At 70.6% G+C, this 57671-nt stretch carries 43 protein-coding genes and 1 riboswitch (1 of these 44 running past the window's edge); of the genes, 22 read left to right on the top strand and 21 right to left on the bottom strand.

Annotated elements, in window-relative coordinates:
- The 3 genes from ACFQ6X_RS06740 to ACFQ6X_RS06730 all read right to left on the bottom strand — a co-directional run.
- Positions 1-359: the beginning of an enhanced serine sensitivity protein SseB C-terminal domain-containing protein gene (locus ACFQ6X_RS06740; protein WP_383176976.1), read on the bottom strand. 433 nt of this gene lie to the left of the window's left edge; 359 of the gene's 792 nt are visible here — the first part of the coding sequence; it begins with the start codon at positions 357-359; the stop codon falls past the left edge of the window.
- A 145-nt stretch (positions 360-504) separates the two neighbouring features.
- A complete protein-coding gene (locus tag ACFQ6X_RS06735; RefSeq protein WP_383176973.1) occupies positions 505-1272 on the bottom strand; it encodes an enhanced serine sensitivity protein SseB in 768 nt (255 codons plus the stop codon).
- A gap of 141 nt (positions 1273-1413) precedes the next feature.
- On the bottom strand, positions 1414-2088 hold the full coding sequence (locus tag ACFQ6X_RS06730) for an AAA family ATPase (RefSeq protein ID WP_383176970.1): 675 nt from the start codon (positions 2086-2088) through the stop codon (positions 1414-1416).
- Positions 2089-2276: 188 nt separating this feature from the next.
- Positions 2277-2374, top strand: a riboswitch (glycine riboswitch).
- A 157-nt stretch (positions 2375-2531) separates the two neighbouring features.
- Here ACFQ6X_RS06730 and gcvT point away from each other — a divergent pair.
- The 4 genes from gcvT (at position 2532) to ACFQ6X_RS06710 (ending at position 6953) form a co-directional block, all read left to right on the top strand.
- Positions 2532-3665, top strand: coding sequence for a glycine cleavage system aminomethyltransferase GcvT (gcvT, locus tag ACFQ6X_RS06725; protein ID WP_383176967.1), 1134 nt, complete (start codon positions 2532-2534; stop codon positions 3663-3665).
- A gap of 91 nt (positions 3666-3756) precedes the next feature.
- On the top strand, positions 3757-4134 hold the full coding sequence (gene gcvH / locus ACFQ6X_RS06720; RefSeq protein ID WP_329207182.1) for a glycine cleavage system protein GcvH: 378 nt from the start codon (positions 3757-3759) through the stop codon (positions 4132-4134).
- An 18-nt stretch (positions 4135-4152) separates the two neighbouring features.
- On the top strand, positions 4153-5412 hold the full coding sequence (gene glyA / locus ACFQ6X_RS06715) for a serine hydroxymethyltransferase (RefSeq protein WP_383176964.1): 1260 nt from the start codon (positions 4153-4155) through the stop codon (positions 5410-5412).
- A gap of 155 nt (positions 5413-5567) precedes the next feature.
- A complete protein-coding gene (locus ACFQ6X_RS06710) occupies positions 5568-6953 on the top strand; it encodes an L-serine ammonia-lyase (RefSeq protein ID WP_383176961.1) in 1386 nt (461 codons plus the stop codon).
- 15 nt (positions 6954-6968) lie between these two features.
- On the opposite strand, the gene ACFQ6X_RS06705 is transcribed toward ACFQ6X_RS06710, so the two are convergent.
- A complete protein-coding gene (locus ACFQ6X_RS06705; RefSeq protein ID WP_383176958.1) occupies positions 6969-7538 on the bottom strand; it encodes a hypothetical protein in 570 nt (189 codons plus the stop codon).
- A gap of 474 nt (positions 7539-8012) precedes the next feature.
- On the opposite strand from ACFQ6X_RS06705, the gene ACFQ6X_RS06700 reads away from it, so the two are divergent.
- A complete protein-coding gene (locus ACFQ6X_RS06700; RefSeq protein ID WP_383177461.1) occupies positions 8013-8990 on the top strand; it encodes a terpene synthase family protein in 978 nt (325 codons plus the stop codon).
- A 214-nt stretch (positions 8991-9204) separates the two neighbouring features.
- Here ACFQ6X_RS06700 and ACFQ6X_RS06695 read toward each other — a convergent pair whose 3' ends face one another.
- Positions 9205-9420, bottom strand: a complete 216-nt coding sequence (locus ACFQ6X_RS06695) for an EF-hand domain-containing protein (RefSeq protein ID WP_383176955.1) — start codon at positions 9418-9420, stop codon at positions 9205-9207.
- A 92-nt stretch (positions 9421-9512) separates the two neighbouring features.
- Here ACFQ6X_RS06695 and ACFQ6X_RS06690 point away from each other — a divergent pair, with 92 nt between their 5' ends.
- Complete coding sequence (locus ACFQ6X_RS06690; protein ID WP_383176952.1) at positions 9513-10151, top strand: GNAT family N-acetyltransferase; 639 nt, start codon at positions 9513-9515, stop codon at positions 10149-10151.
- A gap of 20 nt (positions 10152-10171) precedes the next feature.
- Here the strand turns inward: ACFQ6X_RS06690 and ACFQ6X_RS06685 are convergent, their stop codons facing one another.
- From ACFQ6X_RS06685 to ACFQ6X_RS06660, 6 genes are all read right to left on the bottom strand, one after another.
- Complete coding sequence (locus tag ACFQ6X_RS06685; RefSeq protein ID WP_383176949.1) at positions 10172-11359, bottom strand: hypothetical protein; 1188 nt, start codon at positions 11357-11359, stop codon at positions 10172-10174.
- The gene (locus ACFQ6X_RS06680) at positions 11359-12150 is read right to left on the bottom strand and encodes a polysaccharide deacetylase family protein (RefSeq protein ID WP_383176946.1); all 792 of its coding nucleotides are present in this window, start codon (positions 12148-12150) and stop codon (positions 11359-11361) included. Before ACFQ6X_RS06680 ends, ACFQ6X_RS06685 begins: the two co-directional genes overlap by 1 nt.
- Before the next feature lie 422 nt (positions 12151-12572).
- Positions 12573-13088 carry an ATP-binding protein gene (locus tag ACFQ6X_RS06675; RefSeq protein ID WP_329215042.1) on the bottom strand — a complete coding sequence of 172 codons (516 nt, stop codon included), beginning with the start codon at positions 13086-13088 and terminating at the stop codon, positions 12573-12575.
- A gap of 251 nt (positions 13089-13339) precedes the next feature.
- Positions 13340-14107 (bottom strand): enoyl-CoA hydratase-related protein, encoded by a 768-nt coding sequence (locus tag ACFQ6X_RS06670; protein WP_351168796.1) that lies wholly within the window; start codon positions 14105-14107, stop codon positions 13340-13342.
- A 91-nt stretch (positions 14108-14198) separates the two neighbouring features.
- A complete protein-coding gene (locus ACFQ6X_RS06665) occupies positions 14199-15452 on the bottom strand; it encodes an Ig-like domain-containing protein (RefSeq protein WP_383176943.1) in 1254 nt (417 codons plus the stop codon).
- A gap of 204 nt (positions 15453-15656) precedes the next feature.
- Complete coding sequence (locus ACFQ6X_RS06660) at positions 15657-16880, bottom strand: Ig-like domain-containing protein (RefSeq protein ID WP_383176940.1); 1224 nt, start codon at positions 16878-16880, stop codon at positions 15657-15659.
- Positions 16881-17149: 269 nt separating this feature from the next.
- On the opposite strand from ACFQ6X_RS06660, the gene glgX reads away from it, so the two are divergent.
- From glgX to ACFQ6X_RS06640, 4 genes are all read left to right on the top strand, one after another.
- Entirely contained in the window at positions 17150-19270 is a 2121-nt protein-coding gene (glgX, locus tag ACFQ6X_RS06655; protein WP_383177457.1) for a glycogen debranching protein GlgX, read from the top strand.
- Between the two features lie 85 nt (positions 19271-19355).
- On the top strand, positions 19356-21161 hold the full coding sequence (locus ACFQ6X_RS06650) for an ABC transporter ATP-binding protein (protein ID WP_383176937.1): 1806 nt from the start codon (positions 19356-19358) through the stop codon (positions 21159-21161).
- The gene (locus ACFQ6X_RS06645; protein WP_383176934.1) at positions 21158-23044 is read left to right on the top strand and encodes an ABC transporter ATP-binding protein; all 1887 of its coding nucleotides are present in this window, start codon (positions 21158-21160) and stop codon (positions 23042-23044) included. The genes ACFQ6X_RS06650 and ACFQ6X_RS06645 overlap by 4 nt, the downstream gene beginning before the upstream one ends.
- A 384-nt stretch (positions 23045-23428) precedes the next feature.
- On the top strand, positions 23429-25462 hold the full coding sequence (locus ACFQ6X_RS06640) for a M4 family metallopeptidase (protein WP_383176931.1): 2034 nt from the start codon (positions 23429-23431) through the stop codon (positions 25460-25462).
- Between the two features lie 121 nt (positions 25463-25583).
- Here the strand turns inward: ACFQ6X_RS06640 and ACFQ6X_RS06635 are convergent, their stop codons facing one another.
- The 3 genes from ACFQ6X_RS06635 to glgP form a co-directional block, all read right to left on the bottom strand.
- Positions 25584-26789, bottom strand: a complete 1206-nt coding sequence (locus ACFQ6X_RS06635) for an alginate lyase family protein (RefSeq protein ID WP_383176928.1) — start codon at positions 26787-26789, stop codon at positions 25584-25586.
- Positions 26790-26998: 209 nt separating this feature from the next.
- Entirely contained in the window at positions 26999-28789 is a 1791-nt protein-coding gene (locus tag ACFQ6X_RS06630; protein ID WP_383176925.1) for a SpoIIE family protein phosphatase, read from the bottom strand.
- Between the two features lie 253 nt (positions 28790-29042).
- On the bottom strand, positions 29043-31733 hold the full coding sequence (glgP, locus tag ACFQ6X_RS06625) for an alpha-glucan family phosphorylase (protein ID WP_383176922.1): 2691 nt from the start codon (positions 31731-31733) through the stop codon (positions 29043-29045).
- Between the two features lie 711 nt (positions 31734-32444).
- On the opposite strand from glgP, the gene ACFQ6X_RS06620 reads away from it, so the two are divergent.
- The 4 genes from ACFQ6X_RS06620 to glgB all read left to right on the top strand — a co-directional run bounded on the left by ACFQ6X_RS06620 (position 32445) and on the right by glgB (position 40525).
- Positions 32445-34583: an alpha-1,4-glucan--maltose-1-phosphate maltosyltransferase gene (locus ACFQ6X_RS06620; RefSeq protein WP_383176919.1), complete on the top strand. Its 2139-nt coding sequence runs from the start codon at positions 32445-32447 to the stop codon at positions 34581-34583.
- Positions 34580-36286 carry a maltose alpha-D-glucosyltransferase gene (gene treS, locus ACFQ6X_RS06615; RefSeq protein ID WP_329207214.1) on the top strand — a complete coding sequence of 569 codons (1707 nt, stop codon included), beginning with the start codon at positions 34580-34582 and terminating at the stop codon, positions 36284-36286. The genes ACFQ6X_RS06620 and treS overlap by 4 nt, the downstream gene beginning before the upstream one ends.
- A gap of 248 nt (positions 36287-36534) precedes the next feature.
- Entirely contained in the window at positions 36535-37974 is a 1440-nt protein-coding gene (locus ACFQ6X_RS06610; RefSeq protein ID WP_383176917.1) for a maltokinase, read from the top strand.
- Between the two features lie 58 nt (positions 37975-38032).
- Positions 38033-40525, top strand: a complete 2493-nt coding sequence (gene glgB / locus ACFQ6X_RS06605) for a 1,4-alpha-glucan branching enzyme (RefSeq protein ID WP_383176914.1) — start codon at positions 38033-38035, stop codon at positions 40523-40525.
- Positions 40526-40603: 78 nt separating this feature from the next.
- Here glgB and ACFQ6X_RS06600 read toward each other — a convergent pair whose 3' ends face one another.
- The gene (locus tag ACFQ6X_RS06600) at positions 40604-41131 is read right to left on the bottom strand and encodes a DinB family protein (RefSeq protein WP_383176911.1); all 528 of its coding nucleotides are present in this window, start codon (positions 41129-41131) and stop codon (positions 40604-40606) included.
- A gap of 72 nt (positions 41132-41203) precedes the next feature.
- On the opposite strand from ACFQ6X_RS06600, the gene ACFQ6X_RS06595 reads away from it, so the two are divergent.
- Positions 41204-41539 (top strand): hypothetical protein, encoded by a 336-nt coding sequence (locus ACFQ6X_RS06595; RefSeq protein WP_383176908.1) that lies wholly within the window; start codon positions 41204-41206, stop codon positions 41537-41539.
- Positions 41540-41569: 30 nt separating this feature from the next.
- Here ACFQ6X_RS06595 and ACFQ6X_RS06590 read toward each other — a convergent pair whose 3' ends face one another.
- From ACFQ6X_RS06590 to ACFQ6X_RS06580, 3 genes are all read right to left on the bottom strand, one after another.
- Positions 41570-42790 (bottom strand): M48 family metallopeptidase, encoded by a 1221-nt coding sequence (locus ACFQ6X_RS06590; RefSeq protein ID WP_383176906.1) that lies wholly within the window; start codon positions 42788-42790, stop codon positions 41570-41572.
- Between the two features lie 162 nt (positions 42791-42952).
- Positions 42953-43294 carry a thioredoxin gene (gene trxA / locus ACFQ6X_RS06585; protein WP_383176903.1) on the bottom strand — a complete coding sequence of 114 codons (342 nt, stop codon included), beginning with the start codon at positions 43292-43294 and terminating at the stop codon, positions 42953-42955.
- A gap of 3 nt (positions 43295-43297) precedes the next feature.
- Complete coding sequence (locus ACFQ6X_RS06580) at positions 43298-43702, bottom strand: MerR family transcriptional regulator (protein ID WP_383176900.1); 405 nt, start codon at positions 43700-43702, stop codon at positions 43298-43300.
- Positions 43703-43879: 177 nt separating this feature from the next.
- Between ACFQ6X_RS06580 and ACFQ6X_RS06575 the strand changes: the two genes are divergently transcribed.
- Positions 43880-45340: a glycoside hydrolase family 16 protein gene (locus ACFQ6X_RS06575; RefSeq protein WP_383176897.1), complete on the top strand. Its 1461-nt coding sequence runs from the start codon at positions 43880-43882 to the stop codon at positions 45338-45340.
- Positions 45341-45347: 7 nt separating this feature from the next.
- On the opposite strand, the gene ACFQ6X_RS06570 is transcribed toward ACFQ6X_RS06575, so the two are convergent.
- Together ACFQ6X_RS06570 and ACFQ6X_RS06565 are read right to left on the bottom strand one after the other, a co-directional pair.
- Positions 45348-46583, bottom strand: a complete 1236-nt coding sequence (locus tag ACFQ6X_RS06570) for a hypothetical protein (protein WP_383176894.1) — start codon at positions 46581-46583, stop codon at positions 45348-45350.
- A gap of 167 nt (positions 46584-46750) precedes the next feature.
- Complete coding sequence (locus tag ACFQ6X_RS06565) at positions 46751-48130, bottom strand: cation:dicarboxylate symporter family transporter (protein ID WP_383176891.1); 1380 nt, start codon at positions 48128-48130, stop codon at positions 46751-46753.
- A 156-nt stretch (positions 48131-48286) separates the two neighbouring features.
- On the opposite strand from ACFQ6X_RS06565, the gene ACFQ6X_RS06560 reads away from it, so the two are divergent.
- The 3 genes from ACFQ6X_RS06560 (at position 48287) to ACFQ6X_RS06550 (ending at position 51398) form a co-directional block, all read left to right on the top strand.
- Entirely contained in the window at positions 48287-49939 is a 1653-nt protein-coding gene (locus ACFQ6X_RS06560) for an ATP-binding protein (protein ID WP_383176888.1), read from the top strand.
- Positions 49936-50610, top strand: coding sequence for a response regulator (locus ACFQ6X_RS06555; RefSeq protein WP_383176885.1), 675 nt, complete (start codon positions 49936-49938; stop codon positions 50608-50610). Before ACFQ6X_RS06560 ends, ACFQ6X_RS06555 begins: the two co-directional genes overlap by 4 nt.
- Before the next feature lie 164 nt (positions 50611-50774).
- Entirely contained in the window at positions 50775-51398 is a 624-nt protein-coding gene (locus ACFQ6X_RS06550; RefSeq protein ID WP_383177454.1) for a helix-turn-helix domain-containing protein, read from the top strand.
- 69 nt (positions 51399-51467) lie between these two features.
- Here the strand turns inward: ACFQ6X_RS06550 and ACFQ6X_RS06545 are convergent, their stop codons facing one another.
- The gene (locus ACFQ6X_RS06545) at positions 51468-52493 is read right to left on the bottom strand and encodes an ATP-dependent 6-phosphofructokinase (RefSeq protein WP_329207234.1); all 1026 of its coding nucleotides are present in this window, start codon (positions 52491-52493) and stop codon (positions 51468-51470) included.
- Between the two features lie 287 nt (positions 52494-52780).
- On the opposite strand from ACFQ6X_RS06545, the gene pta reads away from it, so the two are divergent.
- The 3 genes from pta to pyk all read left to right on the top strand — a co-directional run bounded on the left by pta (position 52781) and on the right by pyk (position 57593).
- Positions 52781-54862 (top strand): phosphate acetyltransferase, encoded by a 2082-nt coding sequence (pta, locus tag ACFQ6X_RS06540; RefSeq protein WP_383176882.1) that lies wholly within the window; start codon positions 52781-52783, stop codon positions 54860-54862.
- Positions 54859-56088: an acetate kinase gene (locus tag ACFQ6X_RS06535; RefSeq protein ID WP_383176879.1), complete on the top strand. Its 1230-nt coding sequence runs from the start codon at positions 54859-54861 to the stop codon at positions 56086-56088. The genes pta and ACFQ6X_RS06535 overlap by 4 nt, the downstream gene beginning before the upstream one ends.
- 74 nt (positions 56089-56162) lie before the next feature.
- A complete protein-coding gene (gene pyk, locus ACFQ6X_RS06530; protein ID WP_383176876.1) occupies positions 56163-57593 on the top strand; it encodes a pyruvate kinase in 1431 nt (476 codons plus the stop codon).
- Positions 57594-57671: the final 78 nt, after the last annotated feature.

The raw sequence follows: 57671 nt of genomic DNA, 5'->3' as shown, positions 1-57671 counted from the left end.
TCCAGCCAGGGGATGCCGACGCCGCCGCCGGGGGCGTGCGGGTTGAGCCAGATACCCCAGCGGTCGGGGAAGAGGGACCGGGCGATCTCGCGGCCGGTGACCAGCTCGTGGGACCGGTTCCAGCCGCTGGCCGAGAGTTCCTGGGCGGAGGTCACGCAGGGGGCGTAGCCCATGCCGTCGATCTCCATGTTGCCGTACTGGGCATCGGGCGAGCCCGCCGTGCCGTGCCAGAGCAGCATCCAGACCCGGCCGTCGGTCAGGGCCTGCAGCAGCGCCTCGTAGGCGTCGAGGCGCCCGGGGGCCACTTGCCGCAGCATGTGCTCGACCTGCCCGGCCTCCGCGGTGCCTGACGCACTCACCCTGGGTCCCGCCCCTCTTCGTTCCGCTGCCCCGTCGTGCCGCGGTGCTGTTGTCCCGCACCCGGGCACAAAGGGTGCGGCCTCGCCATCAAACCAGCTTATGCGCCGCCCCTGACACCGGCTTGACGCCACGGGCGAAGCGGACTCAGTACCCCTCGCGCCGGTAGAACGGCCGTACCTTCTCCAGCATCCAGTCCCCCACGGGGTCCTGGGCCACGTCGAGCAGGACCAGATTGACCGGCCACGGCAGCTGGACCCGGCCCAGCGCACGGCCCAGCGCATCCATCGGGGCGCTCTGTCCGGCGCCGTCCCAGGTGGCGAACTCGACACCGACGAAGAGGACGGGGTCGCCGCCCTCGATGCTGGCCAGCGCCCTGCGTGCGGTGCTCACGACACCGATGTCCTGGAATTCGCCGGCCACCGCGGCGAGGAAGTCGACGGGGTCCTCCTTCCAGTCCGGCTCGTAGAGCCGGACCCGCCCGCCGGAGGGCCCGTCCAGCGCGGTGCGCCCGGCCCGGCAGAGCTCGGCGACGGCCGGCGGCGGCAGCGGCACACCGACCGCCCCGCCGGGATTGACGGCGATGCCCAGCTGCGGGGGCAGCCCGCGGGCGAATTCACGGGCGGGCGCGACGGTGAACGAGAAATGCGCGCCGACGCAGTGCAGGAACTGGGCCTCGGAGCTGAACACCGGTACGTACGCGGCGCCGTCGATGTCGACCGTCGGCAGGTCGAGGTCGGGGCTGTCGGGCCCGCCACCGTTCGGCAGGGGCACCCAGACGCGGCTGCGGCCGAGCACCTCGACCAGGCGGCCGCCGGCTCCGGGCACGCCGAGGGAAGCGCTGAGCACTTCCTCGAGCTCGTTGGCCGGCCATCCGTACTGCGGATGGACGGGGGCCTGGGCCGGAATGTCCACGGTGTCTGTGTCCCTTTCTCGCCATGCTGTGCGGCAGAAACCTTAGTCCGAGCCGCGCCCGGACGGCAGTGACACGGGAAACAGTGCAGGCCGGGCCGCCGGACCGTCCAGATTCCGGACGGCCGGACGGAGCTCACCGGTCTATGCGTTTGCGAACGAAATCCGTTCGATCGCCGTGGCGGCCTCCCGGTCGAGCAGCACCGCGGACGCGCAACCGGGCGGCAGCAGTCCGCTCTCCGTGTCGCGCAGCAGGCGTCCGACCGCACCGCGGTGCCGGGCGAAGGCGTATCCGGAGACACCCCGTCCGCGCTCCCGCTGGCCCGCCCTGGCCACATGAGGGGTGACGTCGAGCAGCACGAGGTGCAGTGTGCGCCCCCGGCGCCCGGCCTCGCGGGCCAACCAGCGCCGCACCCAGGCCTGGGTTCCGCAGTCGTGCACGACGACGGATCCGCCGGAGCGCAGCGCCCGCCACAGCCCGAGGTAGTGCGCGGCGCGGACCAGCGGCCGGTAGAGGGCGTAGGGGAGTAAGGCGGGCAGGGAGCCCGCCCAGCGGTCCCTGGTGTCCTGGGAGTCGATGGCGTGCTCCTGCACCGCGCGCCGGATCAGCGTCGACTTCCCGCTGCCGGGCAGTCCGGAGACCACCACCACATCGCCCGCCACGAAGTCCAGGCTCCGCGCGCCGAGTCCCTTCCTGCCCCGCAGATCCCGCACCACCGGAGCGTGCGTACCCAGGAGCTCCCGAGTGCGGGCACCCTGCTGCGCGGGCATCGCACCGCGTGCTGCCCCTGCGGTCGTCGCGTACGGCTGCAACGTCATCGCCCTCCCCCTGCCGAGTCACCCACACCTGACCTGCCCAAGAAGTGTAAAGAAAAGGTAATGCGGCACAACTGGTTCCGGTCGCACGTGTCGGCACCCGAACGGCCCCGGGTGCCTGCGCGGATCCGGTCGCCCCACTCTGGCGCAATGCGTGCGATGATGACCCCGCCAACTGCATACCGGCCGTTTGAATCCGCGCGGGAGAGTCCCGGTCACTGTGTGCGCCGGGCGCCGAAGGAGCAAGTTCCTCCCTTGAATCTCTCAGGCCCCGTACCGCGTGGATGAGGCAGATCTGAAAAGCGGGCCGCTCGCGCGGCTCCACCCAAGGTGCAAGCCGACCCCCGTAGGGGCTGACCCTTTCAGGGGCTCTCGGCGAACCTCTCAGGTTCCGATGACAGATGGGGAGGGAACGTCCTCTGTCGTCATGCCCTGGAGCCATGCCCATGAGCACTGCCCCCGCCTCCCGTCTCACCGCCCTCGATGCGCTGCATCGATCCCTGGGCGCGACCATGACCGATTTCGCCGGCTGGGACATGCCCCTGCGGTACGCCAGTGAGCGCGACGAGCACAACGCCGTTCGCACCCGGGCCGGGCTCTTCGACCTGTCGCACATGGGCGAGATCACCGTCACCGGACCGCAGGCCGCGGCCTTCCTGAACTTCGCGCTCGTGGGCAACATCGCCACCGTCGGCGTGGGCCGGGCCCGCTACACGATGATCGTCGCCGAGGACGGCGGGATCCTGGACGACCTGATCGTCTACCGCTTGGGCGAGAGCGAGTACATGGTCGTCGCCAACGCGGGCAACGCACAGCTCGTGCTCGACACGCTCGCCGGGCGCGCCGGGGACTTCGACACCGAGGTGCGCGACGACCGCGACGCCTACGCGCTGCTCGCCGTCCAGGGCCCCGAGTCCCCCGCCATCCTGAAGTCGGTCACGGACGCGGACCTGGACGGGCTGAAGTACTACGCGGGCCTGCCCGGCACCGTCGCCGGTGTCCCCGCACTCATCGCCCGTACCGGCTACACCGGCGAGGACGGCTTCGAGCTCTTCGTCGCCCCCGAGCACGCCGAGCAGCTGTGGAAGGCACTCACCGAGGCGGGCGCCCCGCACGGCCTGATCCCGTGCGGCCTCTCCTGCCGCGACACGCTGCGCCTGGAGGCGGGCATGCCGCTGTACGGGCACGAGCTGACCACCGCGCTGACCCCGTTCGACGCGGGGCTGGGCCGGGTCGTAAAGTTCGAGAAGGAGGGCGACTTCGTCGGCCGCGAGGCGCTGCTGGCCGCCGCCGAGCGTGCCGAGACCGCCCCGCCCCGCAAGCTCGTCGGCCTGGTGGCCGAGGGCCGCCGGGTGCCGCGCGCCGGCTTCCCCGTTGTCGCCGTGGGCGAGTCCGGCGGCAAGGTCATCGGCGAGGTCACGTCCGGCGCGCCGTCGCCGACGCTGGGCAAGCCGATCGCCATGGCGTACGTGGACGCGGCGCACGCCGCGCCCGGCACCGAGGGCGTCGGCGTAGACATCCGGGGTACCCACGAGGCGTACGAGGTCGTCGCACTGCCCTTCTACAAGCGTCAGAAGTGACAACGGGGCGTCCCGCACGTGACGTAGTCCCGTCTCACACCGTAAGACCACCGTTCATCAGCACTCCCCCGCGTACAGGAGAATTCAGGTCATGAGCAACCCCCAGCAGCTGCGGTACAGCAAGGAGCACGAGTGGCTGTCGGCCCTCGAGGACGGTGTGGCCACGGTCGGTATCACCGAGTTCGCGGCCAACGCCCTCGGCGACGTCGTCTACGCCCAGCTCCCGGAGGTCGGTGACACGGTGACCGCGGGCGAGACCTGCGGTGAGCTCGAGTCGACCAAGTCGGTCAGCGACCTGTACTCGCCGGTGACCGGCGAGGTCACCGATGCCAACCAGGACGTCGTGGACGACCCGGCGCTGGTGAACTCCGCCCCCTTCGAGGGCGGCTGGCTGTTCAAGGTACGCGTCGCGGAGGAGCCGAAGGACCTGCTCTCCGCCGACGAGTACTCCGAGTTCTCCGGCAACTGAGACCCAAGGGACCCCCTGATGTCGCTTCTCAACTCCTCCCTCCACGAGCTGGACCCGGACGTCGCCGCCGCTGTCGACGCCGAGCTCCACCGCCAGCAGTCCACCCTCGAGATGATCGCTTCGGAGAACTTCGCTCCGGTCGCGGTCATGGAGGCGCAGGGCTCCGTCCTCACCAACAAGTACGCCGAGGGCTACCCCGGCCGCCGCTACTACGGCGGCTGCGAGCACGTCGACGTGGTCGAGCAGATCGCGATCGACCGGATCAAGGCGCTGTTCGGCGCCGAGGCCGCGAACGTCCAGCCGCACTCCGGTGCGCAGGCGAACGCCGCCGCGATGTTCGCGCTGCTGAAGCCGGGCGACACGATCATGGGCCTGAACCTGGCCCACGGCGGTCACCTGACCCACGGCATGAAGATCAACTTCTCCGGCAAGCTCTACAACGTGGTCCCGTACCACGTCGACGAGACCGGCGTCGTGGACATGGCCGAGGTCGAGCGCCTCGCCAAGGAGTCCAAGCCGAAGCTGATCGTGGCCGGCTGGTCCGCGTACCCCCGTCAGCTCGACTTCGCCGCGTTCCGCCGCATCGCGGACGAGGTCGGCGCGTACCTGATGGTCGACATGGCCCACTTCGCGGGCCTGGTGGCCGCGGGGCTGCACCCCAACCCGGTGCCGCACGCCCATGTCGTCACGACCACCACGCACAAGACCCTCGGCGGTCCGCGCGGTGGCGTCATCCTGTCGACGCAGGAGCTCGCCAAGAAGATCAACTCGGCGGTCTTCCCCGGTCAGCAGGGCGGCCCGCTGGAGCACGTGATCGCGGCCAAGGCGGTCTCCTTCAAGGTCGCGGCGACCGAGGAGTTCAAGGAGCGCCAGCAGCGCACCCTGGACGGTGCCCGCATCCTCGCCGAGCGTCTGGTGCAGCCGGACGTCACCGAGGTCGGCGTCTCCGTCCTGACCGGCGGCACGGACGTGCACCTGGTCCTGGTGGACCTGCGCAACTCCGAGCTGGACGGCCAGCAGGCCGAGGACCGCCTCCACGAGGTCGGCATCACGGTCAACCGGAACGCCGTTCCGAACGACCCGCGCCCCCCGATGGTCACCTCGGGCCTGCGGATCGGTACGCCGGCGCTGGCCACCCGCGGATTCCAGGCCGAGGACTTCACCGAGGTCGCCGAGATCATCGCCTCCGCGCTGAAGCCGGCCTTCGACGCCGACGACCTGAAGGCCCGCGTGATCGCGCTGGCCGAGAAGTTCCCGCTGTACCCCGGCCTCAAGTAGGTCACCCGCAGTTTGCACGTCGGGTGGGGGCACCGCGCACACTGAACAGTGAGCACGGTGCCCCCACCCTTGTCCCCGCGCTCTTCGGGCCCACCGGCCCGGCCCGCACCACCCGGCAGACAACGGCGTCTACCAACCCCTTTAGGAGTCCTCCCGTGGCCATCTCGGTCTTCGACCTCTTCTCGGTCGGCATCGGCCCGTCCAGCTCCCACACGGTCGGCCCGATGCGCGCGGCGCGCATGTTCGCCCGCCGCCTCAAGAACGAGGGCCTGCTGGCCCACACCGCATCGATACGGGCGGAGCTGTACGGCTCGCTCGGCGCGACCGGCCACGGCCACGGCACCCCCAAGGCCGTCCTGCTCGGCCTGGAGGGCGAGTCCCCCCGCACCGTCGACGTCGAGGGCGCCGACAGCCGGGTCGAGGAGATCCGCTCCACGGGGCGCATCAGCCTCCTCGGCATGCACGAGATCCCCTTCGACACCGACGAGCAGCTGGTCCTGCACCGCCGCAAGGCGCTGCCGTACCACGCCAACGGGATGACGATCTTCGCGTACGACCACGAGGGCACCCTCCTCCTGGAGAAGACGTACTACTCGGTCGGCGGCGGCTTCGTCGTCGACGAGGACGCGGTGGCCGGCGAGAACCCGATCGTCCCGGACGACACCGTCCTCAAGCACCCCTTCCGCACCGGTGACGAGCTGCTGCGGCTCGCCCGCGAGACGGGCCTGTCCATCTCCTCCCTCATGCTGGAGAACGAGAAGGCCTGGCGCACCGAGGACGAGATCCGCACCGGCCTCCTGGAGATCTGGCGCGTCATGCAGGCCTGTGTCACGCGCGGCATGGCCACCGAGGGCATCCTGCCGGGCGGTCTGAAGGTCCGCCGCCGTGCCGCGAACTCGGCCCGCCAGCTGCGCGCCGAGGGCGACCCGCAGGCGAACGCGATGGAGTGGATCACCCTCTACGCGATGGCCGTCAACGAGGAGAACGCCGCGGGCGGCCGTGTCGTCACCGCCCCGACCAACGGCGCCGCCGGCATCATCCCCGCCGTCCTGCACTACTACATGAACTTCGCCGCGGGCGGCTGCACCGAGGCCGAGAAGGACGACAGCGTCGTCCGCTTCCTGCTGGCCGCCGGCGCCATCGGCATGCTCTTCAAGGAGAACGCCTCCATCTCCGGCGCCGAGGTCGGCTGCCAGGGCGAGGTCGGCTCCGCCTGCTCGATGGCCGCGGGCGCCCTCGCCGAGGTCCTCGGCGGCTCCGCCGAGCAGGTGGAGAACGCCGCCGAGATCGGCATGGAGCACAACCTGGGCCTGACCTGCGACCCGGTGGGCGGCCTCGTGCAGATCCCGTGCATCGAGCGCAACGGCATGGCGGCCGTGAAGGCCGTCACCGCGGCCAGGATGGCGCTGCGCGGCGACGGCAGCCACAAGGTCTCCCTCGACAAGGTCATCAAGACCATGAAGGAGACGGGCGCGGACATGAGCGTGAAGTACAAGGAGACGGCACGCGGCGGGCTCGCCGTGAACATCATCGAGTGCTAAGGGCTGTCCCGTGGGTCAGTCGAAGCAGCCGGTCCTCGCCCCGTCCGTCTCGGAGCCGACTTCTAGCTCGAATCCGGAGCCCGAGTCGAACTCCGGTCCGGCCTTGTAGTCGTGCTCGATCTTCAGCCGGCGGGCTGTGGTGAACTGCACGGTCAGCAGGAGGGAATCGCCGTCCCCGCCTCTGGTGAAGCACAGTCCCGCCGTTGTTTCGGGAGCGCTCAGGCCCGACGGTGCGGACTGCAGGCGCCAGCCGTCCGCCCCGGCGGTGGCGCGGTAGAAGTCCACGACCTCCTGCCGGGGGCCGGGGAAGGCGTAGACGCGTTCGGCGTACAGCCAGGCGTCGCCGCTGTCGTCGATGCAGCCCGCGGGCACCGAGGCGAAGTCCTTGGGGGCGGTCGCCCCCTCCGGAACGGATTCCAGGATCGGCTGGGCTCGCAGTGCCTTCACCCGTGTCGCCGTGTCGTCACAGGTGTTGAACGGGGAGAGCGCGGAGCAGCCGCTCACGCCGGTGGCGAGCAGGGTGGTGGCCAGGAGCAGTGCGCCGGGCAGGGCGGGCGGCCGAGCGGGGTGCGTCCGGGGCGGCATGGGTCTCCCGAGGGTCGTGGGCGGGCGGGCTTCACGGTCCGGGGGGAACGGCAGCCGGAGCGAGAAGAGAGGCTACGACGGTGCCGGACGGTGCTGCTCCGGCACCCAACCCCAGAAGCCCCCTAAGTGCTCATAGATGAGCAGCTGTTCGCAGCGATCATGCAATTTCGGTCACAAGTGGCTTCCCTCTGTCGCCCACAAGGGGTTCACTTGACGTGACGCATGGTGACGCGGTCGCCCCACCGGCTCGCGGATCCGGCTCCGATGTCCAGGCCCCTGGCAGAGGAAGGAGGACCGTGACGGCCACCTCACCTCGTACGGTGACCCTCTGCCCAGAGCTGGTGGGTGCCAGGCGTCCGCTCCGGCGGGCCGGCACCGGTACGTCGCGCCGATGAAATCCCCGCTCCCATCCTTCATTCGCAGCATTCTCGACGAGGGGCACCAATGAGCCAGATTGTTTTACCGGTGTTTCATATGCCGTTCCAGAGCGCAGGGTGTAACCCAGGTGTGGAGGAAACCAAGAAGGCCGCCTGGGAATGGGCGGACGAGAACGGCCTCGCCCTGACTCCGGTCGCCCGGAAGAAGATGCTCCGCACTCGCCCCGAACTCTGGATATCCCTCATATTCCCGGAGGCCTCGCAGAAGCATCTCGATCTCTTCTGCCAGTGGCTCTTCTGGGCGTTCCTGGTCGACGACGAGTTCGACGACGGACCGGCCGGACGCGACCCGCACATGTGCGAGGAGGCGATCGCCCGGCTGGTGGACGTCCTGGACGGCGCCGAACCGCACGGCCCCATGGAGCGCGCACTGGACGGCCTGCGCGAGCGGACCTGCCTGGGCAGGTCACCCGTCTGGATCCGGCAGTTCCGCCGTGACACCGTGTCCTGGCTGTGGACCTACTACGCGGAAGCCGTCGAACGCGCCGCCGGACAGGTGCCGAGCCGGGCCGACTTCGTGAAGCACCGCCGCGACTCGGTTGCCATGCAGCCCTTCCTGGACCTCCATGAGATCACCGCGGGAATCGATCTCCCGGAGTCGGCCCGCAGCCTTCCCGCGTACATCGCACTGCGGAACGCGGTGACCGACCACTCGGGTCTGTGCAACGACATCTGCTCCTTCGAGAAGGAAGCAGTTCTCGGTTACGAGCACAATGCGGTCCGCCTCATTCAGCGGGACCGGAGGTCCACTCTTCAGGAGGCTGTGGACGAGGCCGGAATTCAACTGGCACGCATCGCCGAGCGGGTTCAGCGGGCCGAAAAGGAACTGGCCGAGGAAATAGAGGCCGCGGGTATCGACGGACAGACGCGCGCGGCTCTGGAGCGCTGTGCGCGGGACTATCGCGGTCTGGTCCGCGGTGACTTCGACTACCACGCGCGCGCGGAGCGCTATACGCGTCCTGATCTGGTCGAGGTCGACCGGCGCGAGACGCTGTCCCAGTACTTCGCCGCCTGACGGCGCACGCGCCGCGACAGGGCCCGGGGATCCCGGCTGCGGGGGCCTCGGGCCGCGGCGGCCGTGATCGGGTCGCCTTCCGCCGTCCCGGGACAGGACGCGGCCGAGCGGGGACGATCACCTCACTGCCGGTCGCACCGGCCACAATCGGCCAGATCCGTCCGGCTCCGCAGACGAGTCGGCCCCCGCGCCACCGGCCGGGGGCCCACTGCACTCAGCCCTTGTTCTGAACGGCCCAGAACTCCTCGAACGTGAGCTGCCCGTCACCGTTCGCGTCGTGCGCGTTGATGATCGCCTGCGCCACCGTCTCGGTGACGAACGGGTCGCCGAGCTGCGCCATGGCGCTCTTGTACTCGGCCGCCGTGATCAGGCCGTCGCCGTTCTGGTCGAACTGCTGGAATGCCTTGCGCGCCGACTCGATGTCCGCCACTGTCCCGCCCCTTCGTAAAGCGTTGCTGACGTGGTCAGATTATCGGGCGGAAATCCGGCCCGGTGCGGCGGCCGGTCGGTGATCATGGAGGCATGGCCGACACACTTGCCCAGATCCTCGCAGCGGCGGCACGCGGGACGTTCCCCGCGCCGGACGGCACCACCACCATCGTGGAGCAGCCGAGCGTCCGCGACGCCGGTGTGCTCGCGCTGACCGCTCACTCGGTGGTGTTCAGCGACGAGGACCCGCAGTGGATACGGTCCACGCTGGCCGCCACCCCCTCCGACGCGCTGGGCGCCACCATGAACCCGCACTTCCTGTGCGCGCTGCTGGAGCGCACGGGGCGCCGGACGAACACCATCGATCTGCTCACGGTCGCCGACGCGCTGCCGGGCGGCCCGGACCTGCCCCTGCGGGAGATCCGGGACCCCGACCACCCGCGGGTGGCGCGGGCGATGAAGTACCGCGACGAGGTACGCGTCTGGGCCGCGGACGGCGGTGTGGTGCTGCTGGGCCGAGGGGTCGCCGGACGCTGGGAGACCGCGATCGAGGTGGACGAGGCGGCACGCGGCCGGGGGCTCGGGCCGCGGCTGGCGCGGGCGGCCCGGCAGCTGGTGCCGGACCCGTTCGTGTGGTCGCAGCAGTCGCCGGGCAACGCGCGCAGCGTACGGACGTTCCAGGCGGCGGGGTTCCGGCCGGTGGGCTCGGAGGCGCTGCTGATCCCCGGATAGTGCCGGGCCGGACGGTGCGGTCAGCGGAAGACGCCGGTGTGGCCGAGCGAGTAGCGGCCCGGCTGCGGATAGACGGCCAGCCCGTGCGGCCCGCTGCCGACCGGGATCCTGGCGAGCTGCTTGCCGCTGGCGGTGTCGATCGCATAGACCTCGGCGTCGTAACGCCCGGACAGCCAGAGCACCTTGCCGTCCGCCGACACGCCGCCCATGTCCGGGCTGCCGCCGTCGGGCAGCTGCCACTTCTTGGTGAGCTCCTTCTTCCCGAAGTCGAAAACGGAGACGGAGCCCTCGCCCCGGTTGGAGATGTACATCTCCTTGGAGTCCCGGCTGACATAGAGCCCGTGGCAGCCCTTGCCGGTGGGCAGCAGCTTCGGGGTGGTGAACTTCTTCCCGTCGAGCACCCACATGCCGTGCGCCATCATGTCGGCGATGTAGAAGGTCGATCCGTCCGGGGAGATCTTCACGTCCTGCGGCATGGCGCCCTGCATCGGCAGCTTCTGCTGTCCGACGACCTCCATCTTCTCCGTGTCGACCTTGAGGAGCTCGCCGGAGAACTCGCAGGAGACGATGAAGTAGCGCCCGTCCGCCGAGAAGTCCGCGTGGTTGACGCCCGAGCAGCTCACCGGGACGGTCTTGGCCCGGTCCATGGTCTTCGGGTCGCGGAAGACCAGCTCATGGTCGAGCGAGGCCATGACGACGGCGTACTTGCCGTTCGGGGTGAAGTAGAGGTTGTACGGGTCGGAGACCTCGAGCGTGCGACCGGTCTTCCCGGTGGCCGGGTCGATGGCGGTGAGGCTGTCGCCCACGTCGTTGTTGACCCAGAGCGTCTTCAGGTCCCAGGAGGGCACGACGTGCTGGGGCTGCTGACCGACGGGGATGGTCTCGATGACCTTGTACGTCGCGGGGTCGATCACCGACACGGTGTTGGAGTTGGTGTTGGGCACGTACACCCGGGACGGGAAGCCCTTGACGGCCGGTGACAGTTTTCCCGCGCGGTCGGCGGCGTAGACGTCCTTGGGGTCGAGCACGGGCGGCATCCCCGGCAGTCCCGGCGGGGTCGCGGCCCGTTCCGGCTCGGCCGGTCGTGCGGCGGCCTCGGTACGGGAGGGCCGGGTGTGGTCCGCGGGCGCCTGGCAGGCGGCGAGCGCCGCGACGAGTACGCCCCCGAGCAGGGCCGTGGCTGTGGTGGTGCGCAGGGAGGGAAGCATCAGGTCAGCAGCTCCGTCGTGGTCACCGCGCGCAGTTGGCGCCGGTCGATTTCGGTGAGGAGGAGGGGCAGTGCGGCGACGGTGTCCCGGTAGCCGAAGTGCAGGCTCACCACGGATCCGTTGCGGAGTTCGCCCGCGACCTTGCGGGTGACGGCGGCAACGCCCGGCGAGGTGAAGTCGAGCGAGTCCACGTCGTAGGAGAGGACGTGTGCGTAGCCGGCCCGGCGCGCGAGGTCCTGGACGAGCGGGGTGGCGAACTGGGCGCGCGACGGGCGGAACCAGGTGCCGATGGAGCCGGTGAGGCGGCGCAGCCGCTGCGCGCAGCCGGTGATCTCGGCGTACGCCTCTGCTTCGCCCATCGCGTTGATGTCGAGGTGGCGCTGGGTGTGGTTGCCGAGGTCGTGGCCGCCGTCGAGAATCCGGCGGGCCATCCCGGGGTGTTCGTCGAGCCAGCTCCCGACGGCCAGGACGGTGAGCCGGGCTCCGGCCCGTTCGGCCTCGGCGAGGACGGTGCGCGCGAGGACGGGGTCACCCTGGCCGTGGAAGGTGAGGGCGACGCGGTTCCGGTCGCGGGGGCCGTGCTCGATCTGGACCGGCCGGCCGGGGAAACGGTGCGGGGCGGGAGCGGGGCCGACGGCGCCGCGGGACTGCTGGGGCTCGCGGCCCTTCTGCGGGGCGTGGGTGGCGGTGTCGTCCCGCGCACAGCCTGCGGCTCCGGCGCCGGCCAGGAGGGCGCCCGCTGTCGCGCGCAGGGCGGTGCGGCGGGGAACCGGTGTCCTGCGACCGTTCATGGCCGTCCACCTCGCGGGGTTCGGTTCGGGTGCTGATTCCCCGAGACCCGAGACACAGTAGGGCGAGATGGGCGAAATGTGATGATTGACGCTTTTCGGAGATGATCAATGAATCACCCGCCGAAACTCATATTCATGCAAAGAAAGCCAGGCCAGTGACTCATCACACCTGTGATTCAGAAGCTTAATATGACTATTCGACACGATTTGCCCGGTTTACCGTTTTGGCGGCAGGGTCGCCCGTCTGCCATAGTCGATGACACGACCTCCTCCGACCCGAGCCAGGTCCCGAGAGCGGCCGTGGACACACCCCCCATTCCGCGGCCCCCACAGAAGCCCCCGACGCGCCGTACCACGGCCGACCGGGGGCTTCTGTACATCCGGGCCGACCGGACGCATCATCACCGGCCCCCGAAGTCGCCTCAGCGGTCGGAGGTGCGCATCTCGAACCAGGTGGTCTTCCCGCGGGGCAGGAGATCCACGCCCCAGCGGTCGGACAGCTTGTCGACGAGGAAGAGCCCCCGCCCGCTGACATCCATCTCCCTGACGGGCATCAGGCACGGCAGCCCGCGCGAGGGGTCACGCACCTCGATCCGGATCCAGCCCCGCCGGCGCAGCATCCGCAGCCCGAAGACCCTCGCCCCGGTGTGCCGCACGGCGTTGCCGACGAGCTCGGAGACGAGCAGTACGGCATGTTCCGAGGTCTGCGGGGGCAGCGCCCACTGACGGAGCATCACGCACGAGGTGAGCCGGCGGGCGGTGGCCGCGGACTCGGGGCGCGAGGGCAGCCGGACTTCGTCCTCCGTCGGATTTCCGAACAACTCCAGCGCTTTGAACGCCTGTTCGTCATCGACGGCCGGCATCCAGCGTGCCGCGGTTGCGCTGCTGCGCGGTCGCGGCTGTTCCACACCCTCCAGGCCCGCCATGCCCACCATCATGGCCGCACAGAACGCCCTCTGTGACCGTTCCTGCGGAATCCCCTCACCGGAATCCACCATTCCGAGAGGGTGATTTGACATATGCCAGGGGCAGAACGTCACCCCTGGCAGCCATGGTGAACTGCGCCGACGCACCTTCGGCGGGTAATTGCACAGAGGGGACGCACACCGGACCTTAAGGTTGCCTTAAGGTCCAGCTAATCCGCCCGCACGGATGAACACACGTCCCTCTGTACCCAACTGGCGTCCGATCAGAGGAACTTGGCCTTGCCGGGACCCTCCTCCACAAAGCTGCGCATACCGCGCTCCCGGTCCTCGGTGGCGAACAGACCGGCGAACCAGTTCCGCTCGATCGTGAGCCCGGTGTCGATGTCCGTCTCCAGGCCCGCGTCCACGGACTCCTTCGCGGCGCGCAGTGCCAGCGCGGGCCCCTGCGCCAGCCGGGCCGCCCAGGCGTGCGCCTGCTCGTACACCTCGGCCGCGGGCACCACGCGGTCCACCAGGCCGATCCTCAGGGCCTCCTCGGCCTTCACGTGCCGGCCCGTGAAGATCAGGTCCTTGGCCCTGGACGGACCGACCAGCCGGGCGAGCCGCTGGGTGCCGCCGGCACCCGGGATGAGCCCGAGCAGGATCTCCGGCTGGCCGAGCTTGGCGTTGTCCGCGGCGATCCTGAAGTCGGCGCAGAGCGCCAGTTCGCAGCCGCCGCCCAGCGCGTAGCCGGTGACGGCCGCGACGACGGGCTTGGGGATCCGCGCCACGGCGGTGAACGAGTCCTGCAGGGCCTTGGAGCGCACGATCATCGCCGTGTGGTCCATCGCCTGCATCTCCTTGATGTCCGCGCCCGCCGCGAACACCTTCTCGCCGCCGTAGAGGATCACGGCACGCACGTCGTCGCGCCGGGTCGCCTCCTCGGCCAGCTCGCGCAGCCGGTCCTGGGTGGCGACGTCCAGAGCGTTCATCGGCGGGCGGTCCAGCCGGATCGTGCCGACGTTGTCGCTTACTTCGAGGGTTACGGTCATGGAAGGCAGGTTAACCACGACTAACGCCGACGGGCCCGGTGCTGTTGGTCACAGCACCGGGCCCGTCCCACGACAGGGGAGGCGGAAGGACCTAAGCGGTCCACTCCGACCAGTCCATGTTCCAGCCGTTGAGGCCGTTGTCCGGCTGGATCACCTTGTCCTTGGAGTTCTTCACGACCACCACGTCACCGATCAGTGAGTTGTCGAAGAACCAGGCGGCCGGGGTCTTGCCGTCCCAGGCGCCGCGAACGTCGCGCAGACCGACACAGCCGTGGCTGGTGTTGGTCGAGCCGAAGATGCTCGACGCGCCCCAGTAGTTGCCGTGGATGAAGGTGCCCGATGTGGACAGCCGCATCGCGTGGGGCACGTCCTTGATGTCGTACTCGCCGCCGAAGCCGACGGTGTCACCGTTCATCCGGGTCACCTTGAGCTTCTCGCTGATGACCATCTCCCCGTTGTACGTGGTCGTCGACGGGGCGCCCGCGGAGATCGGGATGTCCTTGATCTGCTTGCCGTCGCGGACCACCTTCATCCGGTGGGAGCTCGCGTCGACGGTGGAGACCTGGCTGCGGCCGATGGTGAACTTCACGGTCTTGGCCTGCTTGCCGTAGACCCCCGGGCGTCCCTCGACGCCGTCGAGGTCGAGGCGCAGCGTCACCTTGGTGCCCGCGGCCCAGTACTGCTCCGGGCGGAAGTCGAGGCGGTCGTTGCCGAACCAGTGGGGCTCGATCGGCACGGCGGGCTCCGCCGTCACCTTGATCGCCCTCTCCACGGCGTCCGGGTCGGTGATGCCCCGGGTGAAGTGGATCGACACCGGCATGCCGACACCGACGGTCGAGCCGTCCTCGGGCGTGTACTGCCCGATGAAGGTGTTCTGCGGGACGAGCGTCGTGAAGGTGGTGTCCTTCGCCGACTGACGGCCCTTCGTGTCCTTGGCGACCGCGTGCACGGTGTACTTGGTCGCCGCGGCCAGGTGCCGGTCGGGCACCCAGCTGAGGCCGTCGGCGGATATCTTGCCCTCGACCGCGTTGCCCTTGGGGTCGGCGACCTTGACCGTGCTCAGCTTGCCCTGGGCGGCCGAGACCTTCAGCGCCCCGCTCGTCGCCACGTCATCGGCGCCGTCCTTGGGTGCGATGGTCACCACCGCCTGCGAGGCGCTGGTGTCGTCGACCTTCGCGCCCGCTCCCTTGCCGTCCTTCGCCCCGTCGGCGTTGCCGCCCCCGCCGCATGCCGTCACCAGCAACAGCAGCGCACCCAGTACCAGTGCGAGAAGTCCGGGGGTCCTGCGCCCACGCCGTCCTCTGCTCGCCCCGGCCGATGCCCCCGATATCGGCTGCCCGTTCAATGTGGTCGTCTCCCCTCGCACGGCCTGGCCCCGCCATGGCCCGCACCCCCGCGCGCTGTACATGCACGCTCGGCGCAAGATAATCACACCGGGCGCCGGGAGAACTCCCCCGGAATGTCACCGTTCCGTCCCAAGTCACAGGGCCCCTCCCCCCGGTGGTCCCGGAGACCGTGTCTCCGGGACCTGCGCAGGTCGGACCGGGGATCAGCGCAGTGCCGAACCGGCCTTCCACCGGTCCCATCCGAGGTTCCACCCGCCGAGCCCGTTGTCCGGGGCGACCGTCGTGTCGGTGGAGTTGATCACCTCGACCACATCGCCCACGAGCGTCCGCTCGAAGAACCATCCGGCCGGGGTGTCCGAGCTGCCGCCCTTCACATCACGCAGGCCGATACAGCCGTGACTGGTGTTGTCGGAGCCGAAGATGTCGGGAGATTCCCAGTAGTTGCCGTGCAGGAAGGTCCCCGACTTGGTCAGCCGGATGGCGTGCGGCACGTCCTTGATGTCGTACTCACCGCCGAACCCGACGGTGCGGCTGTCCATCCGGGTCATCTCGTGCAGCTCGGAGACCACCATCTTCCCGTTGTACGTGGTCGTCTTCTCGGCTCCAGCGGTGATGGGCACCGTACTGACGAGCTCGCCTTCGCTGCGTACCTCCATGGTGTGGGCCCGGGCGTCGACCACGGACGTCTGCGACCGGCCGACCCGGAAGGTGATCTTCTTCTGCTGGCTTCCGTACACCCCGGGCGCACCCTTGACATCGCGCAGCCCCACATCGACGGTGACCTGGGTGCCGGGCTTCCAGTACGTGGCCGGGCGGAAGTCGAGACGGTCGTTCCCGAACCAGTGGCCGACCACCTCGGTCTCGGGCTCCGCGGTGATCCTGATGGCCTTCTCCACCGCGGCACGGTGCTTGACCGGCCGGTTGAAGTCGAAGGAGACGATCATTCCGGTGCCCACGGTGGACCGGTTCTCCGGCTTGAAGTAGCCGATGAAGCGGTCCTTGGGCACGAGGGTCGTGAAGGTGGTGTTACGGGCCGAGCGGCGGCCCTCGTCGTCGACGGCGACAGCCTCGATGCTGTACTTCCCCGCGAGCCCGAGCCGGTACCCGTCGTCCCGGGGCTCCCATGACCGGCCGTCATTCCCCATCCGGCCCTCCACCTCCTCGCGTTCCGCGTCCTGAATCCGAGTCACCTTGACCCGTTCGAGGTGCCCGTCGGGGACGGTCACCTCGATCCGGCTCCTGGCTCCGACGTTCTCGGAGCCGTCCTTGGGGACGATCCGGATGACGTCATCGGGGGATCGGTTGTCCCCGCCGAAGAACGACGCTCCCCCTGTGCAGCCGGTCAGTACGGCCAGCACGGTGAGCAGTCCTGCCCATGTCAGCACGGCGGCCGAACCCGCCCTTGCTCTCTTCGCTACGTGGTTCACGTCAACCCAACGACAAGGGGAGGCCGGGGGAAACGTGAGTGCGGGCCCCGCCGTGGGCAGAACAGAGGGGGAGGACCACACCGGGAGGGCCGCGGCCGGGACGCCGTGCGCCCTGTCTGCGGTGCCGCCTCCGACGAGCCGCGGGAGGCCGAGAGGTGTCGAGCACAGCCGAGCAGGAGGAAGCGTCACCGACGATCGGGAGGGTGGTGGAGCGCGGACCGGCCGTACGGAAGGAGCCGGCCGGACCACCCGTATGGCCGGGTACCCCGATGCCGCTCGGAGCCCGGTTCCGGGTCGGACCGGACGGTGTTGCGGGCACCAACTTCGCCCTCTGGGCCGGCGGGGCGGAGGCCGTCGAGCTCTGTCTCTTCGATGCGCAGGGCCGCGAGACGCGGCTGCCCCTGACCGAACTCACCCACGAGATCTGGCACGGTTTCGTCCCCGGCGTACGGGCCGGACAGCGCTACGGCTACCGGGTGCACGGCCGCTGGGACCCCTGGACCGGCGCCCGCTGGAACGCGGCGAAACTGCTCCTCGACCCGTACGCCCGTGCGGTGGACGGTTCGTTCACCCTGCCGCCCGAGGTGTACGGCCATGTGAGGGACTGGCCGCAGCAGCATGTCGCCGACACCGTGCGCGACGACCGCGACTCGGCGCCGTACGTACCCAAGGGCGTCGTCGTGCACGACGACGACGACTGGGTGGAGGACCGCAGGCCGAAGACCCCGTGGGCGGACTCGGTCATCTACGAACTGCACGTGCGCGGCTTCACCAAACTCCACCCGGACATCCCGCCGGAGCTGCGGGGCACCTACGCCGGACTCGCCCACCCCGCCGCCGTGGGCCACCTCCAGCGGCTCGGTGTGACGGCCGTGGAGCTGCTCCCCGTCCACCAGTTCGCCCACGAGGACCATCTCCTGCGGCGCGGGCTGCACAACTACTGGGGCTACAACTCGATCGGCTACTTCGCCCCGCACGCCGGCTACGCGGCGAGCGGCACGACGGGCGGGCAGGTCGGCGAGTTCAAGAAGATGGTGCGCGCCCTGCACGACGCCGGGATCGAGGTGATCCTCGACGTGGTCTACAACCACACCGCGGAGGCGGGCGAGCTCGGCCCGATGCTGTCCCTGCGCGGCATCGACAACCGCGGCTACTACCGCCTCCAGCCGGACGCCCGCCGCTACGCGGACTACACCGGCTGCGGCAACACCCTGCACGTGGTGCAGCCGCAGGTGCTCCGCCTGATCACGGACTCGCTGCGCTACTGGGTGACGGAGATGGGCGTCGACGGCTTCCGCTTCGACCTGGCGGCGGCCCTGGCCCGCTCGATGCACGACGTCGACATGCTCTCCCCCTTCCTCGCGGTGATCGCCCAGGACCCGGTGCTGCGCCGGGTCAAGCTGATCGCCGAACCGTGGGACGTCGGCAACGGCGGCTACCAGGTGGGCGCCTTCCCCCCGCTGTGGACCGAGTGGAACGACCGCTACCGCGACGCCGTACGGGACTTCTGGCGCGGTGCGCTGCCCGACGTACGGGACATCGGCTACCGGCTCACGGGGTCGAGCGATCTGTACGCATGGGGCGGCAGACGCCCGTACGCCTCCGTCAACTTCGTCACCGCCCACGACGGTTTCACCCTGCGCGACCTGGTCACCTACGAGCACAAGCACAACGAGGCCAACGGCGAGGGCAACCGCGACGGCACGAACGACAACCGCGCCTGGAACTGCGGCACGGAGGGCGAGAGCGACGACCCCGGCATCAACGCCCTGCGCCGCCGCCAGCTGCGCAACCTGCTCACCACGCTGCTCCTGTCGACCGGTGTGCCGATGCTGGTGGCGGGCGACGAGATGGGCCGCACCCAGGGCGGCAACAACAACGCGTACTGCCAGGACAACGAGACCGGCTGGCTGGACTGGTCGCTCCTCGACCGGCCGGAGTGGCGGGAGCTGACCGAGCTGACCACCCGGGTGCTGGCCCTGCGCCACGCCCATCCGGTACTGCGCCGCCGCGCCTTCTTCGCCGGGACCCCCCAGGCCCCGGACGGGCTGCGGGACCTGGCGTGGTTCACCGAGCAGGGCGCGGAGATGACGGAGGCGGACTGGTACGCACCGGCCGCGACGCTCGGCCTCTACCTCTCCGGGCGCGACATCCCGGGCCGGGACGCCCGGGGCGAGCAGATCACCGACGACAGCTTCCTGGCGGTCCTGCACGCCGCGCACACCCCGTGCGACTTCCATCTGCCGGGAGCGCCCTGGGCCCGGTCGTACGAACTGCTCCTGGACACCTCCCTGGAGGACCAGTCCGCGGCCCCGGGCACGGTCCACCGGGGCGGTACGAAGCTGACGGTGCCGGGGAGGTCGGTGCTGCTGCTGCGGGTGACGGGATGAGGGGCTGATACGGGCCCCGACCGGGTGCGGAGTGTCCGGAAAACCAGATGAGCGATGTCAGTGGCGAACCATAGGCTCGCTCCTGATGCCCGAAAAACCTGCAGAGCCCACGGACCGGTCCGCCGTGCGCTCCCTCATGCGTCTGTGGCCCTATGTCCGGCCGGTGCGGATGCGCTGGCTCAGTGCTGCCCTGGTGGCGGTCCTGGCGTCGTGTCTCGGCCTGGTCATCCCCCTCGTCCTGAAGTGGATGGTGGACGGTCCCGTCGCGGACCGTGACCCGGGCGGGGTATGGCTGGGGGCGCTCTACCTGCTGTTGCTGGGGATCGCCGAGGCAGGGCTGTTCGGGCTCCGGCGGTGGCTCGTGGCGCGGCCGCTGGCGGGGGTCGAGGCGTCGATGCGCGCCGATCTCTACCGGCATCTGCAACGGCTTCCGGTGGCCTTCCACGACCGCTGGCCCTCGGGTCAGCTGCTCTCGCGCGGGACCACGGATCTGATGCTGATGCGGATGTTCCTGGCTTTCCCGCTGACGTTCCTGCTGGTCAACACCACCACGATCCTGGCCGGTTTCGTCATCCTGTTCGCCCAGGACTGGTCGCTCGGGCTGGTGCTCCTGGCGCCCGCGCTGCCGCTGATGGTCCTGTGCTCCCTTTTCGAGACGAAGTACGCGCTGGTGGCGCGCTCGGCGCAGGACCAGGTCGGTGATCTGACGACGGTCGTCGAGGAGAGCGTGCTGGGCATCCGGATCGTCAAGGGTTTCGGCCGGAACCGCAGCCAGGCGCAGGCCTTCCGCGTACTGGCGCAGCGGCTGCGCGGTACGGAGCTGGGCAAGGCCCGGCTGCTCGCGGGGATCTGGGCGCTCATCACGGCCATCCCCGAGCTGGCGATCGGTGCCGCACTGGTGCTCGGCACGATCCAGGTGGCGGACGGCGAGCTGTCCGCCGGGACGCTGGTCGCGTTCCTGTCGACGGCGCTCGCACTGCGCTGGCCGGTCGAGTCGATCGGCTTCCTGCTGGCGATGAGCCAGGAGTCGGCGACGGCCGCCGACCGCTACTTCGAGGTCATGGACGTGGCCGAGGAAGTGGACGAGGCCGCCGCGGACGCGGCGGCCGGGCGGGCCGGCGCGGGCATCGTCTTCGACGGGGTCGAGTTCCGCTACCCGGATGCCGAGCCCGGTTCCGTACCCGTCCTGGCCCGGATCGACCTGCGGGTCCGGCCCGGCGAGACGATGGCCCTGGTGGGGGCGACCGGGTCGGGGAAGACGACGCTCACGGCGCTCGTCCCGCGGCTGCACGAGGTCTCCGGCGGGCGGATCCTGCTGGACGGTGAGGACATCGCCACCATGGATCGGCCCAGGCTGCGCGAGCTCGTGTCGGTGGCGTTCGAGGAGCCGACGCTCTTCTCGGCGACCGTCGGGGAGAACGTACTGATGGGCGCGGACGGTGCGGGTGAGAAGGAGCTGCGCCGGGCGCTCTCGGTGGCGCAGGCCGACTTCGTGTACGACCTGCCGCAGGGTGTCGACACCCAGGTCGGGGAGCAGGGCCTGAGTCTCTCCGGCGGCCAGCGCCAGCGCCTCGCCCTGGCCCGCGCGGTGGTCGGCGAGCCACGGTTCCTGGTGCTCGACGATCCGCTCTCCGCGCTGGACGTGCACACGGAGGCACTGGTGGAGGCGGCACTGCGGCGCGTGCTCGACGGGACGACGGCCGTGGTGGTCGCGCACCGGCCGTCCACGGTGATGCTGGCCGACCGGGTGGCTCTGCTGTCCGACGGCCGGATCAGCGCCGTCGGGACCCACCAGGAACTTCTGCACACCAGTGCCGAATACGCCTGGCTGATGTCCGGGGCCGAGGACGACGCCCGTGTACTCACTGCCGAGGAGGGCAGCTCGCGATGACCAGTGCCACCGCCGACGGACCGGCCACCACCGACGGCCCCGCCCTCGCCGACGAGGACCTGTCCGGGACGAAGCCGGACCGGCCGGGCCCCGGGGACGCCTTCGACCGCGACGCCCTTCCCGCGCCGCCGGGTTCCACCTGGGCCCTGCTGACCTCGCTGCTCGGCCCCCTGCGTGCCCGGGTGGTCGTGGCGTCCCTCCTGCTCCTGGTCCAGCAGGTCGCGGTGCAGGCGGGGCCGCTGCTGGTCGCGTACGCCATCGACAGCGGCGTGCCCGCGTTCCGGGACCACGACTACGGGCCGCTGATCGCCGTGGGCGTGGGGTACGGCGTGTGCTCGGTCGGCGCGGGGGCTCTGCAGTACGCGTTCATCCGGGCCGCCGCGCGGATCAACCAGGACGTGCTGCTCGATCTGCGCGGCCGGATCTTCCGCCACGCACAGGCGCTCAGCGTGGACTTCCACGAGCGCTACACCTCCGGCCGGCTGATCTCGCGCTCGACCACGGACGTGGAGTCCCTGCGCGAGCTGCTGAGCGAGGGGCTGCAGGAACTCATCGGTGTGGTCCTGTCGTTCGTGTCGATCTCGTTGATGCTGCTGTGGCTGGATCTCGGTATCGGCGCGATCGCGGTGGGCTCCTTCCTGCCCCTGTACCTGCTGGTGCGGATGTACCGGCGCCGGGCGGCCCAGGCCTACTCGGCGCGTTCCTCTGCCATCGCCGCGGTCATCGTGAAGTTCGCGGAGACGATGAACGGGATCCGGCCGGTGCAGGCCTTCCGCAGGGAGCGGGTCAACGACGCGGACTTCTCGGTGCTCAACCGCCGCCACGAGCGGCGGAACGGGGACGCGCTGCTGGAGATGGCCCGCTACGTCGTCGGTTCCCGGCTGGTCGCCAACACGGCGGTGGCCGCGATGGTGCTGTGGGGTGCCTACCGGGTGGCGTCGGGGACTCTGGCGCTCGGGGTGCTGGCCGCGGCGGTGCTGTATCTGCGGCGGCTGTACGACCCGATCGACCGGCTCGCGATGTTCCTCAACTCCTACCAGTCGGCTGCTGCCTCGCTGGAGAAGATCGCGGGTCTGCTGGCTCAGACTCCCACCGTTCCCGAGCCTGCCGCGCCGAAGGAGCTCCCCTCCCCCGCCGGTGAGTACCCGGGCCGTGAGGTGACGTTCGACGGGGTGCGGTTCGCCTACCGGACGGGCGGCGAGGTCCTGCCGCGCTTCGGTCTGACGATTCCGGCGGGCCAGACCGTGGCCGTGGTCGGTTCGACGGGCGCGGGCAAGTCGACGCTCGCCAAGCTGCTGGCGCGTTTCTACGATCCGACCGAGGGCCGGGTCCTGCTGGACGGCACCGATCTGCGCGATCTGGCGACCCCGGAGCTGCGGCGGGGCGTGGTGATGGTGACCCAGGAGGCGTTCCTGTTCTCGGGGACGATCGCGGAGAACATCGCGATCGGCCGTCCGGACGCGACGCCCGAGGAGATCGAGCAAGCGGCCAAGGCCATCGGTGCGCACGACTTCATCAGCGGCCTGCCCGACGGCTACGCCACGGATGTACGCAAGCGGGGCGGCCGGATCTCGGCCGGTCAGCGTCAACTGGTCGCGTTCGCACGCGCGTTGCTGGCGGACCCCGCCGTGCTGATCCTCGACGAGGCGACGAGCTCGCTCGACATCCCCGGCGAGCGGGCGGTGCAGCGCGCCATGGACACCGTGCTGCACGGCCGCACGGCGGTGGTGATCGCACACCGCCTGTCGACCGTGGAGATCGCGGACCGGGTGCTGGTGATGGAGCACGGCCGGATCGTGGAGGACGGAAGCCCGGCCGAACTCATCGGCACCGACGGCAGGTTCGCCGGGCTGCACCGCGCGTGGCGGGAGAGCCTGGCCTGACGGAGTACCGGCGGGTAGGTGCGCGACCGCCCAGGGACGGCGCAGAACTGGCCACAGTTCCGCGCCGTCTCAGCACGTGGTCATCGTCCGTTTGCCGCTCCGTCGTTCGAACACCATGAATTCGAACGAAATCTCAACTCACCCTGCGAATTCTGGCCCCGGGCGGTCCCGACGCCCGCCTTACGGCACCCGGATGACATACGGCGAAACGTCCGCTTAACGAACATGACCATTCCGGCAACGGACGAATTCCGGCCAATGTGTTGACGCGGTCCTGACATACACCCCTTTCTGCTGGGACTCTTCCCCCGTTCTGCGCACCGCCTGCTCTGCCCGGCCGGCTCACCCAGCCCGGCCGTCACCCCCCTCGCAGAAGGAGTCCGCGTGAGATCCAGATCCAGCCGTCGTGCCACCGCGACCGGCGCTCTGATAACGGCAGCAGCCCTCCTCGCCGTCGGAGTTCAGACGGGCGCGGCCACCGCCGCTCCCGACGCCGCCGCTTCCTCGGCCGCCGCCGCCAAGGGCGCCGACCCGGGTTCGCTGCCCGCGAAGCTCTCCCCCGCCCAGCGTGCCGAACTCCTCCGCGAGGCCAACTCCACCAAGGCGGCCACCGCCAAGGAGCTGGGCCTCGGCGCCACGGAGAAGCTCGTCGTCCGCGATGTCGTCCAGGACGTCGACGGCACCACGCACACCCGCTACGAGCGCACCCTCGACGGCCTCCCCGTCCTCGGTGGCGACCTGGTCGTGGCCGAGACGAAGGCCGGGAAGACCGAGGGCGTCACCAAGGCGTCCAAGGCCACCGGTGCCCAGCTGAAGGCGGTCGGCACCACGGCGGACATCGCGCCCGCCGCCGCCGAGAAGCAGGCCCTGACCGCGGCACAGGCCGAGGGCTCGAAGAAGGCCGAGGCCAGCAAGGCCCCGCGCAAGGTGGTCTGGACGGCGAGCGGCACACCTCAGCTCGCGTACGAGACCGTCGTCGGCGGCCTCCAGCACGACGGCACCCCGAACGAGCTGCACGTCATCACCGACGCCTCCTCCGGTGCCAAGCTCTACGAGTGGCAGGCCATCGAGACGGGCACCGGCAACACCCAGTACAGCGGTCAGGTGACGCTCGGCACCTCGGGCTCGTACAACCTCACCGACGCGACCCGCGGCAACCACAAGACGTACAACCTGAACCGCGGCACGTCGGGCACCGGGACCCTGTTCTCCGGCACCGACGACATCTGGGGCAACGGCAGCCCGTCGAACCTCGAGACCGCCGGCGCCGACGCCCACTACGGTGCGGCCGAGACGTGGGACTACTACAAGAACATCCACGGCCGCACCGGCATCCGGGGTGACGGCGTCGGTGCGTACTCCCGCGTCCACTACGGCAACAACTACGTCAACGCCTTCTGGTCCGACAGCTGCTTCTGCATGACGTACGGGGACGGCAGCGGCAACGCAGCACCTCTGACCTCCCTCGACGTGGCCGCCCACGAGATGACGCACGGCGTCACCTCCAACACCGCGGGCCTCAACTACAGCGGCGAGTCCGGCGGCCTGAACGAGGCGACCAGTGACATCTTCGCCGCCGCGGTCGAGTTCTACTCCAACACCGCGGAGGACCCCGGCGACTACCTCGTCGGCGAGAAGATCGACATCAACGGCGACGGCACCCCGCTGCGCTACATGGACAAGCCGAGCAAGGACGGCGCGTCCAAGGACGCGTGGTACTCGGGCATCGGCTCGGTCGACGTCCACTACTCCTCGGGCCCGGCGAACCACTGGTTCTACCTGCTCTCCGAGGGCAGCGGGGCCAAGACCGTCAACGGGGTCTCGTACAACTCCCCGACCTCCGACGGCCTTCCGGTGACGGGCATCGGCCGCGACAAGGCCGCGCAGATCTGGTTCAAGGCGCTCACCACCAAGTTCACCTCGACGACCAACTACGCGGCCGCCCGCACCGGCACCCTCGCCGTGGCCGGTGAGCTCTACGGCACGACGAGCACCGAGTACGCCGCGGTCGCCCATGCGTGGGCCGGCATCAACGTGGGAGCCCGCCCCGGCGGCGGCGACCCCGACCCGGGCGGCACGGTCTTCCAGAACACGACCGTCAAGGCACTCGCCGACCGGAGCACCAACAACATCCCCGTCGTCGTCACGGGCGTCACGGGCAATGCCCCGAGCGACCTCTCGGTCGCGGTCAACATCACCCACACCTACCGCGGTGACCTCGTCCTCGACCTGGTCGCCCCGGACGGTACGGCCTACCGGCTGAAGAACTCCTCCTCGAGCGACTCCGCGGACAACGTGGTGGCGACCTACACGGTCAACGCCTCGTCCGAGGTGGCGAACGGCACGTGGAACCTGAAGATCCAGGACGCCTACTCGGGCGACACCGGGACCTTCAACAGCGTCAAGCTGACCTTCTGACCAGGTGAGCAGGCACCTGCTGCCGCAGAACAGCAGCGACTGAGCAACTGACGTACGCGGGACGGCCCGGGAGAGCATCGCTCCTCCCGGGCCGTCGTGCGTGCCGCCGGCTTCCGCTGTCTCAGCTGGGGTTGTCGGCGTGGGTCAGGGTCTCCCAGGCCACGAACAGGTTGTTCGACGCGGCGGGCCGCTGCCGCTCGGTGAGGGTCTGGGTGTTCGACATCGCGTAGCCCATGCGGTTGTGCAGGGCGTTGAACCCGACCTCCGTGACGGGGCCCAGGCTGTCCTTGAGCGAACCGCCGCACAGCGAGGACGGAACCGCCGTGCCCAGCTGGTACTTGGCGTGCAGGCCGAGCGCGTGACGCAGCCGGTCGGCGACCTCGGGGTAGAGGTCCTGGCCCTGGATGCGGCTGGTCTCGGCGATGTGGGAGATGGCGGAGAGTCCGTAGCCGGTGTGGGTGAGGTCGCGGCAGGTCTCCTGGGAGAGGCCGTCCATGAAGGTCGACTGCCCCTGCCAGTACCCGATGATCTCGTCCCGGGTGTCGAGACCGCTGCCGGGCGCGGCTTTCGGCAGCGAGCCGTCCGCGGTCACATAGATGTACGCCGGCACACGCCCGCGGAACTTGGTCACGGCCTTGTCGTACGCGGCGCGGTCCTCCAGGAAGACCGCGATGCCGATGGCGGCCTCGGTCATGGACAGTTCCCAGTTGCCGTTGCTGTGCGAGCCGTTGGTCACCTCGGGCAGGTACACGTTGCGCAGCATCGTGCCGAAGCGGCCGGAGTTCGGCCAGCTGCTGTAGGTGTACTTGATGATCTCGGCGGCGCGCGGCCAGGAGGAGCCGGCCCAGCCGGTCTGCAGGGGTGCGTTGCTGTTGGTGTGGTCCGTGATCACGTTCGACCAGGCGTCCATGATCTGGATCGCCTTCTGGGCGTACCGGCTGTCCTGGCTGATGTACCAGGCCAGCGAGAGGGTGTACGCGGCTATCGCGTCCTCACGCTCGTCGGTGCAGCCGTAGTTGGGGTTGGAGTACGAGCCGCACTCCACGACCGCGCGGGGCTTGGCCGTACGGGTGAGCGAGGCGTACTTGCTTGCCAGCATCTGGTCGTACGCCCCCTTCCAGGGCTGGGCGCCCGCCTGGACCTTCGCGCGTACGAAGTCGAGCTGGGGGCGGCTGACCAGGACGCCGGGGTGGGTGAAGGCGGCCGGCGCGGCCGCTGTCGAGGCCCGGTCGGGGGCTGCCCCGGCGGGGGCCGTGAAGGCCGTGGCGATCAGTGCGGCCAGGGCGGCGGCGGTGCCGATGACGCGAGCGATGGTGCCGGTACGCATGTGGGGTGCCTTCCGGTGGGAGGTGTTCCACCAACTCGGTTCATGTAGGTGAACGTTGAGCCGAGTTGTGAACCGCGATGAGTGAGGAACGTAAAGCCATCGCATGCACACGTCAAGACATCGCGTTCAGGAAACGAACAACCCGGGGCGGCGCAGGGGCGGCGCCGGACAGCGCGGGGCCGTGCGGCGGAGGGCCTGCGGGACAGCCCTCAGCGGGGGAGGTTCTGCTCCGCCCAGACGACCTTGCCGGTCGCCGTGCGGCACGAACCCCACCGTCGGCACAGCAGGTTGATGAGCTGCAGCCCGCGGCCGCCCTCGTCGCTCACATCGGCGTGCTGGATCTGCGGCAGGTCGGGACCCGTGTCGGAGACCTCCACCCGGAGCCGGTCGTCGCACAGCAACCGCAGCTTGCCGGGGCCGCCGCCGTACCGCAGGGCGTTGCCGACCAGCTCGCTGACGACCAGTTCGGTGACGTCCGCGAGCTCGGTGAGGCTCCACCGCGACAGCTGCTCGGTGACGAGCTTCCGGGCGGTGGAGGCGGGGTTGCCGTCGGTGGGAAGGTCCCACACCTGCAGCCTGACGTCCTCGGACAGCTCGTGGCCGCCCGCGACGAGCAGCACCGCCTCGTCGAAGCGGCCGTCGGCCGCCCGCAGCGAGGTGAGCAGGCTGCCGTCGTCGAGCTGCTCGGGCGCCATCGCGGCGACCGTGGCGCGCAGCCCCTCCAGCTGGGTGTCCACGTCATCTACGCGCGTCTTGATCAAGCCGTCGGTGTAGAGCACCAGCCGGCTGCCCGCCGGCCCGCGCAGCCGCAGCGGGTCGTACGGGATGACCCCGGCGCCCAGCGGCGCGCCGACCGGCACGTCCAGGAAGCGGGGGACCCCGTCCGAGCCGACCAGCAGCGGCGGCGGATGGCCCGCGCTCGCGATGGTGTACGTGGAGTCCGCCGGGTCGTAGACCGCGCACAGACAGGTGGCGACCTGGTCGTCCTCGAGGTCGCGGGTGGCCAGATCCAGCCGGGCGAGGACCCGGTCGGGCTCGATGTCCAGCGTCATGAGCGTACGGGCGACGGTGCGCAGCCGCCCCATGGTGACCGCCGCGGGCAGACCGTGCCCGGTCACGTCGCCGACGACCAGCGCCGTGCGCCCGCTGGGCAGCGCCACCACGTCGTACCAGTCGCCGCCCACACCGTGCGCGTCGAAGGCGGGCACGTACTGCGCGTGGACCTTCAGTCCGGGGGTGTGCGGCGTGGCGCGCGGGAGCAGGCTGCGCTGGAGCGAGACGACGTGCTCGCGCTCGCGTCCGTAGAGCCGGGCGTTGTCCATGAAGACCGCGGCCATGGCGGCGAGCTGTCCCGCCAGTTCCACATCGGCCCGGTTGAAGGGCGGGCTGTCACCGGCGCGTACGAAGTCGGCGGATCCGAGCAGTACGCCGCGGGCGATCAACGGCACCGCCATGTAACTGTGGACGCCCTGGCGCCGCATCGCCACCGCGGCACTCGCCGTCGGCGCGACGCGCTGGTAGTCCTCCTCGGTCATCCGGCTGACCAGTACCGACTGGCGGTTGCGCAGACAGTGGAGCGTCAGCAGCGTCTCGCGGTAGTGCCTGCGGTCGACCACCTTGCCGACCGGGGAGGGTTCAAGACCTGACAGCGACTCGACGGCCTTGACCGCCATGGCCCGGGTGACCGGCACCCCCGCGCCGGTGACGCGCTCACCCTCCTCGCCCAGGAGCACGGACTCCAGGAGGTCGACGGCCGCCCCGTCGGCCAGCCGGGGGACGCTGAACTCGGCCAGCTCCTGCGCGGTCCGTTCCAGGTCGAGGGAGGTCCCGATCCGCGTGCTTGCCGCATGGAGCCAGCGCAGCCGGGCAGCTGTGGTGAAACGGTCGCCCCGCAGCGGGCCGACGGTGCTCGCGGGGCGGACGTGCAGCCTCCGGGAGGCGATGCCCTGTGCGGCCAGTCGACGGCTCAGGCGTCTCGCTCGGCTTTCGCCGCCGTTCACCGTGCTGACCTCCAGTCGCGTCCGGGGACGCCTTGATGTCTCGACGGTGACTCCGGAAGCAACTCCAGCATCTGCCGACGCTGTCATGTTAGCCAGATCACGGTGATTGCACCCCTGCCGGTGTCACGGCCATCTACAAGGCGGGCCAGGGGCCGGCGACCCGCCGAGCCGGACGGAGGGCGCAGGGCGCGTCCCGCGGGAACGGCAGGGCCCGGCACCGCACGGGTGCCGGGCCACCGGACGTGACGAACCGTCAGCGAAGCAGTACGCCGCCCCCGTCCTCGCCCGTCGCCGCGTTCGGCACCGCGACCAGTCCGAGCTCCGCACCCGAGGCGAGCAGGGGGTGCGAGGGAAGGACCCGCACGGTGTAGCCGTACGGCCCCGTGCGGTCGAGCGCGAGCGGGCCCTCGTACAGCCAGCGGTCCTCCAGATCGTGACCGCCCGCGGGCTTCAGCGGGAAGGTCTGGGCCTCCGCGATCGCGTCGCCGGAGTCGACCCGCCCGGCGACCACCTGCACCTCCACGTCGTCCGGATCGAGACCGCCCAGGGCGATCCGGACCCGGAGCGCCAGGGTCGACCCCAGCTCCGCCGAGCCACCGACGACGGCGTCGGCCGAGGCCTCCACATGGTCGACGGCCACCTGGGGCCAGGCCGCGTGGATCCTGGCCTTCCAGTCGGCGAGCTGCCGCGCCGCCGCGGGATCCAGTGCCTTGCGTGCCTGGGCGGCCGGGGCGTACAGCCGCTCCACGTACTCACGCACCATGCGTCCCGCGAGAACCTTGGGCCCCAGGGTCACCAGGGTGCGGCGGACCATCTCGATCCACCGCTCGGGCAGATCCTCGGCGTTGCGGTCGTAGAAGCGCGGGGCGACCCGCTCCTCGATCAGCGAGTAGAGGGCGTTGGCCTCCAGCTCGTCGCGCCGCTCCTCGTTCGTGGCGGAGCCGTCGGCGGTGGGGATCGCCCACCCGAAGTCCGGCTCGAACCACTCGTCCCACCAGCCGTCGCGTACGGAGAGGTTGAGGCAGCCGTTGAGCGCCGCCTTCATCCCGCTGGTGCCGCACGCCTCCAGCGGGCGCAGCGGGTTGTTGAGCCAGACGTCGCAGCCCGGGTAGAGCTTCTGCGCCATGCCCATGCCGTAGTCCGGCAGGAAGACGATGCGATGGCGCACCCGCGGGTCGTCCGAGAACCGCACCAGTTCCTGGACCAGCCGCTTCCCGCCGTCGTCCGCGGGGTGCGCCTTGCCCGCGACGACGATCTGGATCGGGTGCGTCGGATGGAGCAGCAGCTCCCGCAGCCGGTCGCGGTCGTGCAGCATGAGCGTGAGGCGCTTGTACGAGGGCACCCGGCGGGCGAAGCCGATCGTCAGCACGTCCGGATCGAGCACGTCGTCGATCCAGCCCAGCTCGGCCGTGCCCGCGCCGCGCCTGCGCCAGGAGGCGTAGAGGCGTTTGCGCACCTCGGTCACGAGCTGCTCGCGCAGCCCGCGGCGCAGGTCCCAGATCTCCCGGTCCGGGACGTTGGTCACGGCGTCCCAGCGTCTGGGGGTCCCGGCCCGGCCGCCCTCTTCGCTGCCGACGCCTGCCGTCTCGCCGACCTCAGCGCCCGCCAGCGCGTTCTCCGCACGTTCGGTGCCGAACTTCCTGGCGCCGAGCCGGAGCACCTCGGGCGCGACCCACGTCGGCGCGTGCACCCCGTTGGTCACCGAGGTGATCGGCACCTCGGCGGGGTCGAATCCCGGCCAGAGTCCGGAGAACATCTCCCGGCTGACGGCCCCGTGCAGGGTGGAGACGCCGTTCGCCCGCTGGGCGAGCCGCAGTCCCATCACCGCCATGTTGAAGAGGCCCGGCTCGCCGCCGTTGTAGGTCTCCATGCCGAGCCGGAGGATCCGGTCGACGCCGACGCCCGGCAGTTCACCGTCGTCACCGAAGTGCCGTGCGACCAGCTGGCGTTCGAATCGGTCTATCCCGGCGGGCACCGGGGTGTGCGTGGTGAAGACCGTCCCGGCCCGCACCACTTCCAGGGCGGGGTCGAAGTCGAGGCCGGTCTCGGAGAGCTCACGGATCCGCTCGAGGCCGAGGAATCCGGCGTGACCCTCGTTGGTGTGGAACACCTCGGGGGCGGCGTGCCCGGTCAGCCGGCAGTAGGTCCGCACGGCGCGTACGCCGCCGATGCCGAGCAGCATCTCCTGGAGGAGGCGGTGGTCGCTGCCTCCGCCGTACAGCCGGTCGGTGACATCGCGCTCGCCCGGCGCGTTCTCCTCCACGTCGGAGTCGAGCAGCAGCAGGGGGACGCGGCCGACCTGGGCCTGCCAGATCGAGGCGTACAGCGAGCGCCCGCCGGGGAGGGCGAGCACCACCCGGCTGGGGGTGCCGTCCGCCTCCCGTACGAGAGTGAGCGGCAGTTCGTTGGGGTCGAGGACGGGATAGTGCTCCTGCTGCCAGCCGTCCCGGGACAGGCTCTGGCGGAAGTAGCCGTGCCGGTACAGCAGCCCGACTCCGATGAGCGGGACGCCCAGGTCGCTGGCGGCCTTGAGATGGTCCCCGGCCAGGATGCCGAGCCCGCCCGAGTACTGGGGCAGAGCCGCGGTGACCCCGAACTCGGGTGAGAAGTAGGCGACGGCGGCAGGGAGCTCCGCGCCCTGGGAGAGCTGGTTCTGATACCACCTCGGGCCGTCCAGGTACTCCCGGAGGTCCTCGGACACCTCGGTGAGCCGCCGCAGGAACTGCTGGTCCCCGGCGAGCTCGGCGAGGCGTCCGGCGGACACGGCGCCCAGCAGGCGCACGGGGTCGGCGTCCGCGGGCCGCCAGCCCTCCGGGTCGGCGGCCTGGAAGAGGTTCTGGGTCTCGGTGTGCCAGGACCAGCGCAGGTTGCGGGCGAGGTCGCTGAGCGGTTGCAGGGGTTCGGGGAGGACGGGACGCACGGTGAATCGACGAATGGCCTTCACGTATCCCACCTTTACAGGGGACGTACGGATCCGAGGGGACGCACCACGGTGTGCGTCCTCTCCGTCACCCTCGACGGTAGCGGCGCGCCGCCGTACGCAACCACGGCGCGCGACCGGCTCAGTGGGTCCGGCCCCGGTCGGCACGACCGCCCCCGGCCCGGCTGTTGCACCGTGTGCGCCCTCCCCCGGCCCCCCGGGAGCCACGTCCGTCCCGGGGGTCCCGGGCACCTCATCGGCCCCGGTGGCCGCATGGGCCAGATGCGCACACATCCGTCACGGGCGATATGGCTGATTTCCCCCCGTCGCGCGACCTTGTGGCACTTCGCACCACAGGGAAGGCTGCGGTGGTGCGTCCACGCGCCGGCCGGGGACCGGCGCGCGGCACACAGCGCGTGCACCGAGTGCACCCAGGAGTTAACACGCCGTCGGGTTGGCCGCCCGAAAACGGTGGGAAGGCTTCCCCGGTACTCAGCCCGACACGGCTCGCGCAGCACATCCCAGGTGCCCCCGATCCGAGCACGAATCCCCCGCGCACCTGCCATTCGAGTGCCATTCGAGTGAACGCGGACAGGAGCGGCCATGCACACAGCCCGCCAGCCGACAACTGAGCAGCTACAAAGGACGCAACCCCACCATCGCGGCGCGCGCGGTCAGCCCTTCACGCCCACGCCGCGCCCCGCGCATGCCGAGCTCCAGCCCCCAGGTGATTCCATGATCGGTCGCATTCCCGTCCTGGACGTCCGTCCTCTCGTCGACTGCGGCAGACGGCCGGCCAAAGCCGTCGCAGGTGAGACCTTCCAGGTCAGCGCCACCGTCTTCCGTGAAGGCCATGACGCGGTGGCCGCCAACGTCGTCCTCGCCGATCCGAGCGGACGGCCCGGCCCCTGGACGCCGATGCGCGAGCTCGCTCCCGGCACGGACCGCTGGGGTGCCGATGTCACCCCGTCCACCGAGGGCCACTGGACCTACACCGTCGAGGCGTGGAGCGATCCGGTCACCACCTGGCGCGGAGCTGCGCAGATCAAGATCCCCGCCGGTATCGACACCGAGCTGGTCCTCGCGGAGGGGGCCGAGCTGTACGAACGGGCCGCCGCCGGCGTACCGAAGCGGGACGGGCGCGAGGCGGTTCTGGCCGCCGTCGACGCCCTGCGCGACACGAAGCGGCCGGTGGCCTCCCGGCTCGCCGCCGCCCTCACCCCCGAGGTGGGCGAGGCGCTCGGCCGTCATCCCCTGCGCGAGCTGGTCACCGCCTCCCGCCCGATGCCCCTGACCGTCGAGCGCAGGCGCGCCCTGTACGGCTCCTGGTACGAGCTGTTCCCGCGGTCCGAGGGCGCGAGGCCGGAGCCGGCCGCCCCCGCGAAGCCCGCCCGCAAGCCACGCGCCACGAAGGCCTCCAAGGCCGCCGCGAGCTCTGCGGCCTCCGGCGCCGCTGCGGCTTCCGCGACCTCCGCGGCTTCGAAGAAGCGCGCGGTGGTGAAGGCGGAGCTCCCTCCGCGGCCTCCCCGGATCATCAGCGGCACCTTCCGTACCGCCGCGGAGCGGCTTCCGGCCGTCGCCGCCATGGGGTTCGACGTCGTCTACCTCCCCCCGATCCACCCCATCGGCACCTCTCACCGCAAGGGCCCCAACAACAGCCTCTCCCCCGCGGCCGACGACCCCGGTGTGCCCTGGGCCATCGGTTCGGCCGAGGGCGGTCACGACGCCGTGCACCCCGAGCTCGGCACCCTCGAGGACTTCGACCACTTCGTCGAGACGGCCCGCACCCTGCGGATGGAGATCGCGCTGGACTTCGCGCTCCAGTGCTCCCCGGACCACCCCTGGGTGGCGGAGCACCCCGAGTGGTTCCACCACCGGCCCGACGGGTCCATCGCCTACGCCGAGAACCCGCCGAAGAAGTACCAGGACATCTACCCGATCGCCTTCGACAAGGACCTGGGCGGCATCGTCGCGGAGACCGTGCGCATCCTGCGCTTCTGGATGGACCACGGTGTTCGGATCTTCCGCGTGGACAATCCGCACACCAAACCGGTCATCTTCTGGGAGAAGGTGATCGCCGACATCAACCGCACCGATCCCGACGTGATCTTCCTGGCCGAGGCCTTCACCCGCCCCGCGATGATGCGCACGCTGGCCGCGGTGGGCTTCCAGCAGTCGTACACGTACTTCACCTGGCGTAACAGCAAGCAGGAACTCACCGAGTACGTCCAGGAGCTTTCGGGCGAGAGTTCCTCGTACATGCGGCCCAACTTCTTCGTGAACACCCCCGACATTCTTCCCGGTTACCTCCAGGACGGCGGCCGTCCGGCCTTCGAGGCGAGGGCCGTGCTCGCCGCGACCCTGTCCCCCTCCTGGGGCGTGTACGCGGGCTTCGAGCTGTGCGAGAACACCCCGGTGCATCCCGGGAGCGAGGAGTACCAGGACTCGGAGAAGTACCAACTCAAGGTCAGGGACTGGGAGTCGGCGGAACGTGAGGGCCGCTCGCTGGCACCCCTGATCACCTCCCTCAACCGCATCCGGCGTCGCCACCCGGCGCTCCAGCAACTGCGCGACGTGCACTTCCACTCCGTCGACAACGAGGCGCTGATCGCTTACAGCAAGCGCTGCGGTTCGAACATCGTTCTGGTGGTCGTCAACCTCGACCCTCACCACACCCAGGAGGCCACGGTCTCGTTGGACATGCCGCGTCTCGGCCTCGACCGGCACGAGAGCGTGCCGGTGCGCGACGAGCTCACCGGCGCCACCTATCACTGGGGCAGGACTTTCTATGTGCGTCTGGAGCCGGGTGTGACACCCGCGCACGTCGTCGTTCTGCGACCGTCCCCGCCGACCGGAGGGTCACCCACACCATGATCGTCAATGAGCCCGTCCACGACCTGTTCGAGGACACTCCCGCCAAGGACCGCGATCCCGACTGGTTCAAGCGCGCCGTCTTCTACGAGGTACTCGTCCGGTCCTTCCAGGACTCCAACGGCGACGGCGTCGGCGACCTCAAGGGTCTCACCGCCAAGCTGGACTACCTGCAGTGGCTCGGTGTCGACTGCCTCTGGCTGCCGCCGTTCTTCAAGTCACCGCTGCGCGACGGTGGTTACGACGTCTCCGACTACACCGCGGTACTCCCGGAGTTCGGCGACCTCGCCGACTTCGTGGAGTTCGTCGACGCCTCGCACCAGCGCGGCATGCGCGTGATCATCGACTTCGTCATGAACCACACGAGCGACCAGCACGACTGGTTCCAGCAGTCCCGCACGGACCCGGACGGGCCGTACGGCGACTACTACGTCTGGGCCGACGACGACAAGCAGTTCCCGGACGCGCGGATCATCTTCGTCGACACCGAGACGTCCAACTGGACCTTCGACCCGGTGCGCAAGCAGTACTACTGGCACCGGTTCTTCTCGCACCAGCCCGATCTCAACTACGAGAACCCGGCGGTGCAGGAAGAGATCATCTCCGCTCTCCGCTTCTGGCTGGACCTCGGCATCGACGGCTTCCGCGTCGACGCGGTGCCGTACCTCTACCAGCGTGAGGGCACCAACTGCGAGAACCTCCCCGAGACCCACGGATTCCTCAAGCGGGTCCGCAAGGAGATCGACGCCAACTACCCGGACACGGTGCTGCTGGCCGAGGCCAACCAGTGGCCCGAGGACGTCGTCGACTACTTCGGCGACTTCCCGGCCGGCGGCGACGAGTGCCACATGGCGTTCCACTTCCCGGTCATGCCGCGGATCTTCATGGCCGTACGGCGCGAGAGCCGCTACCCGGTCTCGGAAATCCTGGCGAAGACCCCGGCGATCCCGTCCGGCTGCCAGTGGGGCATCTTCCTGCGCAACCACGACGAGCTCACGCTCGAGATGGTCACGGACGAAGAGCGCGACTACATGTACGCGGAGTACGCCAAGGATCCGCGGATGCGGGCCAACATCGGCATCCGCCGCCGCCTCGCGCCCCTCCTGGACAACGACCGCAACCAGATCGAGCTGTTCACGGCGCTGCTCCTGTCCCTGCCCGGCTCCCCGATCCTCTACTACGGGGACGAGATCGGGATGGGCGACAACATCTGGCTGGGCGACCGCGACGCCGTACGCACGCCGATGCAGTGGACGCCCGACCGCAACGCCGGATTCTCCTCGAGCGACCCGGGACGGCTCTACCTCCCCACGATCATGGACCCGGTCTACGGCTACCAGGTCACCAATGTCGAGGCGGCGATGGCCTCGCCCTCGTCGCTGCTGCACTGGACGCGGCGGATGATCGAGATCCGCAAGCAGAATCCGGCCTTCGGCCTCGGCTCGTACAGCGAACTGCCGTCGTCGAATCCCGCCGTGCTCGCCTTCACCCGGGAGTACAAGGACGATCTCGTGCTGTGCGTCCACAACTTCTCCCGGTTCGCGCAGCCCACGGAGCTCGATCTGCGGGCGTTCAACGGGCGTCATCCGGTGGAGCTGATCGGCGGGGTGCGCTTCCCGGCCGTCGGTCAGTGGCCCTACCTGCTGACTCTCGCGGGGCACGGTTTCTACTGGTTCCGGCTGCGGAAGGAAGCTCCGGTCGGCTGACCGGATCTGACGGACAGTTGACGGCGTCTCACTTTCGGGCGCCACCCGCGGGGCGGTTTCCGCCGCCCCGCACGGGGCACTCTCCCCACATATCGAGCTCTTCCGGGCTCCTGGAGCCCTTCGGGCCCTTCTGTCGAGTCCGTACGGACTTTCCTCACCCGACACGTCCCGCACAGCCGGACAGCCATTGCCGCAATCCGGGACACTCTTCGCATCCTGTGGTGTGCCCGGGGAAAGGACGCGATGCCATGTCGGAGGCTGCATCCACTCGAGTCGCCCTGGCCAAGAGCACAGCGAGAATCGCAAAGAGAAGAACGAACACGCGGACGACGGCGCTTCTCCCGTCGCTCACGCCCCTGCTCCACGAATGGCTCCCCCGGCAGCGGTGGTTCGCGGGCAAGGGACGGCCGGTCACCGGCTTCTCCCTCGTGGCGGCGACCGAGATACTGCCTCTGGACACCGCCGGTGCGGGCCCCGGACTGCTTCATCTGCTCGTCCGGGCCCACCAGCCGGACACGGCCGCCCAGGCGCACGGCGACTGCTACCAACTCCTGCTCGGCGTACGCACCGCCCTGCCCACGCGGCTGGCCGCGGCCCGGATCGGCCAGGTCACGGACGGCCCGCTGGCGGGACGCACCCTGTACGAAGGGCTGCACGACCCGCGCGTCGCCGATCTCCTGCTGGAACGGCTCCGTCGCCCCGGGACCCTCGGTCCGCTCCGCTTCGACCGGGCGGCACCGATCCCCTCGGGGCTCGCTCCCCGTTTCCTGGACACCGAGCAGTCCAACTCCTCGCTCGTCTACGGCGACGCCTACATCCTGAAGATCTTCCGCCGGGTCTTCCCCGGCGCGAACCCCGATCTGGAGCTGCCGCTCGCGCTCAGCCGTGAGGGCTGCGGGCGGGTGCCGGCTCCGGTCGCGTGGTTCGAGGCGTCGACGCCCGACACGGCCACCGGGGAGCAGCTCACCCTCGGGGTGCTGCAGCCGTTCCTGCGCGGTGCGCAGGACGGATGGCAGCTCGCCCTCGCGTCACTCGGCGCGGGGTGCGACTTCGTGCCCGAGGCGCATGCGCTGGGCAGGGCCACGGCGGAGGTGCACACGGCGCTGGCCGCCGCTCTGCCGACACCCGCTCTCGCCCACGCGCAGACCAGGCACCTGGTGGCGGGGATGGTCGAGCGGCTGGAGGCGGCCGCGCAGGCGGTTCCGGCACTCGTGCCCTACGTACCGGGTCTGCGTACCGCCTTCGACGCCGTCACCGCCCTGGGGCACACGGGCCGCAGCTGGGCCGCCCAGCGGGTCCACGGTGATCTGCATCTGGGCCAGACACTGCGCGGGCCCGACGGTTTCTGGTCACTGATCGACTTCGAGGGCGAACCGGCCAAGCCGCTGCCGGAGCGCCGCAGCCCGCAGCCCCCGGTGCGCGATGTCGCGGGGATGCTCCGCTCCTTCGACTACGCGGCCCGCTCGCACCGCCCGTGGAATCCGGAGTGGGCCGCCCGCTGCCGCGCCGCGTACTGCGAGGGCTACGCACGGGGCTCGGGAACCGATCCGCGCAGCGAGCCGGAACTGCTGCGCGCCCATGAGACCGACAAGGCGGTGTACGAGGTGCTGTACGAGGCCCGGCACCGCCCCGACTGGCTGCCGGTTCCGATGGCCGCCATCCAGCGCCTGGCCACGACGACCGCGTGAGCCCGGCACCCGCACCCCTTCCCTCCGTCCTCACCTCACCTCCTAGGAGGCAGTCCCTGTGACCGCCCGCAAGCCGTCCCGCAAGTCGTCCGAGCCCATCGAGGTCCCGGCCGCTCCCCAGCCGGTCACCACCGAGATCACCGCCCCCCAGCCGGTCACGGCCGATATCAAGGCCCCGTCCAACGCGCCGGCCGAGCCTGTTACCGCAGCACCCGCGACCCCTGCTGCCCCCACGGCCCCGGCAGCCCCCGCGAAGCGCTCCCGGGCCAAGCAGCGGGCATCCGCCGTCGGCGCAGCCGGCGCCACCGACGCGGCCAAGGCCGACGCCACCGCCGCGACCCCGCCCCGCCCCCGTCGCGGCGGCGGCAGCAAGGGCGTCCTGCCCGCGACCGCCCTGGACGACGGGGACCGGGCCCGGCTGCTCGCCGGTGAGCACCACGCCCCGCACGACCTGCTCGGCGCGCACGTGACCCGCGGCGGGGTGGTGTTCCGTGCGCTGCGTCCGTTCGCACGCTCCGTGTCCGTCCTGGCGAAGGGTCTGCGGGCGGAACTGCAGAGTGACGGCGACGGATTCTTCTCGGGCGTGCTCCCCACGCCGGCCGTCCCCGAGTACCGGCTGCTGGTCGCGTACGAGGACAACGAGATCGAGGTGGAGGACCCGTACCGCTTCCTGCCCTCCCTCGGCGAGCTCGATCTGCACCTGATCGGCGAGGGCCGTCACGAGGAGCTGTGGACGGCGCTCGGTTCGCAGCCGATGGAGCACCAGGGCGTCGCGGGCACGCGCTTCACCGTCTGGGCGCCGAACGCGCGCGGGGTCCGCGTCACGGGTGACTTCAACTTCTGGGATGGCACCGGCTTCCCGATGCGTTCGCTGGGCTCGACCGGCGTATGGGAGCTGTTCGTCCCGGCGATCGGCGAGGGCACCCTGTACAAGTTCGACATCTGCCGCCCGGACGGTTCGCACACCCAGCGCTCCGACCCGATGGCCCGCTACGCGGAGGTGCCGCCCGCGAACGCGTCGGTGGTCACCGCCTCGCACCACGAGTGGCAGGACAGCGACTGGATGGCGCACCGGGGCGACCGCCCGGTGCACGAGGCCCCGTTCTCCGTGTACGAGGTCCATCTGCCGTCCTGGCGACCGGGACTGAACTACCGTCAGCTCGCCACGCAGCTGCCCGCGTACGTGAAGGACCTCGGCTTCACGCACGTCGAGCTGATGCCGGTCTCGGAGCACCCCTTCGGCGGCTCCTGGGGCTACCAGGTCACCGGCTTCTACGCGCCGACGTCCCGCATGGGCACTCCGGACGACTTCCGCTTCCTGGTCGACGCGCTGCACGCGGCGGGCATCGGCGTCCTCATGGACTGGGTGCCGGCGCACTTCCCCCGCGACGACTGGGCGCTCGCGGAGTTCGACGGCCGCCCGCTGTACGAGCACTCCGACCCGAACCGGGCGGCGCACCCGGACTGGGGCACCCTGGAGTTCGACTACGGCCGCAAGGAGGTCCGCAACTTCCTGGTCGCCAACGCCACGTACTGGTGCGAGGAGTTCCACATCGACGGCCTGCGGGTCGACGCCGTCGCCTCCATGCTCTACCTCGACTACTCCCGCGAGGACGGCCAGTGGTCGCCGAACGAGCACGGGGGCCGGGAGAACCTGGATGCGGTCGCCTTCCTCAAGGAGATGAACGCGACGGTCTACCGGCGTAATCCCGGTGTCGTCACGATGGCGGAGGAGTCCACGGCCTGGGACGGCGTCACCCGCGCCACGGAACACGGCGGCCTGGGCTTCGGACTCAAGTGGAACATGGGCTGGATGCACGACTCCCTCGTGTACATGTCCAAGGAGCCCATCCACCGCAAGTACCACCACAACGAGATGACCTTCTCGATGGTGTACGCGTACAGCGAGAACTACGTGCTGCCGATCTCGCACGACGAGGTGGTGCACGGCAAGCAGGCCCTGGTCAGCAAGATGCCCGGCGACTGGTGGCAGCGGCGCGCCAACCACCGCGCCTACCTGGGCTTCATGTGGGCCCATCCCGGCAAGCAACTCCTCTTCATGGGGCAGGAGTTCGCGCAGGGAGCGGAGTGGTCCGAGGGCCACGGCCCGGACTGGTGGCTGCTCGACGAGACGTACGAGGCCTCCGGCGACCACCGCGGCGTACGGACCCTGGTCACGGACCTCAACGCGGTGTACGGGGCGCTGCCGGCGCTGTGGCAGCGCGACACGGACCCGGGGGGCTTCTCCTGGATCGACGGCGGCGCGGCGGAGGACAACGCGTTCGCGTTCCTGCGCTACGACGCGGACGGCTCGCCGCTGCTGGCGGTCTCGCACTTCTCACCGGTGGTGCGGCACGACTACCGGCTGGGCGTACCGGGAGGCCCGGAGGCCTGGGTGGAGATCCTGAACACGGACGCGGCCCGGTACGGCGGCAGCGACGTGCGCAACGAGGATCCGCTGAAGCCGGAGGAGGTGCCGGCCCACGGCAGGGAGACGAGCGTGACGCTGACGCTGCCGCCGCTGGCGACGGTGTGGTTCCGGCCGGCCTGACAGCCGCAACGACTCGGAGACGGGGCCCCGCGGCCGAACCGCGAGGGCCCCGTCCCTCACCGCTCACCGCTCACCGCTTCAGTCGCCCGTCACCCCGTCGGTCCGCTCCCGCAGCAGGTCGGCGTGGCCGTTGTGGCGGGCGTACTCCTGGATCATCAGCAGGTATACCCAGCGCAGACTCAGGGGGCGTCCGCCCGTGGACGTGAAGACCTCGTCGAGGCCGTGCCCCGCCACCGCCGCGTCGCAGGCGGCGACTTCGGCCCGGAAGAGTGCGAAGTCCCTCTCGGCGCCGGCCGGGTCCGCCCCGTCGAGTCCCTCGTTCCCGTCCGAGGGGCCCGCATGGACGTCACCGATGCCCTCACCCCTGAACTGCCTGCGGAACCACCAGCGTTCGACTTCCGCCAGGTGCCGGACCAGGCCGAGGAGCGAGAGGTCCGAGGGCTCCACGGCCGTCCGGGCCAGCTGCTCCGGATCCAGTCCGGCGCACTTGGCCAGCAGGGTCTCCCGGTGCCGGGTCAGCCAGCCCTCCAGCATGCGGCGTTCGTCCAGCGTGCCCAGGCTGCCGAGCTGCGCCGTACGCTCCACCTGCGGTGCGGTCCATGTCATGGACTCATCCTCCGTACGGCCGCGCACGGGCACCAGCAGGCGCGCCTCGTCCGGCCGGATACGCTCCCGCCCATGACACAGCCCACGCCTTCCGCGGCACCGACCGCCGCGTCACCGGCCGGCCCGAAGCATCTATGGGGCATCGCCACCGCCTCGTTCGTCGTCTTCCTCGCCGCCTGGGCCCTGAGCTGGATCAAGGCGTACGCGGTCAACGACGACCTGCCCAACGCCTGCGGCGAGGTGCGCAGACAGGTCTTCCCGCCGGAGGTGACGTGCGTATCCGCAAGCGGCGCGGTCACCGGCGCGAACGCGGGATGGATCGAGGTCCTCTTCTTCGCCTCGTTCGCGGTGGCGGTCCTGTTCGGGACCCTCGCTCTCGCGGTGGCCATGGCCGTCCGCAGGAAGTGACGCGGGGGCCGCCGACCCGTGCGCGGACGTCTAGTCGCCGCGCACGATCTGCCGGGCCACCTGCCCGCGCGCGTCGGCGAGTTCCGCGGCGATTCGTTGCTCCCGGTCGTCGTCCGTCACCACGGCCGCGGGCGTGACCGCGCCGGCGAGCAGGCACTCACGGCGCAGATGTGTCGGCGGATGGGTGTCGTCGACGCTGTGCCCCCTCCGCGCACCGACCCGCCTCCGCCTCTCGTACTCGTGCTCCGGGATCGACTCCATGTGTGCGGCGAGCAGCTCCCACAGGCCGTCCGTGCGCTCCTCGGCCCGGCCGGTTCCGCGCGGGCGGGTGCGGAGCCTGTTGCTCTCGCGCCGCACGGTGATGACGGCCGAGTCCGCGACGAGGAGCCGGTCCAGCAACGCCACGGCCGCTTCGGTGGAACCGGCGCGGGCAGCAACGGAGTCGGCGAGGTACTCGGCACGCTGCTTGGAACGCAGGGTCAGCTGGTCGAGCAGCATCAGCACGCCCAGGACCAGCGACCGGGGCACCAGGTAGACCAGGTTCGCCAGCATCTCGAGCGGAGCCGGATCCTCGGTCGGCAGGAGGTAGTAGTGCCAGACGGTCAGCGAACGGTACGCGGTCCCGAAGACGATTCCGCGCCGGGTGTCACCGTTGCTGTAGTGCCCCAGCTCATGGCCCAGCACGGCGATCCTCTGCTGGGGTCCGAGCGTCTCCCACAGGGGAACACCCAGGGTCAGCAGGCGGCGGCCGCGTACTCCGCAGGTCCGCACGCTCGCGTTGAAGTCGCCGTCGACCGCGATCACGTCCACGCTCCTGGTGCCGGCCACCCGGGCGATCTCGTCGATGAGCCCGTACAGTGCGGGCGCATCGGTGCGGTACAGCAGCAACCCGTCCTTGGGCAGTCGGGGGAAACGCGGCCGCAGGGTCCACGCCAGCGCCAGGAAGAAGAGCCCCGCCACCACGGGGCCCGGGCTGCCCCATCCGCCCACCACGCACCAGATGCCCCCTGCGGCCAGGGCCACGGTCACGCCGTGGACCACGAGTGCGATCCCGTAGGCGAGGAGAGCCGGCCGGTCCTTCCCCGGGCGCAGCGTCCCGCCCGCGCTCACTTCGGCGAGCAGCCGCTCGCCGTGCCGGCGGGCGAGGGTACGGCGCACCCGCGCGAGCCGGCCCTGCTGTTCCTCCTCCGGCCCCAAGGGGTCCACGTTCCAGTCGCAGTCACCGCACCAGGCCGGAAACCGGCTGTCCACCCTGATCCCGGATCCGCACTCCGGGCACTGCTGAGTTGTCTCTCCTGCGTGTGTGCGCACCGGAGCCCGCTCCCCATCCCCACGGCCTCTCCCCGAGGCCACCCGTTTCCGACCCGGCGAAGCTGATCACGTGGCCGGAACCGAGTAAAGCCCGAGCGCCCCCTACACCGCCGCGAACACGTCCTCCAGCTCCTGGAGCAGGCGGCGCTTGGGGCGGGCGCCGACCATCGACTTCACCGGTTCGCCGCCCCGGAACACCATCAGCGTCGGCATCGACAGCACCGCGTAGCGGCTCGTGATGCCGGGATTGGCGTCCACGTCCAGCTGGACGATCTTGATGCGGCCGGTCTCCTCCGCCGCGATCGCGCTGAGCACCGGGGCGAGCTGGCGGCAGGGGCCGCACCAGTCCGCGGTGAATTCGACCAGGACCGGGAGGTCCGCTCCCAGGACCTCCTCGTCGAATGTCGTGTCGGTGACCTCGGCGACACCTTCTGCGTGGATCATCTGTCATCCTCCCAGTTCACATCGTGGTTCGGGGCCGCCGGGCCGCTCGGCCTCCGCCTCCAGTTCGGCGCGTGCCAGCTGTGCGCCCACCTCCGTACGGACCGTCCGCAGCTGCCCGATGAGCGAGTCGAGCTCGTCGAGCTTGCGGCGGTACACGGCCAGGGACGCGGGGCAGGCGTCGCCCGCCGGGTGGCCGGCGCGCAGGCAGTCGACGAAGGGGCGGGTCTCCTCCAGGTCGAACCCGAAGTCCTGGAGGGTCCGGATCTGCTGGATCAGCCGCAGGTCGCCCTCGTCGTACGTGCGGTAGCCGTTGTCCGCGCGGCGTGCGTGCAGCAGGCCTCGCGACTCGTAGTACCGCAGCGTCCGTGTTGTCGTCCCGGCGCGTTCGGCCAGTTCCCCGATTCGCATACGGCGACGGTAATCCTTGACGTCGGCGTCAAGGCAAGGGACCGGACGGGAAGGGGCGCCCGGCCTGTCGGGAAGTTGAAGCGGCCAGGGCCATTGACGGCCGCCCCCGGTGCATCTAAATACCTTTTGAGAGCGCTCTCAAAAGCAACCTTCCCAGCACCCCCACCGGAGGTTCCCTTGCGTACGAGCCGCACCGTCCCCCACAGACGTACGACCGTCCTCTCCGCCCTCACCGCCCTGGCCCTCACCCTCGCCGGGGTGATCACCGTCGCCGGATCCGGGCCCGCACGCGGTGATGTGCCGACCACCCCCGGGTGGAACCTGCAGTGGAGCGACGACTTCAACGGCGCGAACCGCAGCCTGCCGTCCTCCGCGAACTGGCAGATCGACACAGGTCACGGCTACCCCGGCGGCCCCGGCAACTGGGGCACCGGGGAGATCCAGAACTACACCGCGAGCCCCGACAACGTCAGCCTCGACGGCAGCGGCAACCTCCGCATCACCCCGCTACGCGACGGCGCGGGCAACTGGACCTCCGGCCGCATCGAGACCAGGAGGGCGGACTTCAAGGCACCGGCCGGCGGCACCCTGCGCATCGAGGGCCGCGTCCAGATGCCGAACGTCACCGGCAACGCGGCCCTGGGCTACTGGCCCGCCTTCTGGGCACTCGGCTCCCCGTACCGCGGCAACTACTGGAACTGGCCGGGCATCGGCGAGTTCGACATCATGGAGAACGTCAACGGGATCAACTCCGTCTGGGGCGTACTGCACTGCGGGGTCAACCCGGGCGGCCCCTGCAACGAGACCACCGGCCTCGGCGCCAGCCGCACCTGCCCCGGCGCGAGCTGCCAGTCCGCCTTCCACACGTACCGCTTCGAGTGGGACCGCGCCGTCACCCCCAACGCCCTGCGCTGGTACGTGGACGGCCAGCTCTTCCACAGCGTCACCCAGAGCCAGCTGGACGCGGGGACATGGGCGAACATGACGAACCACGCCGGGTACTTCCTCCTGCTGAACCTCGCGATCGGCGGCGCCTTCCCGAACGCGCTCGGCGGCTCGACCCCGACCGCCGAGACGGTGCCGGGCCGGCCCATGCTGGTGGACTACGTGGGCGTCTGGACCAAGGGCGGCGGCGGAACCACCGACCCGCCCACGGACCCGCCGTCCGGCTCCTCCACCCTCGCCCTGCGCAGCGCCGGAGGCCTGGGCGCCGCCCAGTCCGCCGCCTCGTCGGTGACGGTCGCCTCGGCGGGCGGCGGCAACTACGACGGCACCCCGCACAGTCCGCAGACCTTCACCGCGACGGGCATCACCCGGGCGTACGACGGTGGCGCCACCCAGTTCGACGTGTTCGCGGACTCGGGCACCACCGTCGCCAACGGGCAACAGGTGAGGGTGAGTTACGACCGCACAGGTGACGGGACCTGGGACCGCACGGAGACGTACAACTACTTCGCCACCGATCCCGTCAACGGGTACGAGCACTACACCCAGGCCAAGGGCCTCAAGTCCTCCACCGGCAGCCACGGCAACCTGGCCAACGGCACGGTGAAGGTCGAGATCTGGAACGCCATCGGCAACGGTACGGGCACCGTCGGCGTCGGTAACCAGTCGGTCGTCCACATCCCGTTCGGCTGATCAGCGGTCAGGAGGCCCTGAGGTAACAGGTGTAGGAGCCGGTAACCGTCGTCTCCGACACTCCTCCGCTGACACTGAACACCAGGTCGGAGGCGCCGACGAAACTGAAGCCCTCCGCGTAACGGCCGCCGCGCCGCCAGTCCGCCGGCGCGGCGGCAGACGCCCGCTCGCACTGCGCCCTGCCGTACCCCTCGGCGCTTCGGTCCTCCTGCTTCCCCGGGAAGGTCCGGTCCACCTTCACCTGGGCCAGTACCCGCAGTTCGTGCGTGCCCTTGCAGTCGACGGGCCGTACGACCACCGTGGAGCCGAGCCCCGTGTCACTGGTGGTGGCGCACCGGCCCTTCTTGAGCGTGGCGACGGGAGCCAGCGCCGTGCGGGCGTCCACGACCGGCTCGCCGCCGCTGTCCGGGCCCTTGCCCTTCACCGGCTTGCCGAAGGCACTGAGCTCGTACGCCGCGTGCAGCCGCTTCACATGGACGAGGGCCATCCGCTCGTGCAGACGGGCCAGGACGGGCCCGAGGTCGGCGGATGCCGAGGCCAGGCGCCCGTCCGCGTCCAGACGCACCGTCAGCTGGACGGGGTCCGTTCCCCAGTCGCTCTGCAGGCTCTGGAGGTCACGGGGGAGCACCTCCGCGGCGACCTCGGGAAGCACGGTCACCCGGTACACCCGGCTGCCGTCCGCCCGGCGCTCGGGCTTCTCCCTGGGAATCACCCGCGGGACGATGTCGGCGAGGGTCCCGCTGTACGGGGCCACGTCGCCGGCGGCACGCGCCGCGATCACACCGGTGGTCTCGCCGAGTTCGTTGACAGCTTCGGGGGTGTACTTCAGCCAGGCGGAGTCGCCGTTGCGGACGTAGACGTCGTCCTCGGCGGTGGCCATGGTCTGCTCGCCGTCGGGGGCCGATCCCTGGAGGAGCTCCAGGTCCGTCTCCGGGAAGCGCGGGTTCGCCGTGAGGCCGAGCTTCGCGAGCGACGTCCCCCGCTCGTAGTCCTGGCTCCCCTTCGCCCGGTGCACGGCGTCGCCGCCCGCCGCCCCGTAGGTCAGCGTCGACAGGAAGGCGGCGGTGCCCGCGTCACGGGTGGCGTCCGTCGCCGCCTGGAACTGCTCGGCGAGCGGCAGCCCGTAGACCGTCCTCCCCGGGGCGGGCTGCTCCGGGGCGCCGCATCCGGCCATGGCGATGAGAGCCGGCAGCAGCAGTGCGCCTGCGGCTCCCCGGTGTCGTGCGGTCTTCAGTGTCCCCACCCCTTGTGCCTGGTCAGGACACTTCTTGCGCCTGTTCAGGACAGCGATACTGCTCGGACCTGCCGCACGGCACCAGCACGGAATGATCACGCTGTCCCCACTCCCGTCGCGGGACATGCGCGAGCGGCCGGTACGGGAGGTCCCGTACCGGCCGCTCCGGTCGCTCGTTACGCCTTCACCAGCGAGGGCTGCTCCTCGCCGCCGTCCCTGGTGCCGGGGACGGGTGCTTCCGGGACGTGCGGCTCGGCGGGGCCCTCGTCCACGATCATCTTCTCGTCGAACGGCAGATAGCCGGAGAGGACCTCGTCCACCCGCGCCCGGTCGATCTCCTTGGTCCAGGTGCCGACCAGCACCGTCGCGACCGCGTTGCCCGCGAAGTTCGTCAGGGCGCGGGCCTCGCTCATGAAGCGGTCGATGCCGACGATCAGGCCGACGCCGTCGACCAGTTCGGGGCGGTGGGACTGCAGGCCGCCCGCGAGGGTGGCCAGTCCGGCGCCGGTGACGCCCGCGGCACCCTTCGAGGCGATCACCATGAAGATCAGCAGCGAGATCTGCTCGCTGATGCTCAGCGGGTCGCCCGTCGCGTTGGCGATGAAGAGCGAGGCCATCGTCAGGTAGATCGCGGTGCCGTCGAGGTTGAAGGAGTAGCCGGTCGGCACGGTGATGCCGACGACGGGCTTGCTGATGCCCATGTGCTCCATCTTCGCGATCAGCCGCGGCAGGGCCGACTCGGAGGAGGAGGTGGAGAGGATCAGCAGGAACTCACGGCCCAGGTACTTGAGCAGGGAGAAGATGTTGACCCCCGCCACCACCCGCAGGATCGCGCCCAGGATCACGAACACGAAGAGCGCGCAGGTGACGTAGAAGCCGACCATGATGATCGCGAGGGACTTCAGCGCGTCCACGCCGGTCTCGCCGACCACCGCCGCGATCGCTCCGAACGCGCCCACCGGGGCCGCCCACATGATCATGGCGAGGATGCGGAACACGAGGCGCTGGATGTGGCCGATGCCGCGCAGGACCGGTTCGCCGGCCGAACCCATGGCCTGCAGGGCGAAGCCCGCGAGCAGGGCGATGAGCAGGGTCTGCAGGACCTCGCCCTCGGTGAAGGCCGAGACCATGGTGGTCGGGATGACACCGAGCAGGAAGTCCACCGTGGACTCGCTCGCCCCCGCCGCCTGCTCCTCACCGGCGGCGCGTGCCGCGTCGGTGAGGTGGAGGCTGGAGCCGGGCTCCAGGATGTTGCCGACGACCAGGCCGATGGCCAGGGCGACGGTCGACATCACCAGGAAGTAGCCGAGTGCGAGACCGCCGACGGCACCGACCTTGGCGGCCTTGCGTACGGAGCCGACGCCCAGCACGATCGTGCAGAAGATGATCGGCGAGATCATCATCTTGATGAGGTTGACGAACCCGGTGCCGATGGGCTTGAGCTCCACGGCCACACCCGGCGCGATGAAGCCGACCGCGATGCCCAGCACCACGGCGGCGATCACAGCCAGGTAGAGATAGTGCGTTCGGTCCCGTCGTGCGACTTTCTCTGCCACGGTGGTCTCCTCGGGGTTTGCGGTCGCTCCCCCGTCCCAGGGGGCCCCGGTGACTATTCACTTCCCTGTGACCGCGGTCACCCTTGCGTTCATATCGTTCACGGACGCTTTCGAGCCACCTTGGGCCGGTGGTTCCCGCCGTGCAGACTGGGGGCCATGCGCCTGTCCCGTACGCTCCCCCGCAGTCTGGCCGGCCAGCTCTTCGCGATGCAGGCCCTGCTCGTGGCCGCCGTCGTGGCCGGGTGCGCCTTCTTCGCGTACGCCTCCGGCCGCGCGCAGGCGGAGGAGACCGCGGACCGGCAGGTACGGGCCGCCGCCCTCGCCATGGCCGGATCCCCGTCCGTGCGGGAAGCGATCCGTACGCCGGACCCCACGGCCGTGCTCCAGCCGTACGCGGAGCGGGTCCGCGCGGACACCGGGATCACCTTCGTCACGATCATGGATCCGAACCGGGTGCGGTGGACCCATCCGCACCCCTCGGAGATCGGCAGGACCTTCATCGGGAACACCGCCCCGGCCCTGCGCGGTGAGACCTTCACGGAGACGTACACCGGCACCCTGGGGCCGTCGATACGGGTCGTCACACCGATCCGTGACGGGGGCCGGATCGTCGGCCTGGTCAGCGCCGGCATCACCGTCGACCGGGTCTCCAACCAGGTACGCGAACAGCTGGGCGCCCTGGGCATGGCGGCGGGAGCGGCGCTGGCGCTCGGCGGGCTCGGCACGTACGTGATCAACGCCAGGCTGCGCCGGCACACGCACGGGATGAACGCCCGCGAGCTGGGCCGGATGCACGACTACCACGAAGCCACCCTGCACGCGGTGCGTGAAGGGCTGCTGATGCTGGACGGACAGCGCCGGATCGCGCTGATCAACGACGCGGGCCGGGAGCTGCTGGGACTGGCCCCGGGGTCGGTCGGGCGGAAGGTCGACGAGCTCGCCCTGCCCCCGCCGCTGACCGGGGCCCTGCTGGCGTCCGAGCCGCGGGTCGACGAGGTCCATCTGACCTCGGACCGGGTCATCGTCCTCAACACCAGCCCCGTCGTGGGCGGGGAGAAGCGGGGCACGGTGGTGACGCTGCGGGACCACACGGAGCTGCAGGCCCTGTCGGGCGAGCTCGACTCGGAGCGCGGCTTCACGCAGGCGCTGCGCTCGCAGGCGCACGAGGCGGCCAACCGGCTGCACACCGTGGTGTCGCTGATCGAACTGGGCCGGGTCGAGGAGGCGGTCGACTTCGCGACGGCGGAGCTGGAGCTGGCGCAGGTCCTGACCGACCGGGTCGTCGGGGCGGTCGCCGAGCCGGTGCTGGCCGCGCTGCTGCTCGGCAAGGCGGCGCAGGCCAATGAGCGCGGTGTGGAGCTCGTCCTCGCGGAGGACAGCCTGATCGACGACGGGGCGCTGCCACCGGATCTCGCGCCGCGTGACCTGGTGACGGTTCTGGGCAATCTGATCGACAACGCGGTGGACGCGGCGTCGGAGACGGGAGCGGGGGGCGGCGGCGTGCCCGTACCCGCCCAGCGCGGCGCGACGCGGCCACGGGTCACCGTCACCGCGCTCACCGACGACGGTGAGCTGCTGCTGAGGGTCGCCGACACGGGGCCCGGAGTCGGCCCGGACGACGTGGACGAGGTGTTCCGGCGCGGCTGGACGACGCACGGCGCGGACCGCGGGCTCGGGCTGGCGCTGGTGCGGCAGGCGGTCCTGCGCAACGGCGGGACGGTGGTCCTGGGCCGGGGGCAGGACGGCGGCGCGGAGTTCACGGTGCGGCTGCCCCTGACCGGCCGGCCGGCGCAGGCGGTCCGGGCATGATCCGGGTGCTGGTCGTGGAGGACGACCCGGTGGCGGCCGACGCCCATCAGCTGTACGTGGGCAGGGTCCCCGGCTTCGAGGTCGCCGCCGTCGCGCACACCCGGGCGGAGGCCGTGCGGGCGCTGGACCGGATGCCGGTGGATCTGCTGCTGCTCGACCTGTACCTGCCCGACGGACACGGACTCCAGCTCCTGCGGGCCCTGCGGGCGGCCGGGCACGGTGCGGATGTCATCGCGGTGACGTCGGCACGGGATCTGGCGGTGGTGCGGGAAGGCGTGTCGCTCGGGGTCGTGCAGTACGTGCTGAAGCCGTTCACGTATCCCACCCTCCGCGACCGGCTCGTGCGCTACGCCGAGTTCCGGGCGGCGGCCGGCGAGGCGAGCGGCCAGGAAGAGGTGGACCGGGCGCTGGGCGCGCTGCGGATCGCCGACCCGGCAGCGCTGCCCAAGGGGCTGAGCGGTCCGACGCTGGAAGCGGTGACCCGGGCCCTGCGGGAGTCCCCGGACGGAGTGACGGCGGCGGCCGCCGGGGAGGAACTGGGGATCTCCCGGATCACCGCACGCCGGTATCTGGAGCATCTGGTGACGGCCGGCCGCGCCGAGCGCCGGCCGAGCTACGGCCATGTGGGGCGGCCAGAACTGCGGTACCGGTGGGTGGCTGAAACTCGCTGACCGCACGGAGACCTGGAAACGGCCCTCCTAGGAGGATCATACGAAGGGTGAACTGTTAGGAACAGCCTGTAGCCAGGCCGTTCCCGTGCTCCTACGGTGGGGCCGTGCAACCCACTCCGCCCTTCAATGCCCCCGCCGCGCGCCGCCTGCGCGAGGCACTGGGAATGGCTCCCGGCCATGTTGCGTACGGGCTCGGCGCCCAGTACGGACTCCAGATCACCGCCGAGACCGTGATGGCCTGGGAGCGCGGTGTCGCCCTGCCCGGCGAACGCGAACTCATGGCGCTCGCCGGTGTGCTGTGGTGCGCGCCCGGTGAACTGCTGGCCGCCGCAATCACGTTGCGCGAGCACCGGCTGGCCCGGGACATCACCGTGGACGACCTCGCGCGGGAGCTCGGGATGACCGGTGCCTCGTATCTGCGGATGGAGGAGTCGGGCCGCTGGCGCGGCAACGAACGCCAGGCCATGGCGCTCTGCGAGGCCCTGGACATGTCGGCCGCGCAGTTCGTCACGGCGACCGGCCGCAACGAGGAGATGGCGGAGCTGCTGAACAGGGCGGTGACGACGCGCTGGCAGGCGTACGTCCGGCCGGTGGCCAAGCTCGTGCCGCTGGACCGGGTCCTGGTGCAGGACGTACTGGAGCAGCTGCAGACCGACTACCAGGCCCTGATGGTGACGACGCTGAGCTGGGACAGCACGGGCCGGGAGCGGTCCGGGGCGTCGGGCGACGCCGGGCGGGCGTTCCTGGACCGGGTGGTCGAGCAGTTCTGGCGCACGGCGGGCATCTGAGGCTGCCCGTGCCGCGTTCCGGTGATCGGAACGCGGCTCCGGCCTGAGGACGGGCCGGCCCCGTTCCGGTCAGAAGACCGACTCGGCCTCGTACATGCGGTCGCTGGGCACGGTCTTCAGGCGGGTGACGGCGTCGGCGAGCGGCACCATGGCGATGTCGGAGCCGCGCAGGGCCGTCATCCGGCCGAAATCACCGCGGTGGACGGCCTCCACCGCGTTCCACCCGAAGCGGGTCGCGAGCACCCGGTCGTACGCGGTCGGCGTGCCGCCGCGCTGCACATGGCCGAGAATGACCGGCCGGGCCTCCTTGCCGAGCCGCCTCTCCAGCTCGACGGCGAGGCGGTTGCCGATGCCCTGGAAGCGCTCGTGGCCGAACTGGTCGATCTCGCCCTTGGCGTACGCCATCGAGCCCTCGGCCGGGTGCGCGCCCTCGGCGACGCAGATGACGGCGAACTTCTTGCCGCGCGAGAAGCGCTCCTCGACCATCTTGACCAGGTCCTCGACCTGGAAGGGCCGCTCCGGGAGGCAGATCCCGTGGGCACCGCCGGCCATTCCGGACTCCAGCGCGATCCAGCCCGCGTGGCGGCCCATCACCTCGACGACCATGACCCGCTGGTGCGACTCGGCGGTCGTCTTGAGGCGGTCTATGGCCTCGGTGGCGACGCCCACGGCCGTGTCGAAGCCGAAGGTCCGGTCGGTGGCGGAGATGTCGTTGTCGATCGTCTTCGGGACGCCCACGACGGGCATCCCGGCGTCCGACAGCATCCGGGCGGCCGTGAGCGTGCCCTCGCCGCCGATCGGGATGAGGGCGTCGATGCCGTAACGACGGGACAGCTCCTCGCAGTTCTCGGCGGCCTCGCGCAGCCGGTCGCGCTCCAGCCGGGCGGAGCCGAGGATCGTGCCGCCGCGTGCCAGGATGCCGCTCACCGCGTTGAGGTCGAGGGGCCGGAAATGCCCGTCGAGCAGGCCCTTGAACCCGTCCTCGAAACCGATGACTTCATCGCCGTGACCCACGACGGCACGGTGCACGACCGACCGGATCACGGCGTTGAGGCCTGGGCAGTCGCCGCCTGCGGTGAGAATTCCGATGCGCATCGTGCTCTGTCTCCTGCTCGCTGGGGCCATGCATTTCGGGGGCTGCTCGACAAACCCCCGTACCGTGAGCCACGACGATTGTCCCACGCCCGGTCCGGCACTCGCGCTTCCGACTGCTCCGGTCCCACGCGTACGACACTTCCGGCGCGGGGCGCCACGGGGTCGGGCCCGCCCCGTGCAGGGGCCCGCCGCGGCCCGTGCACGGGTACCGCCCGGCGGGCGATTTACCCGTCCCCGTAGGTATCGTCAAGAGGGCAATGCCAGCCAGCCAGGACGGGAGAGCACGCGTGGCGCGCAGCGTGTACGTGACCGGGATCGACCGGGGAGACGGCCGACAGGTCGTCGATCTGGGAGTCATGGAGCTACTGACGCGTCAGGTGGACCGGGTCGGGGTCTTCCGTCCGCTGGTCCATGACGGACCCGACCGGCTGTTCGAGCTGCTGCGGGCCCGCTACCGGCTCTCGCAGAGCCCGGAGACCGTCTACGGGCTGGACTACCACGAGGCGTCCGCCATCCAGGCGGAGCAGGGTACCGACGAGCTGGTCTCCCGGCTCGTCGAGCGCTTCCACCGGGTGTCACGGGCCTACGAGGTGGTGCTGGTCCTCGGCAGCGATTTCGCCGCCACCCAGCTCCCGGACGAGCTCGCGCTCAACGCCCGGCTCGCCAACGAGTTCGGTGCCTCGGTGATCGCGGTGGTCGGCGGCGGCGGCCAGGACGCCGAGTCCGTACGGGCCGAGACGCGCAATGCCTACCGTGCGTACGCGGGTCTGGGCTGCGACGTCCTGGCGATGATCGTGAACCGGGTGGCCTCGGAGGACCGCGCCGCCATCGCCGAGCGGCTCGGGGCTACCCTGCCGGTCCCCTGCTCGGTGCTGCCCGACGATCCCGCGCTCTCCGCGCCGACCGTCGCCCAGATCACCGCGGCGCTTGACGGAACGGTTCTGCTCGGCGACGACTCGGGCCTCGCCAGGGACGCGCTGAACTTCGTCTTCGGCGGCGCGATGCTGCCGAACCTCCTCAAGGCACTGACCCCGGGCTGCATGGTCGTCACCCCCGGCGACCGTGCGGACCTGGTCATCGGCGCGCTGGCCGCGCACAGTGCGGGCACCCCGCCCATCGCGGGCCTCCTGCTGACCCTGGACGAGCGTCCCGGCGAGGAGATACTCAGGCTGGCCGCCCGCCTCGCACCGGGCACGCCGGTCGTCGCGGTGACCGGCGGATCCTTCCCCACGGCGGCGGAACTCTTCGCACTGGAAGGCAAGTTGAACGCGGCCACGCCCCGCAAGGCGGAGACCGCGCTCGGCCTCTTCGAGCGCCATGTGGACACCGGCGCCCTGCTGGAGGGGATCTCCGTGTCCCGCAGCGGCCGGGTCACCCCGATGATGTTCGAGCACGAGCTGCTGGAGCAGGCCCGCTCGCACCGGCGCCGGGTCGTCCTGCCCGAGGGCACGGAGGAGCGCGTCCTGCGTGCCGCCGATGTGCTGCTGCGCCGGGACGTCTGCGACCTGACGCTCCTCGGCGACGTGGACATCATCCGCAAGAAGGCCGCCGACCTCGGCATCGACCTCGCCGCGACCCAGCTGATCGACCCGCAGACCTCCGAGCTGCGCCAGCGCTTCGCCGAGCAGTACGCCCTGCTGCGCGCGCACCGGGGGGTGACGGTGGAGCTCGCCCACGACGTCGTCGCGGACGTCAACTACTTCGGCACCCTGATGGTCCAGGAGGGTCTGGCCGACGGCATGGTCTCGGGCTCGGTGCACTCCACCGCGGCGACCATCCGCCCCGCCTTCGAGATCATCAAGACCAAGCCGGACGCCTCGATCGTCTCCTCGGTCTTCTTCATGTGCCTCGCAGACAGGGTCCTGGTGTACGGGGACTGCGCGGTCAACCCGGACCCGGACGCGGAGCAGCTCGCGGACATCGCCGTGCAGTCGGCGGTCACCGCGGCGCGCTTCGGTGTGGACCCGCGGATCGCGATGCTGTCGTACTCGACGGGCACCTCCGGCACGGGCGCCGACGTCGACAAGGTGCGGGAGGCCACCGAGCGGGTACGCGCCTCGCATCCCGACCTCAGGATCGAGGGCCCCATCCAGTACGACGCGGCGGTCGAGCCGTCCGTCGCGGCGACCAAGCTGCCGGCGTCCGAGGTGGCGGGGCGGGCGACCGTACTGATCTTCCCGGACCTCAACACCGGCAACAACACCTACAAGGCCGTGCAGCGCTCGGCGGGGGCCGTCGCGGTCGGCCCGGTCCTGCAGGGGCTGCGCAAGCCGGTCAACGACCTGTCGCGCGGCGCCCTGGTCCAGGACATCGTCAACACCGTGGCGATCACCGCGATCCAGGCGCAGGGCGAGGAGCGAACCCGATGACCACGACCACCGACCGCACCAACAGCGGGGCGGGCCGCGTGCTCGTCCTCAACTCGGGCTCCTCGTCGGTCAAGTACCAGCTCCTGGACATGGGTGAGCGGGTACGGCTCGCGACCGGCCTGGTCGAGCGGATCGGGGAGGAGACCTCCCGGCTGGTGCACACCCCCTCGGCCGGCGGCGAACCCCGTGAGCGCACCGGAAGGATCGCCGACCACGAGCAGGCGCTGAAGGCCGCGGCCGAGGAGCTGGCGGCCGACGGGCTCGGCCTGGACTCCCCCGAACTCGTGGCCATCGGTCACCGGGTGGTGCACGGCGGGCTGAAGTTCAGCGAGCCCACCGTGATCACCGACGAGGTGCTGGCCGAGATCGAACGGCTCGTCCCGGTGGCCCCGCTGCACAACCCGGCGAACATCACCGGGATCCGTACGGCACAGGCCCTGCGCCCGGACCTGCCGCAGGTCGCCGTCTTCGACACGGCGTTCCACACGACGATGCCGGAGCACGCGGCGCGGTACGCGATCGACGTGGAGACGGCCGACGCGCACCGCATCCGCCGCTACGGCTTCCACGGCACCTCCCACGCGTACGTCTCACGCAGGACGGCCGAGCTGCTGGGCAGGCCGGTCGCCGACGTGAACGTGATCGTGCTGCATCTGGGCAACGGGGCCTCGGCCTCCGCGGTCGCCGGCGGCCGGTGCGTGGAGACGTCCATGGGGCTGACCCCCTTGGAGGGGCTGGTGATGGGTACGCGTTCGGGAGACATCGATCCGGCCGTCACCTTCCACCTCAAGCGGGTGGCGGGGATGTCGGTGGACGAGATCGACGTCCTGCTGAACAAGAAGAGCGGTCTGGTCGGCCTCTGCGGCGACAACGACATGCGGGAGATCCGGCGCCGGGTGGACGAGGGCGACGAGCGTGCCACGCTCGCGTTCGACATCTACATCCACCGGCTGAAGAAGTACATCGGCGCCTATTCGGCGGTCCTCGGCCGGGTGGATGCCGTGGTGTTCACGGCGGGGGTCGGGGAGAACGCGGCTCCGGTACGGGAGGCTGCGATCGCGGGACTGGAGGGGTTCGGCCTGGCGGTGGACCCGGATCTCAACGCCGTACGGTCCGGTGAACCGCGGCTGATCTCCCCCGTGAACGCACGGGTGGCGGTCGCCGTGGTGCCGACGGACGAGGAGCTGGAGATCGCCGGCCAGACCTTCGCGCTGGTCCACAACTGAGCGGGCCCGCGCCCCTTTGTATCTTCCACCAGACGGAATATTCCGCAGCGAAACAAACCGATAGGATCCGCCTCATGCGCCGTTCCAAAATCGTCTGCACCCTCGGTCCCGCCGTCGACTCGCATGAGCAGCTCGTCGCTCTGATCGAGGCCGGCATGAGCGTGGCCCGTTTCAATTTCAGTCACGGTACCCACGAGGAGCACCAAGGCCGTTACGACCGGGTCCGCAAGGCGGCCGCCGAGACCGGCCGCGCGGTCGGCGTGCTCGCCGACCTGCAGGGCCCGAAAATCCGCCTGGCGAAGTTCGCCGAGGGCCCCGTCGAGCTGGTCCGCGGGGACGAGTTCGTCATCACCTCCGAGGACGTGGCCGGCGACAAGTCGATCTGCGGCACGACCTACAAGGGTCTGCCCGGCGACGTCGCCAAGGGCGACCCGATCCTGATCAACGACGGCAACGTCGAGCTCAAGGTCATCTCGGTCGACGGCCCGCGCGTCACCACCATCGTCATCGAGGGCGGTGTCATCTCCGACCACAAGGGCATCAACCTGCCCGGCGCGGCGGTGAACGTCCCCGCGCTCTCCGGGAAGGACGTCGAGGACCTCCGGTTCGCCCTGCGGATGGGCTGCGACCTGGTCGCCCTGTCCTTCGTGCGGGACGCCGAGGACGTTAAGGACGTGCACAAGGTGATGGACGAGGAGGGCCGCCGGGTCCCCGTCATCGCCAAGGTCGAGAAGCCGCAGGCCGTCGAGCACATGGAGGGCGTCGTCGCCGCCTTCGACGGTGTGATGGTGGCCCGTGGCGACCTGGCCGTCGAGTATCCGCTCGAGAAGGTCCCGATGGTGCAGAAGCGCCTCATCGAGCTGTGCCGCCGCAACGCCAAGCCGGTGATCGTGGCGACCCAGATGATGGAGTCGATGATCACCAACTCCCGGCCGACCCGCGCCGAGGCGTCCGACGTCGCCAACGCGATCCTGGACGGTGCGGACGCGGTCATGCTGTCCGCGGAGTCGTCCGTCGGCGCGTACCCGATCGAGACCGTCAAGACGATGTCGAAGATCGTCGTCGCCGCCGAGGAGGAGCTCCTGTCCAAGGGCCTCCAGCCGCTGGTGCCGGGCAAGAAGCCCCGGACCCAGGGTGGTTCGGTCGCCCGTGCGGCCTGCGAGATCGCGGACTTCCTGGACGGCAAGGCGCTGGTCGCGTTCACCAAGTCCGGTGACACCGCCCGCCGGCTCTCCCGCTACCGCACGACCCAGCCGATCCTCGCCTTCACCACGGACGAGTCCACCCGCAGCCAGCTCGCCCTGAGCTGGGGCGTCGAGGCCCACGTGGTGCCGCACGTGGCCAACACGGACGCGATGGTCGACCTGGTCGACGAGGAGCTCCTGAAGCTGAACCGCTACAACACCGGCGACGTCATGGTCATGACCGCCGGCTCGCCCCCCGGTGTCCCCGGGACCACGAACATGGTCCGGGTCCACCACCTCGGCGGCGAGAAGCGCGACTGACGGACCGAGGGTCCGCGCCTCGTCGCGGACCGCCGGTCCGCCGGACGACGACTGCGGGCCGCGCCTCCTGAAGAGGCG

The organism is Streptomyces sp. NPDC056452, from assembly GCF_042796085.1.
GTDB lineage: Bacteria > Actinomycetota > Actinomycetes > Streptomycetales > Streptomycetaceae > Streptomyces.
This window is presented reverse-complemented; position numbering and strand designations above follow the sequence as displayed.

What these genes read in the sequence shown, in the direction of transcription:
- ACFQ6X_RS06730 (WP_383176970.1), bottom strand. Translation starts at nt 2,088, where the DNA reads ATGACGTTGCAGCCGTACGCGACGACCGCAGGGGCAGCACGCGGTGCG.
- gcvT (WP_383176967.1), top strand. Translation starts at nt 2,532, where the DNA reads ATGAGCACTGCCCCCGCCTCCCGTCTCACCGCCCTCGATGCGCTGCAT.
- gcvH (WP_329207182.1), top strand. Translation starts at nt 3,757, where the DNA reads ATGAGCAACCCCCAGCAGCTGCGGTACAGCAAGGAGCACGAGTGGCTG.
- glyA (WP_383176964.1), top strand. Translation starts at nt 4,153, where the DNA reads ATGTCGCTTCTCAACTCCTCCCTCCACGAGCTGGACCCGGACGTCGCC.
- ACFQ6X_RS06705 (WP_383176958.1), bottom strand. Translation starts at nt 7,538, where the DNA reads ATGCCGCCCCGGACGCACCCCGCTCGGCCGCCCGCCCTGCCCGGCGCA.
- ACFQ6X_RS06700 (WP_383177461.1), top strand. Translation starts at nt 8,013, where the DNA reads ATGCCGTTCCAGAGCGCAGGGTGTAACCCAGGTGTGGAGGAAACCAAG.
- ACFQ6X_RS06690 (WP_383176952.1), top strand. Translation starts at nt 9,513, where the DNA reads ATGGCCGACACACTTGCCCAGATCCTCGCAGCGGCGGCACGCGGGACG.
- ACFQ6X_RS06685 (WP_383176949.1), bottom strand. Translation starts at nt 11,359, where the DNA reads ATGCTTCCCTCCCTGCGCACCACCACAGCCACGGCCCTGCTCGGGGGC.
- ACFQ6X_RS06680 (WP_383176946.1), bottom strand. Translation starts at nt 12,150, where the DNA reads ATGAACGGTCGCAGGACACCGGTTCCCCGCCGCACCGCCCTGCGCGCG.
- ACFQ6X_RS06675 (WP_329215042.1), bottom strand. Translation starts at nt 13,088, where the DNA reads ATGATGGTGGGCATGGCGGGCCTGGAGGGTGTGGAACAGCCGCGACCG.
- ACFQ6X_RS06670 (WP_351168796.1), bottom strand. Translation starts at nt 14,107, where the DNA reads ATGACCGTAACCCTCGAAGTAAGCGACAACGTCGGCACGATCCGGCTG.
- glgX (WP_383177457.1), top strand. Translation starts at nt 17,150, where the DNA reads ATGCCGCTCGGAGCCCGGTTCCGGGTCGGACCGGACGGTGTTGCGGGC.
- ACFQ6X_RS06650 (WP_383176937.1), top strand. Translation starts at nt 19,356, where the DNA reads ATGCCCGAAAAACCTGCAGAGCCCACGGACCGGTCCGCCGTGCGCTCC.
- ACFQ6X_RS06645 (WP_383176934.1), top strand. Translation starts at nt 21,158, where the DNA reads ATGACCAGTGCCACCGCCGACGGACCGGCCACCACCGACGGCCCCGCC.
- ACFQ6X_RS06635 (WP_383176928.1), bottom strand. Translation starts at nt 26,789, where the DNA reads ATGCGTACCGGCACCATCGCTCGCGTCATCGGCACCGCCGCCGCCCTG.
- ACFQ6X_RS06620 (WP_383176919.1), top strand. Translation starts at nt 32,445, where the DNA reads ATGATCGGTCGCATTCCCGTCCTGGACGTCCGTCCTCTCGTCGACTGC.
- treS (WP_329207214.1), top strand. Translation starts at nt 34,580, where the DNA reads ATGATCGTCAATGAGCCCGTCCACGACCTGTTCGAGGACACTCCCGCC.
- ACFQ6X_RS06610 (WP_383176917.1), top strand. Translation starts at nt 36,535, where the DNA reads ATGTCGGAGGCTGCATCCACTCGAGTCGCCCTGGCCAAGAGCACAGCG.
- ACFQ6X_RS06600 (WP_383176911.1), bottom strand. Translation starts at nt 41,131, where the DNA reads ATGACATGGACCGCACCGCAGGTGGAGCGTACGGCGCAGCTCGGCAGC.
- ACFQ6X_RS06595 (WP_383176908.1), top strand. Translation starts at nt 41,204, where the DNA reads ATGACACAGCCCACGCCTTCCGCGGCACCGACCGCCGCGTCACCGGCC.
- trxA (WP_383176903.1), bottom strand. Translation starts at nt 43,294, where the DNA reads ATGATCCACGCAGAAGGTGTCGCCGAGGTCACCGACACGACATTCGAC.
- ACFQ6X_RS06580 (WP_383176900.1), bottom strand. Translation starts at nt 43,702, where the DNA reads ATGCGAATCGGGGAACTGGCCGAACGCGCCGGGACGACAACACGGACG.
- ACFQ6X_RS06560 (WP_383176888.1), top strand. Translation starts at nt 48,287, where the DNA reads ATGCGCCTGTCCCGTACGCTCCCCCGCAGTCTGGCCGGCCAGCTCTTC.
- ACFQ6X_RS06555 (WP_383176885.1), top strand. Translation starts at nt 49,936, where the DNA reads ATGATCCGGGTGCTGGTCGTGGAGGACGACCCGGTGGCGGCCGACGCC.
- ACFQ6X_RS06550 (WP_383177454.1), top strand. Translation starts at nt 50,775, where the DNA reads ATGGCTCCCGGCCATGTTGCGTACGGGCTCGGCGCCCAGTACGGACTC.
- ACFQ6X_RS06545 (WP_329207234.1), bottom strand. Translation starts at nt 52,493, where the DNA reads ATGCGCATCGGAATTCTCACCGCAGGCGGCGACTGCCCAGGCCTCAAC.
- ACFQ6X_RS06535 (WP_383176879.1), top strand. Translation starts at nt 54,859, where the DNA reads ATGACCACGACCACCGACCGCACCAACAGCGGGGCGGGCCGCGTGCTC.
- pyk (WP_383176876.1), top strand. Translation starts at nt 56,163, where the DNA reads ATGCGCCGTTCCAAAATCGTCTGCACCCTCGGTCCCGCCGTCGACTCG.